This is a genomic window from Vibrio sp. 1CM2L, assembly GCF_023161695.1.
GTDB lineage: Bacteria > Pseudomonadota > Gammaproteobacteria > Enterobacterales > Vibrionaceae > Vibrio > Vibrio coralliirubri.
In genome coordinates this window covers 1,000,761-1,057,749 of sequence record NZ_JALNTT010000003.1, presented here as the reverse complement: position 1 = coordinate 1,057,749, position 56,989 = coordinate 1,000,761, and the positions used below count along the sequence as shown (strand labels likewise).

Genomic DNA, 56,989 nt, shown 5'->3' with positions numbered 1-56,989 from the left:
TATAGATGGTACAGGTACAGCAACGATTAAAGTTGTTATCAAGGGCACCAATGATGCTCCAGAGCTGACAGTAGATAGTGTCACTGGCTCTGTGACAGAAGATTCAGGTGCTACTTTGACAGATAGCGGTTCACTTTCGTTTACAGATATTGACGCTAAAGATACTCACACCATTGAGAGCAGCTACAACGGTGACATTGTTTGGGATGGTGGAACACTCACTGCTGCTCAGAAACTGGCGATTATCGAAGGCTTTGGTGTTGATAGTGATAGTTGGGATTATGCAGTGGCGAATGCTGACGTTGATTTCCTAAAAGAAGGCGACAAAGTAACCTTTAGCTATGATGTAACTGTTGACGATGGTAAAGGTGGTACAGATTCAGAAACTGTAACCATTACGATTACAGGCACCAACGATGGCCCTAAAGCGAATGATGACATTTACAAAGCGGGTAGTGAAACAATTCTGTTCACAGAATCATTTGAAAACATGACCAACACCAATGGCTGGACAGTCATTAATGGTGACCAATTAGAAGATTGGGATGCTACAAAAGGTCTTGAAATTCAGCATGAAAGCGTCGTGAATAAAGCGTCTGATGGCGAATATATTGCTGAATTAGATGCGCATCAAAACACTTCTATTACCACTTCTATTAATACGTCTGGCCAAGATAGTGCTCGGGTTGAATTTGATTACAACCCACGTCGTGATGATAACTCTTCATCAGATATGAAGTTCATCTTTGGTGGTGAAACTATCACTGTCCATGCTGACGGAACAGTTTCAGGCACTGATATTTCTAATGTTCATATTGTTGGCCCTGATTCAAACGGTTGGTTTAAAGTTACTGCTGAATTTGCTGTTCAAGGTGACAGTGTTGATTTGACTTTTGCAGGTGCGGGTAAGTCCGATAGCTATGGCGCGCTATTAGACAATATTACTGTTACAGGTGCGAATGATCCTATTCTTACCACCCCAGAAGAAGTCGCAATTGAAATCACGTTCGCTGAGTTGCTTGCAAACGATACAGACATCGATGGCGACGAACTATCAATTGTTCTTGATTCCATTACATCTCCGACTAACGGTAAACTCGATGTTGATTATGTCAACGGCATAATCACATTCACGCCAGATAAAGATTACAACGGTGAAGCGACATTTAAGTACCAAATCACCGATGGTAATGGTGGTTTCGATGATGCAACTGTGACGCTCAATGTCACTCCTGTGAATGATCCACCTGTTGCAACGGATGATAAACACAGCTTGGGCGATGACTTAATCCTAAATGGTAGCTTTGAGTCGTTTACTAGCGCATCTAGCCCAAGTTGGGGTGACCGCACGAGTAGTCTGGACAACTGGGAGTTCACTGCAAACTCAGGGAAACTTGATGTAGTTGAAGATGGATATAAAGGAGTGTCAACTGACGGTGATCGCTTTATTGATATGGAAGGCGAAGGTGGTCGAGGTGACAATGTCACACTGAGTCAAACTGTTGGTGGCGTAGATGAAGGTAAACCATACCAAATCTCGCTAGACATTGCAGCGCGTGGTGACAACCACACAGCGAAAATTCAAGTTGTATGGAATGGCGTAGTTATTGCAACTATAACTCCTGACAGTAACACAATGGAAACGTACACCTTTGAGGTCGTTGGTGCTGCAGGCGATAACACCATTAGCTTCGTTGAAGTGGGTGGTGCTGGTGATAACAGTGGTACTTACCTTGACAACATTAAGCTGCAAGAAGTGCTAGTTGATCTGACAACTGATGAAGATACAGTTCTTGAGATCCCTCATTCTCAACTTCTCGCCAACGATTATGATGTTGATGGCGACAAGCTAGAAATCACCTCTGTTGTTATGACTGACTCTAGCCACGGCACGGTTGAGATCGTTGATGGAAAAGTTGTTTTTGACCCTGCTGATAATTTTAACGGTGTGACTACATTCGAATACACTATTTCAGATGGTAAAGGTGGTACTGATACCGCAGTAGTTACTATCAACGTTAAGCCAGTTAACGACGCGCCAGTCATAGAGAAGGACGGCACACCTCTTGGTGACAACGAAACAATTGACGTCGTAACGAAAGAAGACGAGGTGATAACAGGTACTGTTACAGCCAAAGATATTGACGACACTGACCTGACTTACACGGTGAGCCAACCTACAAACGGTAGTGTTGAGATCGACCCTGAAACCGGCGAGTGGAAGTACACTCCGAACAACGAGTTTGATGGGGATGATTCATTTGTTGTTACCGTGTCGGACGGTAACGGTGGTACAGATACTGTTGTAGTGAATGTTGATGTATTACCTGTTGCTGAGCTAACAGTTACGGCAGGCCAACCAGTGACAGAAGCAGAAGAAGCATTCCTATCTTTTGAAATCAACTTAAATGAACTAGTTTCAGAAAACGTGGCTCTAGACCTGACTCTGGGACATGCAGATGATACTGCGACAAAAGGTCAGGATTACGAAGACAAGATCTACGTTCAAGATGGACAAGATTATAAAGCGCTTTCAGAGCAGGAGCTTGCCGATCTTATTATTGCTAGCGGCTCGGATAGCTTAGAAGTATTCGTCAAGGTTCTTGATGATAAATTGCTTGAGGGTGAAGAGACTGTAACTCTAAAAGCTAGCTCAACTAGCGAGTTTGTTGAAAATGACAAACAGGACTCAGATACAGCTAAGATTGTCGATGAGATAGACACAAACGACAAAGATACCGTTACAGTTGGCCTGACTGGTCCCGATTCAGTTATTGAGGGTGATAAGACAAGTCCATTTACGATTACGCTAAGTGAACAAGTGCCTGAAGATAGTGTGGTTACTCTTCAGTACTCTTACACAAACGCGAGCAATGAAGATATTGTTGAAGTTATAACTGTAAACGTAGACGCAAATACAAATACAGCGACCTTTGAGATTCAAACTGAACAAGACAACGAATACGAAGTCGGACAAGAGTTTAACGTTAGTGTTGTATCCGTAACTCAAGATGGTACCGATGTATTTGAGAAGCTAGATACGTCTAGCGCTGATAAAAATGTAGCTATTGACGACAGCCATGATAACCCGCCAAAAGCTGAAGACTTCTCTATTTCTCTCAATGCAGATGGCTCTTCGCAAGTTATTTTCGATACCGGAATGGGAACTATCGAAGGTGATGGTACAGACCATATTTCTGATGACGAAGATGATAACGATAATGACGCAGGTACAAATCTCGGCGTGATCATCACAGAGCTGCCTGATTCAGGAACTCTTTACTATGTCGATGGTAATAACAAGGTTGAAGTGGTAGTTGGGCAGACGTATGCAGATCCTAACAACATCGTTTATGAAGATGACCAAGAATCAACAGGCTTCTTCTTAGGTGTTGATGATACATCCACATTAGATAAAGGCCCTCATAGCACTGCAGAGTTTTATAACTGGGGTGATGAAGTAGATGCGTATACTCGCGAACTGAAGTTTGATAATGGTGATGTTGTCACCATTACCTCGGAAGGTCGAAATAACGTTGACGCTAAGCCTTTAGTTCAAAACAACAGTCAGCAAGGCCATATGGGTTTCGGTATTGCATCGACTAATCGCGGTATTCACCAAGACGAGGCAATCAACATTGATTTCTCTTCTCGTCCAGCTGACTCAGTAACGGTTGGTCTAAGTGGTTTGGGTGGCTGGTTTGCCCCAAATGCTGATGATAGTGTTCAATCAAGAGCTGAGATTACAGTCACCTTTGATTATGGTAATGGTGTCACAGAAGAACAAACCTTCCTTTATGATGATACCCACAATAATCAAAATGTCACAATTGTCGCTCCTGAAGGTGCTGAGATTGTTTCGGTGGAAGCAAGCACACAAGGACCAGGTAACTGGGAGCTGACTTCTCTTGAAGCTAAGGCGTCAGATTCATTCGAATATAAAGCAGTAGACAGTGATGGTAACGAAAGTGAAGTTAAGACAGTTACTATCGATAAGTCTGGTGACCTGAATGCGAATAACGATCCGCAAGGCTTCGAAGTTAAACTGGGTGAGTTCAGTGAAGACAACGACTCTCCATGGTCGGCTGAAGGTGCTGAGCTGAGTGCCAGCTTCAATGGCCAAGATAAAGACTTTGCACACAGCGGTATTAAGATTGGTGTTGCCGGCAAAGTGGGTGGATTGGGTGCTCAGATTGAATATGATCGTGCAGAACAGCAATCTGAGAAGTTTGAAATCAATTTAGATAGCCCTGCGACTCAGTTTACATTTTCAGTATCTAACTTGTTTAAAAACGAAGGTAATGACGGTGATTTCACTGATAACCATGAACAAGGCAGTTGGGTAGCGTACCTCAATGGCGTAGCGGTTGCAGGTGATACGTTTATTGCTGAAGACGGTAACAATAAAGATACTTACGAAATAACACCGCTTACTCCTGATGGTACGCCAATCGCATTTGATACTGTGGTATTTGAAGCAACTGAGTATTCCAACCAAGCAACGCATGATAATGATGCGTCAGATTACTTCCTAACTGGTTTTAAAGCCTCTAGTGAAGGCGCATATGCAGTGAATCAAGGCGGCATTCTTGAGATTCCAACATCGAAGCTTGCTGGAATTATCGGTTCTGAGCTGCTAAATAACGATATCGATTCAGATGGCGACAATCTACGTATTACCTATGTATACGGTGAAACGGAAGGTAATGCGTATATCAAAGACGGCATCGTATACTTTGATTTAACTGGCGATGATTTTGTCGGTGAAACAACGTTTAAATATCAGGTTACTGATGATAATGGCCAAATCGCGAGTGCTGAAGTTAATGTTATCGTCAACCCTCTACCGACTCCTTCTAGTGTTGAGTCTGTAGACCTGCTAGCAGACTCAGTAGTTGAAGGTGATGAACTTGGCTTTAAAGTCACTTTGGATTCAAGTGCACTTGTTGAATCTGCGTTGGACGTTACTTTTGGTAAGAACACGGATGCTGCGAATGATTCAGGTGACGAAAAAGATCTCGACCTGAGTCTGGTTCGTTTTACTAATGGCGTCACCTATGATCAGCAAAGTGGAAAGCTGATTGTCCCAGTTGGAGTGAAGGATTTTGCAGTTCTTATCCCTACTCTTATTGATGGTGTTCATGAGCTCGACGAAAACTACAGCTTAATAGTCGATGGTGTATCTGCTACTGGCATCATCGAAAACGTTGATACAATTGAGCTAATGGTTGAGAGTTTTTCAGACGTAGCTGAAGGCTCGAATGCAGTCTTCGCAGTAAGTTTAAATAATCCGTCCTCAGAGAATATCGACGTATCGCTAGCAATTACTCTTGATAGAGACGCTACTTCAGCGGAAACGGCTGATTTCAAAGATATTGGTGAACTATACACTGCGTACTACTTGGAGCCACAACAATCCGGGGAGCCTAAACGTGTTGAACTTGATGTAGTAATTAAGGATGGCAAACCTACCGTTACTATCCCTAATGGTGAAACTGAGATCTTTGTTGAAGTAGCGACAAAAGATGACCCGGTATTTGAAGGTGGTGAAGACTTTAACCTAGTTGTTACTGACGAGTCCGGTTATGTGTCGAATGGTTCTGCTTCAGATGAAACCACTATTATGGATGATGGTACCGATCCAGACGGCCCAGATGGATCACAAGTTGGCAATGATGATCGTCCTGTTGTTGACAGCATCACTGACATTGAAATTGAAGAAGGCCAGTCAGGAACGTTTGTTGTTGAGCTTTCAAATCGCAGCGAATCCACAACCACAATTGAAATGTCTCTAAATGACGGCTCAGCCGTGAGTGTAGATGGTCAACCAATTGAGGGCGACTTTAATGGATCTAGCGTAGTAGTTACTTTTGGTCAAGGTGTTGATAAGCAGACTCAAACCGTTGAAGTTATCAATGGCAAGTTTGTAGTTAGTGTTCCTGACGGGCATGAATCGTTTACAGTTGAAGTCGTAACTTACCAAGATACGCATGCAGATAATAATGAGAAGTTCTCTATTTCTGGCAATGCTCCTCACCAGCAAGACGCAGTTACTGGTGTTGCTACAATTGTCGACAACGAAGCGCCAATGGTGGATCTAAATGGTGCTCTATACGACATTGAGTTTGTAAGTGAAGGTGCTGGCTACAGCAATGTCTTTGGTTACTATATCAACGACGAGTCAGGCGAGAAGCAGCTTCACGTTTTGGTTTCTAATAGCAATGATCCAAGTCTATCACCGGGTACCTTGTTAGATTCACCGTTGTCTTCGATCGACAACCTTGAATTTTTCTTAATTCCAAATGGCTTCAATAAGATTGATAGCGATAAACTCTATGACCTTAAAGTGAATGACCAAGGTCAATTAGTTGTCGATGGTGTTGTTAAAACTGGTATTCCTGTTTATACATCGACTGACGAAGACCATCAGATCTCAACCACGGTTGATAGTGACGGAAATCTAGTATTGAGCTTTGATGACCAAAAAGGCCAAGGCAACGATGATAATGACTTCAACGATTTTGTTGTTAAGGTCAGTAAGATTGATACAGATGGTATTGACTTTAACTCAGCATACGTTGAGGAAGGAGAAGCGGCTATCGCCGATATAGACGCAGATATCTTTGACGATAAAAATACAATCAAATCGATGAGCGTTACTCTAACCAATGCTAAAGATGGCGATAACTTAACCTGGGCTGAAAATAGTGGATTCAGTGTATCTAAAACAGTGATTGGCACTGCAATCGCACTAATAATTACCCATCCATCAGGCAGTGTTTCTGCCGATGAGTTTGAAACGTTCCTGAAATCTATTCGATTTGTAAACAGTAGCGACACGCCTGATGAAGAAACGCGCTTAGTTGAAGTCACTGTGTCTGACGGCGTTAATCAGTCTGAAACGGCTACAACATCAATCTCTGTGACTGGCACTGATGAATTATCCCTCATTAATGTGGCAGGTTTAGAAGACCAGTTTATTGACCTAAACATTAGTGTTGTTGACGCAGCAACATCGGTAAGCACGATAGAGCTGTCAGGTATTCCACAAGGTGCAACTGTATTAGTCGGTGGTGTTGAATCTACAGTTGATAACAGTGGCACTGTCGTGGTTGATATCGATGATATTGATTCGGTTAAAGTGAAAGCACCAGAGCATAGTGATGTTAACTTTGATATTTCAGTAACAGCTAAAGATTCTGATGAAGAGACTGTAGAATCTGGCAGTATTTACGTTGATGTTCATCCTGATGCGGACAGGCCTACACTAATCATCGGCGACTTTGAGAAAGTTGCTGCGATTGATTTTGAAGATGTACAGATAACATCAGGCTCTTGGGATAGTGATATTGAAATAAATAACGTCGAGGGTGTATCGACCATTGGCGAGTGGAGTACTTCTAATCCCGGTCAACATGTTGAAGTGGGTACTGAAGGCACATACCTGTCAGGCTCGTCAATGAACCAAGTTATGGAAATTGAAGGTGAAGTTGACGACAAAGTCCTCTATACCGATATGGATCTTGTCGCTGGCCGCTTCTACAATTTTAAATTCGATATCGCCGCGAGAGATGATGTTGATCCTTCGGACTCCGACATGGAGGTATCGCTCTTTAAGCTAGATGATGCTGGCAATCCAATTGAGAGCAGTAAGGTAACACTTTATGACTTTATTGCTGAGCGACAAGGTAGTGGTTGGCAAGAGGGAACGTTCACGTTGCCCGTTGAGCTTTCAGGTAAATATCGCCTTGTTCTTGAAGCAGACGAAGCCGACTCTACAGGCGCAATAATTGATAATATTCAATTTACTGCGGTCGACAACTATGGATACGAAGATTCATTTATCAAGCTCAGTGAGATTAGCGCTTCGCTGGTAGATGCGACAGATGGTTCTGAGACCTTAACTGTAGAGTTGGATGGTCTTCCTGTTGGTTCAGTGTTGATTGACGGTACAGGGCAGGATGCGAATATGCATATTGTCACTGAAGTGAATAAAAACGATAAAATTGATGTAACTGGTTGGGATCTAGCAGAACTTCAGATCAAGGTATTAGACCCTAGTACCTTTGACATTAAGGTCATCGCAACTGCGACAGAGGCGGACACCAACAAGGATGATGATGTTCACGGAGAGCACGGTGATCTTGGTGGTAAACTGGCTAATGCGTCTGAAGCAACAATTAATATTACAGTCCTTGAACGCCCTGTCGACACTAATGAACGTCCAATTGCTAATGACTTTACTATTTCTTCGGATACGAATGTTGCGAATGTTAACTTTGCGCCTAACGCGATAGATAAAGAAGATGATAGAGACAATAAGAATACGTCAGTACGAATTGAAGAGTTGCCAGAGTATGGCAAGCTTTATCTAATTGATGATGACGGAAAGATTGTTGAAGGCCCGCTTGAGGTTGGAAGTGAAGTTCTTGATAGTGGTAAAGTTGTCTATGTTGCTGACGGTACCAACACTACGACGTTCAACAGCGACTTTACGGTTGGCAACTTTGCTGAAGAGCATGGTCTTAATCTCGAAAATAAAGATGATGGTGTAGATAAGCTAGAGCTTGATGGTGTAACCCTCTCCGGCGGCACATTTGAAAATGGTCAATTTGCGAGTGACGGAGCAACGATTAAGTACGATCACAACAATAACCAGAAAGGTCTATTTGTTAGTACTACTCATGACAGCGGCACTGGTAAAGAAACTCAGATTGGTGAGTATGTTTCTATCGCATCAAACGAAGGGGATATTTCTTCAGCTAAAGTGTCTTTTGCTAGTCTTGATGGCTTGTTCAATAATGGACATGCTCAAATTGTCGCTTACCTTTTCCGGGATGGTAAGCAGGTAGATGTAATTGAACCGATTCAGATTGTCACTTCGAGTAAACATGACGGTTACTCTGTCATTAACTCTGACAATACCGTATTTGATGAGATTCGTTTAGTTGGCGTTAATACTTCGAACAAAGGCAAAGGAGCGGGTTTCAACGTTGCTGAAGTTGACGTTGATGTCGTCGGCGTTACTGATCTACAAGATGAGTTTACGTACTCTGCAAAAGATTCTGATAATCAGCTAAGTTTAGAACCTGGTACCGTTACCATTGAGGCTAAAAATACAATCCACTCCCCAACGAGCGGTATTGATAGTGTTACAGTCCAAGGTGGCAATACATTAAACTGGCCAAGCTCAGCTGCAGTAATAAATTCACTCATTACTTATCATCAATCAGAGTATGACGACGTCGGTGGAGCACAAATTGATGTAGGGATTGGGGCTGATTTTGTCAACCTTGGTTCGGGGTCAGATACTATCTTTATGGGAGATAGTATTTCGCCAACTCAAGACCTTAATGTGCTACCAAATGACTTCGACTCTAGAATAGAACAGTTTTCTAAGTTAGAAGTTTCAGAGTTCACCTATGGTGACGAAAACAATGGAATGAAGGGTTTTGAGGACACACCTCCAGGCCTTGATGTAGCAAATGGTGGTGGAGGTAACGACAGGATCTATGGTGAAGAAGGTCAAGACATTATCTTCGGTGGAACCGGCAATGACGTTCTACATGGTGGCACTGGTAACGACGCTGTCCGTGGCGGCTCTGGCAATGACACGATAATTGGTGGTCATGGTAACGATATCCTTGTTGGAGATGATGGTGCCGACCTGTTCCAATGGGTTGACCAACCGTTCCAAGACGATGTTGATACAATTACAGACTTTGATCTAGGTGAAGACCATCTTGATATCTCTCAATTATTGCCAATGGAAAACTCAATGTCTGATCTTCTTGAACATATCACTATTGAGAAGGTCGATAACGGCGGTGGTGATAAAGATTTGGTTATCACTATCTCTGAAGACGTAACTAATAGCGGTCAAACACAAACTATCATTCTTGATAACACGGGGAACCAGTTTGATTCAGTGAACGCTCAAGGTGATGGTCGTGTAATAAGTAGTGACCTGAGTAATTTGGTGAATCAGTTATTCGTCAACTTACCAGACTAAAAAAAGGGCCGAAAGGCCCTTTTTTAATGTGTCTGTTTTGTTATATAAAATAGAGTCTAAAACCCTAGGTTTAAAGAACCTTACAAGCAAAACCTTTCAGGTAGAAACCTTCTGGGTAGGCAGTATCTGTTAGGTGGTCGGCTGCTTGCTCGAAGCGTTCTACGAATTTAACAGTGCGGCCTGCGTCTAATGCTGCATCAGCGATGATTTTTTGGAACAAATCAGTACCCATTAAGCCAGAGCAAGAGTAGGTGAGTAGTGTTCCACCTGGATTCAGGATTTGCATCGCTAGCATGTTAACGTCTTTGTAGCCGTTAGCGCCTGAAGTTAGGTTGTTCTTGCTTGAAACAAACTTTGGTGGGTCCATGATCACTACGTCAAACTTAGTGCCTTGGTCACGGTATTCACGAAGCAGTTTGAAAACGTCAGCATTTAGGAACACAGCGCGCTTTTTCGAAATATCAAACTCATTAAGTTCAGCGTTAAATTTAGCCGTATCAAGAGCAAGTTGAGATACGTCAGCGTTGATAACACGCTTCGCGTCGCCTTTAAGTGCGTAAAGGCCAAAACCTCCTGTGTATGAGAAGCAGTTAAGGACATCTTTTCCTTTAACGTACTTCATAGATTCTTTGCGGCTATCACGTTGGTCCATGTAGAAGCCCGTTTTGTGGCCTTCCATAATGTTCACGCTGATCTTAACGCCGTTTTCTTCAATCACGATAGACTTCGGTGGTTCTTCACCGTGAAGAACGCCAACAACCTGTTCTAAGCCTTCTTTCTTACGAACTGCCACGTCTGAACGTTCGTAGATGTTGCAATCAGGGAAGCATTCGATTAACGCTTCAACTAATACACTTTTGTTAAATTCAGCGCCAGCACTTAGCAGTTGGCAAACGAGGAAGTCTTGGTATTTGTCGATTGTGATACCTGGCAAGCCATCAGACTCTGCGGCCGTTAGGCGGTAGCCCGTTAGACCATCACGTTCGATAATGTCTTCACGTAAAGACTGTGCGTCTTGAATTCGTTTTACGAAGAACGCCTTGTTGATCTCTTCTTTTTCAAATGTCCAAACACGTGCTCGAATTTGAGAAGATGGTGAGTAAGCAGCCTTCGCTAACCACTGACCATTTTGAGCATATACGTCTACCGTTTCACCCTGTTTTGGCTCGCCCTCGACTTTATCGATACCGCGTGAAAATACCCATGGGTGTTTGCGGCGTAATGATTTGTCACGACCTTTCGCTAGATGAATAGAAGGAGTCATAATTTACTCTGTTTGTTGAATTTGAAGGAGGGGTATTGTCGGGGAAGTGCAGGTGAAAAGCAAATAAGAAAGGGCTGCGTGAGCAGCCCTTGTGATGATTTTAATCAGTTAGATAGCAATATTCTAAATACTGTCTTTGAAAGACCAAGGCTATGCCTTAAGACCTGTCAATAAGCCTTCCATGGTGTCACTTTGCTTACGAAGCTGGTCAACATTGGAATTACTCTTACTGATCATCTCGCAGATACTGTCTGACTGATGACGAATCTCTTCAACACTCTGTGCAATGTTGTCAGCGACTACGCCTTGTTCTTCAGCCGCGGTAGCAATTTGAGTGCTGCTATCTGAAATAGACTGGTTTTTTTCCGCTAATGAACCGATCTCGACGTTCACTTCTGACATCAGTGTTTGGCCTTCGTTAGCATTGTTCACCGTGACTTCCATCAGCTTGGTCAGTGATTGACTGTTACGTTGTAATGATTCAATCATGCTTTGGATTTCAACCGTTGCTTGCTGAGTACGACCGGCAAGGGCACGAACTTCATCGGCAACAACAGCAAATCCACGACCTTGCTCGCCAGCACGTGCGGCTTCGATAGCTGCGTTCAACGCTAACAGGTTAGTCTGTTCAGAAATACCGTTGATGGTTGTGACTACTTCATCGATCTGCGCCGCGTTGGCATCCAATTCTTCTACTGCTTGTGAAGCGGACTGGATCTCTTGAGATAGGCTAGAGATAGACTCCAGTGTATTTGAAACCTTGATTTGACCGCTCTGAGCAACGCCGCGAGCGTCCATCGTTTGTGAGCTAGACGCATGAGCAAGGGTAGCGACTTCGCGAATGGTAGCTGCCATTTGTTCCGTTGCACTTGCCAAGCTATTCAGGTGTTCCTGTTGGTTACCTGAGATGTCTGAACTTTGTTGTGTTGACTGGTTCAAGTCCGAGCTGATCTGCTGCATGAGAGCGACAGACTCTTGGATTGATAGAACCATGTTTTGCTCACGTTCAGCGACTTTATCGATTGTAATCGCGATTTCACTGAACTCGTCACGAACTAAGAAGTAGTTCATGCGGCAAGTCAAATCGCCATTCGCTAGCGTGTTCAAAGCTTTGTTCATAGAGAACATCGCGCCGCCAATGAAGGTCATAATGTAGTAAACACCTAGTGCGATAAGCGTTAGGGTTACAGCGATGATAGAAACCTGAGTTGTCGATAGAGCAGACCAAAGGTTTTGGTCATGGTTGGCAACTAGGCTGAACGCACCATTCATTACTGAAACAGAACCAGCACCGTAGCCTAAAGAGATGGTTTCAGAACTGCTGACAAGCTGAGCTACTTGATCTTTAGTGAGTTGACCTGCTTCGATAAGCCCTTTCATCAAGAGCATTTCTTCTTGATAAAGGTGAGCAAGCAAAGAGTCCGCGGCGCTATCTAAAACGAGAGTTAATATAACCAGGGCGAGAAGAGGTAATAAGAAGAGTAGATAGAACTTTTCTTGGATTTTTAGGTGAATGAGATATTTGTCAATCCAACGAAATGGGATTTCTTTCATAATCGTTATACTCGAAGTAAGTCCACCAATAAGCGGTGAATGAATAGAAGCTCGACTATATCATTCATATAATTTATGAGGCAACGTTATGGAAAGTTCACAATATATTTTTGTCGTGTCAGGCGTAGTTCAATGTGTTGGGTTTCGTTACCACACCAGTAAGCAGGCGCAAGCTATGGGGCTCTCAGGTTATGCGAAGAACTTAAATGATGGTCGAGTTGAAGTATTAGCTGTCGGAGAGAGTCAACAAATAGAGAAGTTACATGCTTGGCTCAATATTGGCCCTTCGAGCGCAACAGTAGACAATGTCGTGATGCATCAAGTGAAAGAGAGTGAGCGCCAGGACTTACGCGTAGGGGCGTTTAAAATACTGTAGTTATGTCACTACAGTATTTATATCGAACGTAACTTAATGGCCTAAAGCGGGTTAGGTTTTACAAGCACTTTGCTGGTTTAGGTAAACCGGCGAGCTTGGTCGCTTGTTTTGCCGGGCCTTTTTTGAATAACTTGAAAAGGTACTTACTGTTGCCTTTTTCTGGGCCGTGAGCTTTTTCCATTGCTTTAACGAGCATGCGAACCGCTGGTGAGGTGTTGAACTCTTCGTAAAAGCTCCTTACAAAATGTACGACTTCTAAGTGTGCATCTGTAAGTTCAATCGCCTCGTCTTGAGCAAGAATTTCAATCATGCCTTCTTCCCATTGCGTGTAATCCAATAGGTAGCCTTGAGCGTCGGTTTCGATTTGCTTGCCGTTATATTCAAACATGTTTAATCCAGAATCAAATTAACTATGCGGATAGGGTACATGACCAAGTTTATCTTTCTCAACTGAAATTGTCGCTATCTAAAGAAATATCGCACTTATAGATACAAAAAAGCCCAAGAGATGGGCTCTTGGGCTAGATATTCTTCAGTGATGGGAACGATTAGTCGTCGCTGCCCATGATGCCTAGGATGCTTAGCAGGCTGATGAAGATGTTGTAGATCGATACGTACAAGCTGATCGTTGCAGAGATGTAGTTTGTTTCACCGCCACGAATGATGTTTTGCGTTGTAAGCAAGATAACACCAGTCGAGAATAGGATGAACATACCGCTCATTGCCAATGATAGTAGAGGCATTTGTAGGAAGATGTTTGCAACCATACCTACAAGCAGTACTACGAAACCAGCTAATAGCATGCCGTTAAGGAACGATAGGTCACGCTTAGTTGTTAGTGCGTAAGCTGATGCGCCCATAAACGCCAGTGCTGTACCGCCAAGTGCAGTTAGGATGACATCACCCATACCTGCGCCAACGTACATGTTTAAGATTGGACCGATGGTGTAGCCTAAGAAACCTGTAAATAGGAATGTGAAGACTAGACCCATGCTGTTGTCACGGTTCTTTTCTGTTAGGAAAAGTAGGCCGTAGAAGCCAACTAGCATAATAATAAGACCCGGGCGAGGAAGGTTCATCGCCATGGATACGCCTGCTACAACAGCAGACCAAAGTAGTGTCATAGACAGTAATGCGTAGGTGTTACGCAACACTTTATTGGTTTGCAGAGCACTTTCTTGAGATGCTGTGCGTGAAAACATAGGGCTGTTCATAATCTTCCTCGTAAGGTGACTTCAATAGTTATTAGTACATTTATGGGGGTGAAAGTTCGAAAAATCAAGTCTCTCATTCCTCTTGTATACGTAAAATAATAATCAAAATAGTCGGTTAAGTGTTTCTGAAGGTGTAACAAAGTATTTCTTATGGTGCAGTTAAGGTTCGATGTTCAATTTTTATCGCACTGAGTCGCTGTTTATAATCTTGAAAAACTAATTATAACACTGAAAACAAAGAGGCGACCTAAGCCGCCTCTGTAGTTTATGCATCATAGCACATTAGTGGTGTAAGATTTGGCTTAAGAAGTTCTGCGTTCTGTCTGATTGTGGGTTTTCAAAGAAATCGACAGGGTTGTTCTCTTCTATGATTTCACCGGCATCCATGAAGATAACGCGATCTGCGACCTCTTTAGCAAAGCCCATCTCGTGCGTTACACAAAGCATCGTCATGCCTTCTTCTGCAAGCTCAACCATTACGTCTAACACCTCACGAACCATTTCTGGATCGAGCGCCGACGTGGGTTCATCAAACAGCATCACTTGAGGGTTCATACACAAAGAACGAGCGATAGCCACACGCTGTTGTTGACCACCTGAAAGTTGACCTGGGAACTTGTCCGCTTGCTCAGGGATTTTTACGCGCTCTAGGTACTTCATTGCAATCGCTTCGGCTTCTTCTTTTGGCATCTTTTTGACCCAAATAGGGGCCAGAGTACAGTTCTCTAATACCGTCAGATGTGGAAACAGATTGAAGTGCTGGAAACACATGCCGACATCTCGGCGAACGGCTTCAATGTTCTTTAGATCTTCCGTTAATTCATTACCTGAAACGAAGATATGACCTTTTTGGTGCTCTTCTAATCGGTTTATGCAGCGGATCATCGTTGATTTACCAGAGCCTGAAGGGCCACAGATAACGATTTTCTCGCCTTTTTTAACTTCTAGATTGATGTTCTTAAGTACGTGGAATTCACCGTACCACTTGTTCATGTCTTTCAACTCGATCATAAGACCTTGAGAGTTGTTTTCTGTCTGCTGCGTCATAATACGTCCTTGATCTTGTTAATTATCGTTTGTGACCGGTGTGAAGTCTGTTTTCTAGCCATATCGAATATCTCGACATGCCAAAACAAAACACCCAGAACACTAACGCGACAAATACATAACTTTCTGTTGAATACCCAAGCCATTCAGGGTCGGTATTCGCGGCTTGGCCAATCCCTAGTACATCAAACATACCAATAATCAAAACAAGACTGGTATCTTTAAACAAACCAATGAAGGTGTTCACAATTGAAGGGATCGTGATTTTAAGAGCTTGAGGTAGAATGATAAGCCCAGTCTTTTTCCAGTAGCTTAACCCCAGAGCATCAGCTGCTTCGTATTGGCCTTTTGGTATTGCTTGTAAACCACCACGAATTACTTCGGCCATATAGGCTGCACTGAATAGTACTACCCCAACAAGTGCTCGAATCAGCTTATCGGTTTCTGTCCCTTCTGATAAAAAGAGTGGCAGCATTACTGAAGCCATGAATAGAACTGTAATGAGCGGTACGCCACGCCAAATTTCGATGTATACGGTACACATACTGCGAATGATCGGCATCTCTGAGCGACGCCCAAGAGCAAGTGCAACACCAATAGGGAGTGACACTACAATACCAACAAGTGCGATGACCAGTGTAACCAATAGGCCGCCCCATTTATGGGTATCAACAACTTCTAACCCAAAGACGCCACCGTATAGCAAGCCGGCAATGATAAATGGGTAGATGTTGACGAAAAACAACCAAATCCACGTGCGTTTAGGTGTTTTTTCATAAGCCAGTAAGGCTACAAAAATGGCCAACGTTGCGTAGAAGAGGCGAGGTCGCCAAAGTTCAGCTTCTGGGTAGAAGCCATACATGAATTGGTCCCAACGAACGCTGATAAAAACCCAACAAGCGCCTTCGCTAGTACAGGCATCGCGTGTGGTTCCTATCCAGTCGGCACTGATCAATGCCCAATCCGCTATTGCCCATAATAGGGTGAAAGCAAAGTAAGCAAGAATCACAGTGACGACGCTGTTAACAGGTCCATTAAATAGATTTTTTCTTAACCAACCGACTGGCCCAACGGTATTCGCTGGAGGCGGAAGATCAGGTTGAAATTGATGTGTACTCATCTTATCTCTCCACCAACGCTACTTTGCGGTTGTATATGTTCATTAGAGCGGACGTTAATAGGCTCAAGGTTAGGTAGACGCCCATTGTCATCGCGATTACTTCGATAGCTTGTCCAGTTTGGTTCAGTGTTGTTCCTGCAAATACAGAGACAAGATCAGGGTAACCAATGGCCATCGCAAGTGATGAGTTTTTGGTCAGGTTTAGGTACTGACTGGTTAGTGGTGGGATAATAATTCTTAATGCTTGTGGAATAATGACAAGCTTTAGAGTTCTAGAACGTGGGATGCCTAGAGACATCGCAGCCTCAGTTTGCCCATGGTTTACCGCGTTAATACCTGAACGAACAATCTCAGCAATGAACGCTGCTGTGTAGATACTTAAAGCGAGCATCAATGCAGCAAGCTCAGGGATTATGGTAACACCACCCTTGAAGTTAAACCCTTTCAACACAGGGTAATCTGCAGAGATAGGCATGCCCATAACAAAGTAAGTTACCAACGGTAAGCCTAAAATCAACGCAGCGGCAATTCGCAACATCGGTGTTTGTTGGCCGGTCAGTTTCTGTCTGTTCTTAGCCCAGATGTTGATAATAAACGTAGCGATAATACCGACAATCAATGATGCGATGACAATGCTACTGCCTTGCTCAAACACGGGTGCAGGGAAGTACAATCCACGAACGTTCAAGAAAATTGCTTCACCTAGGCTCATACTTTGACGAGCAGAAGGCAAGGCTTGTAGAACGGCGAAGTACCAGAAAAAGATCTGTAATAGAAGAGGGATATTTCGGAATATCTCAATGTAGACAGCTGCAAATCGGCTAACTAGCCAGTTTGAAGAGAGTCTAGCGATACCCATACTAAAGCCCAGCACTGTCGCTAGCATGATGCCGAGTACTGAAACCAAAGCGGTATTGAGAAGACCGATAAAGAATGTACGACCGTATGAGAAGGTCTCGTCGTATTCAATCAGTGTTAAGCCGATACCAAAACCAGCTTCTTGCGAGAGAAAATCAAAACCAGTGGTGATACCACGGGAATCTAAGTTTGTGAGTGCATTATTTACAATCGTGTAAAAGAAAGCACAAAGCGCCCCGACGGCGATAATTTGGAAAATGATGGAGCGAAAAGTGGGGTTGTAAAATAAGTTGGCACTTTTGGGCTGTGGCTTTGCCTGAGCTGGAGAAATAGTTTCATTAGGTTTCATACTACTATAACCTCAAATCCATTTAATAAATAGGGCGGAAAACTCCGCCCTAATTGATGCTTGAAAATTTATTAACGGATTGGTGGAGCGTACATAAAGCCGCCCGCATTCCATAATGCATTTACACCACGAGAGATTTGAAGTGGAGAACCTGTACCAACAGTACGCTCAAAACTCTCACCGTAGTTACCAACTTGCTTAATTACCTGGTAACCCCAGTCGTCACGAATGCCAAGGCCTTTGCCTTTAGGACCATCTACGCCAAGAATACGCTTGATGTTTGGATCTTTTGACTTAAGCATTTCGTCTGCATTTTTAGAAGAGATGCCGTATTCTTCCGCGTTAATCATTGCTGAAAGTGTCCACTTAGCAACGTTAAACCATTTATCATCATCTTGACGAACAACAGGACCTAGAGGCTCTTTAGAAATGATTTCAGGAAGTACTTGTGCAGATTTAGGGTCAGCTAGGTTTAGGCGAAGTGCGTATAGACCAGATTGGTCTGTAGTTAGCACATCACAACGACCTGCGTCGAAACCTTTAGATGTTTGTGCTGCCGTATCGAATACCACTGGCTTGTAAGACATACCACTGTTACGGAAGTAATCGGCTAGGTTAAGTTCGGTTGTTGTACCTGATTGAACACATACAGAAGCGCCATCAAGCTCTTGAGCACTTGTTAGGCCAAGTTCTTTCTTAACCATGAAGCCTTGACCATCGTAGTAGTTAACGCCTACGAAGTTCAGACCTAGAGCAGTGTCACGATGTAATGTCCATGTTGTGTTACGAGATAGTACGTCGATTTCGCCAGATTGAAGCGCAGTAAAACGCTCTTTTGCTGTTAGAGGTACATACTTAACTTTAGTCTTGTCACCGAGTACGGCCGCTGCAAGAGCTTGACAATACTCAACATCAATTCCTTCCCATTCACCTTTTGAGTTAGGGTTAGAGAACCCTGGAAGACCGGTACTTACACCACAAGTTAGAAAACCTTGAGATGTGACTTTGTCCAGAGTGCTTTCTGCCGCTGATGCCGATGTTGCCATCATCGCAGTTGATGCAGCTACTACTGAAGCAAGAAGTGTTAGTTTATTTGTCATTTGTATCCTTCCTTGTTAACCAGGTGACACCTGATACTCGTGCTCGTTTGAGTTTCTCTTATGTGTTGCGTTTTCTATGACCTTGTTGTTCAAATTAAACGAGTTGCATTTTGCAAATGAAACTGTGTGCGATTTAAACAACTGTTTATAAGGTTAGGAAAGGATCCGTAGTTTCACAAATGTATAATTTAAAAAGAATTTTGAATGAAATCACAAATCCGAACACAATTAGAATGACCAAATGTTAACTGAATGTAAATAGTGCAACGGTTCACACTGTTGGTGCAACGAGATTTAGAGTTTTATATTGATAATCGACTAGATAAATATTCTGAATGAATGTCACAGTGGTGGAGCATTAACCTTAAAAAAGATTGAAATTTGGTCAATAAATATTTTTATTACACTTCGATAGTTATGAATATGCTCCAAATTTGGTAGCATGGCTGAATAGTTATTGAAGTAGTCTCAAGGAAGAACATGCGTTATTTCCCAATGTTTTTGGATGTAGAAAATAAGTCAATCTTAGTGGTTGGTGGGGGTGAGGTTGCTTGCCGTAAAGTCGATAGCTTACTACGAGCTGGAGCGGATGTGACTTTGGTGTCTCCCAAGGTCGCACCTTACTTAAAGCAGCTTGTGGACGAGAACAAACTCCACTGGGTTCAAAACTTTTATTCGTCACAGATCATATCGAAAAATTACTTACAGGTTTGGGCCACAACAGACAACCCAAGCTTGAATCACCAAGTGTATAATGATGCGAAAAAACTGGGTATTTTAGTCAATGTGGTTGACGATCTACCATACTGCGACTTCATAACACCTTCGATGATAAATCGCGGCAGAATCCAAATTGCCATCTCTAGTGGTGGTGCATCACCTGTTTTAGTAAGAAATATCAGAGAAAAACTCGAAACGGTATTGCCACAAAACATAGGTTTGATAGCAGACTTCGGTGCATCAAAACGCAATTCAATCAAAGAGTCATTTCCAACCGTCGACGAGCGTCGTAAATTTTGGGAGCGATTCTTGTCATCGAGCGTTATTGAGCAGGTGACTGACAGAGAGCAGTTAGAGTCTTACTACCAGCAAGCGCTAACCGAAGGCATTGATAGCAAAGGGCAGGTCACTTGGATTGAATTCGAGCAAGATGTCGAGCTATTGTCTATGAAGGCTTTACGTTTGATGCAGGAGGCAGAGCTCGTACTTTCACCGAGCGATTGTCCATTTGAATTTATCGACCTGTGCCGCCGAGATGCAGAAAGAGAGAGCTACGCCAACAGCGGAGAGCTATCAACCAAGCTTGAGCAAGCAAGAGCAGAGAAATTACGAGTGTGTGTGTTTATTCCACCAGCAAGCGTAGAGTTTAGTTTGTTGGTCGGCAAAGATCTAAAATTATCAGCAGCCCAAGTGCTCAGTTGAGGTAGTTGCTTCTAGTTGAAATTGGAGCTTTCTGGTTGTTTTAAATCGGCTAGAGGTTCGGAATAAAACTAAACCTGGACCAGATAAATAAAAAGCCACTTCGAGAAGTGGCTTTTTGCTATTTCAAACGCGACATTGTGCTGATGAATGAGCAACCCAAATAGGCGGTCGCTCAAACTCAATAATTAGTCGCGGAAGTTGTCAAACTGGAAAGGTTGACCAAGTTCACCGCTGCGAACTAGAGCCATAACAGCTTGTAGGTCATCACGCTTCTTACCCGTTACACGAACTTTGTCGCCTTGGATAGAAGCTTGAACTTTAACTTTGTTGTCTTTGATTAGCTTAACGATCTTCTTAGCGACATCAGTTTCAATACCTTGCTTAAAGATAACCGTTTGGTGCCAAGTGCGACCTGTTTGGTCTGCCGCTTTCGCTTCCATCGCGTTAGGATCAACATTACGCTTCGTTAGGTTGCTGCGAAGGATATCGCGCATTTGCTTCAGTTGAAAATCGTCTTGAGCAGTCAATTTTACTGATTCATCTTTGTAATCAAAGCTTGCGTCAACGCCGCGGAAATCGAAACGAGTCGATAGTTCACGGTTTGCGTTGTCTACCGCGTTACGTAGTTCTACTGCTTCTACTTCAGAGATAATGTCAAATGATGGCATTGTGTTGTTTCCTTAAGCTAAGTTTCTATCTTTAATTGCTGTTGCAAGCATGTCTAGCATTGTTGCAGTATCTTCCCAGCTTAGGCATGGGTCAGTAATCGACTTGCCATATTCTAGGTTGTTGATATCTGTCATTGGCTGGTTGCCTTCAATAATGAAGCTCTCTGCCATAATGCCTGCAATTTGGTTCTTATTAGATTTAATTTGCTCACAAATGTCTTGTGCAACTTCTAACTGCTTACGGTGTTGTTTCTGACAGTTAGCGTGGCTAAAGTCTACAACTAAACGTTGAGGTAGGTCGAATTCAGCCAGTTGCTTACACGCAGCATCTACAGATTCAGCGTCGAAGTTAGGGCCTTTATCACCACCACGTAGAATAACGTGACCGTATGGGTTGCCAGAAGTACGGTAAACCGTCATGCGGCCGTTCTTATCTGGAGAGTAGAAGTAGTGTGAAGCATGTGCTGCACGAATTGCATCGATAGCAATTTTGATGTTGCCGTTGGTCGCGTTTTTGAAGCCAACTGGGCAAGACAGTGCAGAAGCCATTTCACGGTGAATCTGAGATTCAGTCGTACGAGCGCCAATCGCGCCCCAAGTGATAAGGTCCGCAATGTACTGACCTGTGATCATATCAAGGAATTCGGTCGCGGTAGCTAGGCCAAGCTTGTTGATATCTAGCAGAAGTTTACGAGCTTTGTTCAAGCCTGTTTCAAGTGCGTATGAACCATCAAGGTTAGGATCGGTAATCAAACCCTTCCAACCTACAACAGTGCGAGGCTTCTCGAAGTAGGTTCTCATTACCACGAACAGTTCATCTTTGTACTGGTCTTGAATTTTGCTTAGGCGCTCAGCGTAATCAAGTGCCGCATCTGTATCGTGAACAGAGCAAGGGCCTACGATAACTAACAGGCGGTTATCACGACCAGTTAGGATATCTTCGATTTGGCGGCGAGAATTTTTAATGCGCTCAGCAACGTCGTCAGTAATAGGGTGTGCATTGCCTAGTTCGGCAGGAGTTGGCATAGGACCCAGAGCTTGGGTTCTCAACTCATCAGTTTTTAATGGCATGTGATAGCTTTTTTATTCTATTGCGAAGTGGTTAAGATAACGGAATTGAACAGAGGAATAAACTCTATTGAGTCAAAGTTATCTCAGTTATTGCTAATATTCTTATTTTTATCAGCAGGCCAGCGTCAAATAAGGGATTTTCACTTGTATTAACAGGCAGCTATCGGTATTTTCGTTTGAACACAACATAAAAATGCTGGAGCAGCAATGACTCAAGAAAATCAAAGCACTTTGCACCCAGAACTTGTTTTAGGTGATGTGCTGCCTTCTTACAACGATAATAATAATTCCAACCACTTATACGTTTCATTATCCGAATTGGTCATGGACCGTGTCTTCTACCACCCAAGTATTGAAAGTCATTTAGATACACTGACTGATATCGAAAAAACGTCTTTAAATGCGATCCTTGGTGATAAAACAGTCGATGAGCATTTTGTGTCGACCTTAGTGATTGCGATTCAAGCTGCCGTTCAGCCAAATCACACTTCTGTTCGTATCGCATTAAGCAGTGCAGACAGCTATGGATTCCGTTCGCTGCTTGGCGGGAACTGCGAAGCTGAAGAGATTAACCCAGCACTAGGCGTTCGTGGCGTTGCTCGCTATGCGACACCAGAATACAGCAAGGCTTTCGCTTTAGAATGTCAGGTTATTAAGGCATTACGTGAGCAGGGCATCAACGCTGAAGTAGTTGTGCCTTACGTTCGTGCGTTAAGCGATGCCGCTAAGATTATTGACCTGCTTGCCGAGCAAGGGTTACCACGTGGCCTTAATGGTTTGAAAGTACTGTTCTCGTGCGATGTGCCGTCTGCAGTGCTACTGAGCGAAAGATTGCTGCATTACTTCGATGGTGTAGTGGTAAACGTTGATAGCTTAGCGTCTTTCACTTTAGGCGTAGACAAACACAATGAAGCTCAGCAACACGCTTTTGATCCACAAAATGAGGCGGTTATTACTTTGTTGGATATGATTGTTAAAGCAACCCTGAACGCGAAGAAGCCTGTACTGCTGGTGACTCAAGGCTTGGTGGATTACCCGCGTCTACAAGGTTACATTGCCGATCTTGAAGGCGTAGAAACGGTCGTGACTGCATAAATCGGCTTGCTGTTTAAGTTAAATCAACTTGCTTGAAGCGCTAAAGCTTTGAGAATGAAAGAGATATCGTTATGCGATGATATCTCTTTTTTATAACATTTTTTTGACATCCCTATCGCTAATCGATTAACTGGTCTGATGACTGATTTGACTAGGTAATCCGAATGTTGACCCCTCTACAAAAAGCAAATTTCTACTTGAGCATGTTTGGTTTTTTCAAAGTGCCTCTGATCTGGCTGTGCAGGCCAAAATTGCTCGCACTGGATAACCAACATGTTGAGGTCAAAATCCCTCTTAAAAGACGAACGAAGAACCATCTTAATAGCATGTACTTTGGCGTATTGGCTGTGGGTGCTGATGTGGCGGGGGGCTTTCTTGCGATGAGCAAATCTCAGCAGCAAGGTGAAAAGATTTCGTTGGCATTTAAAGAGGTGACGGGTAACTTCTTAAAGCGTCCAGAAGGCGATGTGCATTTCACTTGTAACGACGGTGAGTTGATCAACACTATGCTTGCAGAAACCATGTCCACTGGGGAGCGAGTGAATCAACCCGTAACTATTATCGCGACTTGCCCATCTTTGCATGGCGACGAGCCGATGGCCGAGTTCACGCTAACGCTTTCGATTAAGAAAGTCCCGTCTAGAAAATAGTTTGAAAGTAAAAGGTAACCGTTGAATTAGTGACAAGAACGGTATGTGAATTGAATATCCACATACCGTAACAAGATTAAGATTCTTGAGTGATTTGCTCGATGTCGACGATCTTTGAACGGTTCATCACGATTTTCCAACGGTAATAGGTCGGTTCGTTATCGTGATTATTTTCTTTAATGATCAGGTTGAGTAAGTGGCGCTTTTCTACTGATTCACGGCTGACTTGCCCTTCATTCAAGCGATATACCTTATTTGAACCCTTATCCATTAATCGTGTCAGCGCTCTTAAGCTGATGGATAAAGTTTCACGGGTCTCTTCATAACCACTCATGAACGTCGATGTCGACATCTCAGTATGCGAGCGATAATGCAAGATCTGCTCTTCACGTTGCACTACACGCTTCTTACGAATTAATTGAATACGATCTGCAAGCTTCGAAAAGTTCGCATAGTCCAACCATTCCAGTTTATGGCCGACAGACTTATTGGTCGTTGGGTCATAGTAACGACGCTTCCATTTCGGTTTGCCTTTACGCAGCCAGCGCCAAAGAATATCTCTCAAATCATCTTTGAAGATCTCACGTAGAGCGTAGATGAAAGACATCGCCACAATGAAAGAGGCGGTAATCTCACCAAGAAAGTCACGAGCCAAGATCACAGTAGTGGTCACGACAACCATCACCAAACCCGTTGCAATACCTTTCACGGCGCGCTTAACGTTCTTACCCATCGATGTCGTCTTTTCTTTAAGCACGATAGGGTGCTCAATCAAACGACGCAGCAAACGCATCTTGTTACTCAAGCGAGTAACGTCTTCTCGAACTCTCGCTGAGTTGTAGCGGTTCAGTTTACGGTGTGCAGTCTCTTTATCACAAAGCGTTAAGAGTCGTTCTTTAATCGTTGAATACTCACTGCCACGTGGCATATGCGAAACCAGCGATAAGAACTTTTGCTCTGTGTACCATGAAAGGTAGTTATCAATGTTTGCGTAGTAGCGTTTGAGGTTCTCTTCATAGGGAATACTACGACGAAGCTTTTTCAGAATATCTAACGCCAGTTCAATGACTTCATCTACTTCATCAGCCGTTACGTCGTCACTATCAGTTTTATTTAAGCTGCTGACTGCTTTATCTAAAGCAATAACATATTGGTAGGCAAACAGACTCAAACTGACACGATACTGTGTTGTAGATAAGCGTCCACGTTTTGCTAAGCGACTGTGTACCAAAGGTAAAAGTGTTTTGTCACTATAGTAGGCACGTTTTTGAGTGATCGAGCTGTAGAAAAAGGCACTTTCAGAAAGCACTTCAGGAGTCAGTCCAAGTTCACCGGGAATGAATAGATAAACGTCCATGTCGAGCTTTTTGGTCTTAGCCATGGCATGGTTAATTTTAAGTGTTATCGCATCTTGTTTATCAACGGTGATCAACGATGTCTCCTAGAATGTAAAAATATGAATGAAACTAGCGAAAGCATATCAGAGATCACGTATAATCTCCGCCAAATTTAAAGTAGAGACAATCTTGATGATTAATATTGGTCAAATAAACAACTTAGAAGTAGTAAAACAAGCAGACTTCGGTGTATTCCTTGACGCGAGCGACTATGGAACCGTGTTGCTGCCGAAACGATTTACTCCTGAAGGTGTTGAAATTGGTCAAAAGCTAGATGTTTTCTTATACATTGATTCTGACAACCAGATCGCTGCAACCACAGAAAAGCCGATCGCTCAAGTAGGCCAGTTTGGTTTGATGACGGTTGAAGGTGTTAACAGCACTGGTGCATTCATGAGTTGGGGCGTGAAAGGTAAAGACCTACTGGTTCCTTTCAGCGAGCAACGTGGCCGTTTAAACGAAGGTCAATCAATCTTAGTATATGTATATATTGATAAAGCATCGAGCCGCATTGTAGGTACAACAAAGTTCAACAAGTGGTTAGACAACACGCCTGCGACTTATAAGCAAAATGAGCAAGTTGATCTCATTATCGCTGAGCGCAGCCAATTGGGTTACAAAGCGATCGTGAACGGTGAGCACTGGGGTATGATTTTCCCATCTGACATCATCGGTAAGCTGTTCATCGGTAAAACACTAAAAGGCTACATTAAAAACGTTCGTGAAGAAGACGGTAAGATTGATTTGTCTCTTCAGAAAGTTGGTGTCGCTAAGATGGACGACCTAAGCACTAAGGTCCTTGACCTGCTTGAGAAGAAAGGTGGTTACTTGCCTCTGAATGATAAGTCTTCTCCTGAAGTTATTTTCTCTGCATTCAGAACCAGCAAAGGTACGTTCAAGAAGACGATTGGTGGTTTGTACAAATCTGGCAAGATCACTATCGACAAAGAAGGTATCAGCTTAGTTAAATAAGCGGTCCTCTCGGTCAAAAAAAAGCCCAAACCTTCCTGTTTGGGCTTAGGGGAAAGGGCTCCGAAGAGCCTACGCTAATCGTTTTAATCTTTTGACTATTAGATTGAAGTCTAGTTTAGATTCCCTAAAGTGCGATTTTTCTTTTTGGAAATAGTGACTTGAATTGATATTTATGTAATTAGTTGTTGATTTACAAGCGCTCGCACACTGAGTTACATGGCCGATAGAATAGAAAAAGCCCAAACAATTAACGTTGTTTGGGCTTTTTGTTTATCTAGCTGTATACAGGGAGAAAGCTTTAGAATAGGTTCTTATCGCGCACTAACTCGCGTGGTAAACCGTTCTTCACTCGGTTGCCAACCCACTTACCAAGGCCGATGATTGCACCATTGTACTTCACTAGTACTTCACCTTTGCCAGACAAGCCTTCAGGACGGACATCGCGTCCCATGAACCATTCGCGAGCATCTTCAATGCTTAGCTCGACAACATTAGCTTCATTGCCACTTGCAAGCGTTGTCGCCACTTGGTGCTGCCATCGGTAACCTTTTTTATGGGTTTCGGCGATCTTGATTCCCATGCGAGAAAAACGGAACTCACCGATCATCGGCTCTAGCGCTTCTGGGAATAGCCAAACGTCTTTGTCGCGAATCCAAACTTGAGTATCGCTTGGCAATTCGATATCGAGAGCATTTAGCAGTTGTTCAGCGACTTCTTGCTGAGATTTCTTTGATGCTTTTTCAAATGGGAATTTACCCATACGTTTTTTAACTTCTGGTGGAGTAACAGACGCTAGTTTACGGATACGTGCAACAAAGAAACCTTCTGAGTCATAGACCTGTGGGAATATGTGTAGAAAGCCTTCCTCGGTCGTAGTTGCTTTTGCGTTGTCGAATAGTGATTCAAGAGATTCAAACTCAACCGCATCACCAAAGGTTTCTTTTAGGTGATGACATACTTGTTGGTTTTCTTCCGTGCTAAGCGTGCACGTTGAGTAAACCAACACACCATTAGGTTTAAGAGCATGGAATGCACTTTCAATCAGATCTTTTTGCGTGTCGGCAATGTCAACCACAGATTGATACGTCCAGTTCTTCATCGCATCAGCGTCTTTACGAATGGTGCCTTCGCCAGAGCAGGGCGCGTCTAGCAACACAGCATCAAACTGTTCTGGTAACCAACCACCGAAAACTCGACCGTCAAAGTTACTTAGAGCGGCATTACGAACACCACAACGTTCGATGTTGGCGTGTAGGACTTTCACACGGCTTGCTGCGTATTCATTGGCAACCAATACACCGCGATTATTCATTAGCGCAGCGATTTGCGTTGTTTTAGATCCGGGAGCTGCCGCAGTGTCTAGCACCGCTTGGTAATCAGCTTCGCCTTGGAAAAGTGCCGAAGGTGGCATCATCGAGCTGGCTTCTTGGATGTAGAAAAGACCAGACATATGTTCTGCCGTATTACCTAGTGGCGCTTCACTTTCATCAGCTGTAATCCAAAAGCCCGTTTCACACCAAGGTACAGGTTCCAGTTCCCAGCCTTTCTCTTTTGCTCGTACTAGGAAGTCTTCAACACTGATTTTCAATGTGTTGATTCGAATACTTTTACGAAGTGGTTTTTGGCATGACGCGACAAAAGAAGCCATATCTAGATGACTAGGCATGATTGCTTCGATGTGCGTCAGGAATTCTTCAGGAATATATACGTTAGCGTGCAAAAGAGTATCTCGATTTATTGCATTAATGCGGGGAGTTTAAAGCAAAATGAGGCCGTCCTAAACCATATTTATAGCAAACAACAAAAATGCAGCCGAATGGCTGCATTTTGATGAAGAATTAATCTTCCAGAAACGTCAGGGGGTTCACTCTATGGGCGAGGAATTGCGGTTCTCCATGATTTCCACTCATCTTCGGCTTTAGGATAGAGATAGAAAGACTGATCTTCGCTTGCCACTGGTTGAAGTTCATTCGTCGGCGGCGTTGAGAATGTAATCCCACCTCTTAACAAGCTGTCTACCGTTCCGGCTTTGATGTTTGCGCCAGACAGGCCGATAGAGACATCGACGCCCGACACGTTCCAGAACACGGTGTTTGCGCGGATTAGATACGCGTAATCAGGTTCTATTTGAATCGTAGAGATGATGCGGTCAGCAAACTCGCCCAGCTGAACATCGATAACACTGCCGATTTCTAGCTCACGGAATAGGATAGGCGTGCCTTCAGATACCGAGCCTCGCGTTTCGCTTTGTAGCTGGAATATCTTGCCTTCGGGCTGCACAGGTCCCTTACTAAGCTCAAATTTCGTGTTTCTTCCACCTTTACCCGGATCTACGTTGATGTGCTTAGAGAGCAGCGCAGAGACGTTTTTGATGCCGTTAAGGCCAATCTCAGGCTCTGCCAACCAGAAGTGACTGTTCGCCACGGCAATCTTGTCGACGTACTCAGGTAAAATACGCGCAGTAATTTCAATACCGCCCTTGTTGAAGTTCGGAATTACCAAAGTAACCTCACCAACAGTGACACCTTGATATTTGATCGCCATGCCTTTGCTGACTTCTTGATCGCCAGAAGAGGTGATAGTAATTGCGCGGCCAAATTTTCGAGCGGATTTCGAGTCTTTATAAAGCTTCCACACATCGCCGAGTTTGTTGTCGATTCCTGGCAGAGAGTCAAAAGCAATACCGCCTTGGATAAGGGTTTTAACTGGTGCCGCTTTAATGCTGATACCCGATAGCGATGCATCAACCTCAACGCCTGAACGGTTCCAGAAAACAGTGTGCTTATTGAGTAAGTGCGTGTAACGATTTTCGATTGTGACTTTGATTCTTACGCCACCGTCTGCAAGCTGAAAATCAGAAATACTACCCACTTGTAAGTTACGGTAGAGGAGTGGGCTGCCTTTAGAAATTGAAGGTAACTCACTCGCAAACAAAGAAAGTGTCTTTGAACCAGACTGATTAAACTTAGCAATTTCTGCTAACGACTTACTTTGGAAAAGTTGATAGTCCGTTCGAGCTTCAGATTTTCCTTCACTCACAAAGCTAATCGAGCCTGTAAGAAGTTGTTTTGCTGGTGGGACCGTAACACTCAAACCTGATTCGGTTAGCTCTGCAGTCGCACTACCTGTCACAAAGAAACGGTTGTGGCTTTTGATAAGGTGCGCGTACTCATTATCGATAAGTGCATCCATGAAGACTTCGTGTTTATCAGAGCCCGTACCAACACCATCAACTAATCCCACATGGATGATAGAACCAACGGCAATGCCTTTGTAGAGCAGTTGTGTGCCGACATCTAACCCGAACGAATTGTTCGACGTTAAGCGAATCGCAACGGATTTCTCTTGTTCCTGACTGAATTCATTTTTGCGGATCGCAGTAAATCGACGCGCCTTTTCACCTTCTCCCGGTACCAAGGTTAAAAAGTTACCTGTCACTAAGTTGGCAATGTTTTTCATGCCAGTAAGCGACAGTTCAGCCTCTTCTAGAACGAATTTACTGCCACTATTTAAAAAGTCACTGAATGCCGGTTGAATAGCGGCAGATGCGACGACGTTTTCACGCCCTTCACTTAGCGATAAATCAGTGATTTGACCGATTTCAATGCCGCGATACATGATCGGAGCACCCGTTGCACTGATCTTGTTGTCATCTGGTACGGCGATCTTGATAGAGATACCACGACCGGCTGTTTTCAAATCTGGGTAGAGCTTGAACTTGGTGTTCATCTCTACGGGTTGGCCTTCTCCTGGAGAGTCGACCGCAATTGAACCGCCAAGCAATGCACTAAGGCTCTCTAAGCGAACATCAACACCAGAAAAACCAATACTGGCACCTAAACCACTGACATTCCAAAAACGGCTTTGGTCGGTAATGATATGGCTGTATTCATCTTTAATTGACGCTTGAATCGTAACGGATTTAGCGTTGTCGTTTAACTGGTAGTTGTAAACCTCACCAATTGGGATTTTACGGTAAACGATTTGAGAACCAACAGACACACCGCCCAGATCTTTGGTCGTCAGTGAAATATTCAAACCTTCAGAAGCCAGTAAGTCAGAAGGGGATGATTCTAATGCTTGGAAAACAGTTTCTGGGTCTTGTTTGGTTTCGCTCGGGTGGATAGCAATATAGTTACCTGAAACAAGTGCGTCTAATCCTGAGATACCCGACAAACTTGCTGTCGGTTTTACAAGCCAGAAACGAGTGCCTTTTGAGAGTAGCTTCTTCGCTTCTGGGTAAATGTCAGCATCGACATAGATACTCGATAGATCTTTGGATAAAGTGATGTCGCGCACCATACCCACCTCTAAGCCTTGGTAACGAATCGTTGTTCGACCTGCGACTAAACCTGCGGCATCTGAGAAGTATATCTGCACACGTTGCCCAGCATCGTGTATCGATTTCATGACCAACCAACCGGCTAAGGCGACGGTTAATATCGGCAGAATCCACAAAGGTGAGATGCCTTTGTTTTTCCTTACTTCTGGTGAATATGACGTTTGTGATTGGTTATCGTTGTTCATTCACTGACTCATCTTTAGAGGTGTAGTTATCCCAAATTAGCCTAGGATCTAAGCTTTCCGCTGCTAGCATCGTGAGAACAACTACGACGCCAAAAGCGACTGCACCATAACCTGGTGTAAAGTTTAAAATTTGTCCACGGTCGACCAAGGTCATCATGATCGAAATAACGAACAGATCCATTACCGACCATTTTCCCACCCATTTTACGATGAAATAGATGGTCATACGTTGCCTGTGGTAAACGGCGCGCTTCATCTTGATACAGATTAAGATGTACGCGAGGCCCAGTATTTTCGCGACGGGCACGACGATACTGGCAATGAAAATGATCGCAGCGATGCCATACATATCGCTATTAATTAGCGAAGCGACACCGGAAATGATGGTGTCTTCCAGCCTTTGACCGTTGGTAATAAGGATAGAAATAGGAATAACGTTAGCGGGAACAATGGCCACGGATGCGGCAAACAGCAGAGCCCAAGTCTTCTGAATAGAGTAGGGCTTACGGTGATATAAGTCATGGTGACAACGCACACAAGTATGACCGTCAGGCTGAGATAGGTGACAGTTGTGACAGTGTACGTTCTTAGTTTCAGCAAAAGAGTATTCAGATTCTTTTGCCCAAGCTTCCCAGTAGCGACGCACACTGATACGGCTTACCAGTAATACGCTGAATAGCTGCAGAAGAATCAGGCCAATCAAACCAGGGCCGACGAAAATGTCTGAGTAATCTTGCAGTTTGAAACATGAGACCGCCAAACTTACCAGAAACACATCCAACATCATCCAATGTTTGAGAGTCTGAATAATGGCTAATGCATAACGAAAGGATGTGAAGATCTTAAAACGCAATGAGGCATGAGTGATGAGTACCGACGTACACACGAGCAACGGAGCGATCGAACTGCAGAACAGGATCAGCAAACCAAGCAGAGGAAAACCTTCGCCCATTAAGGTAAAAACACCCGATGGTAACGTCGCGGGTATCATGACGCCAATCAGGCGAATACTGATGAATTCAAAAAAGTGCGATGGGATAAACAGCAATAAGCAGGTAATTGCAATTGCTAGGTTTCCAGAGAGGCTAGGGGTCCCTCCTCTATAAAGCTGAGTTCCGCATCTTGGGCAGTAAGCGGATTTCCCTAAAGGGATGTCCATTTTATCTACGGGAAGTTCGCAGCCCTGGCAAAGACGCACTGAGCTGCTGTCGCATTGGTGTTTTGTTGATAAAGGGTTGGTTACAGATGGGGAGGTCACGCGACCTCCCTAGTTGAAACGTAAGTTAGGTGAGCAACCCGACTTAAAGACTCAGAGCCACAAACATCAGGCGTGCGATTGCACACTGCCGTAGAGTGTTTGATAGAGTCCTTGTTGTTCAACCAATTCACCATGTGTTCCCGTCTGTGTGACTTGTCCATCTTCTAAAACATAGATTAGATCGGCTTGTTTCACCGCTGATAATCGATGAGCCACTATCAAAGTTGTGCGATCTTTCAAAAACTCGCTCAACGCTTTATGCAGCGCTGACTCTGTTGCTGTATCGAGTGCAGATGTCGCTTCATCAAGAATAACAAACTTAGGATTGCTCAGCACCATACGAGCGATTGCTAAGCGTTGTCGTTGACCACCAGACAGTCGAACGCCATTCCTACCAATTTGTGTATCTAAGCCATTACTCAGTTGCTTGATGACATCTTGCATTTGAGCGACTTCAAGCGCACGCCACAACGACATTTCATCGTATTCAGCACCAAGGGTCAGATTATGCCTTAATGTATCGTTAAAGAGTATAGGTTGTTGTAAAACAACGGCAATTTGATTGCGTATTACATCAAAGCTAATGTCATCGGTTGTTTCACCGTTATAGCGAATACAACCCGAGTCTGCTTGGTAAACCCCAATTAGCAACTGGATTAACGTAGATTTACCCCCGCCACTCGCGCCCACCAAAGCGACTTTCTTACCTGCAGGGATGTGTAGCGATAGCCTATTTAAAACAGTGTTTTCCAATGTGTAAGAGAATGTAACGTCTTCGATGTCGACTGTCACTTCTTGATCTTCAGTAAATGGGTTCACTTTACTAATAGGGCGCTTCTCTTCTTCTAACTGAAGAAGATCGTTGATGCGTTGCAGTGCAGCTTTCGCGCTATACCAAGAGAATTGAATCCCTAGTAGCTCTTGAACTGGGCCTAACATGAACCACAAGTAGCCAAATACCGCGAAAATCTGACCAATGGTTAAGTCACTGAATAACACCATTAGCATAGCGACGGCACGGAAAAGCTCGAAACCTAGTAAGAAGAGCAGAAACGAAACACGGCCAGCAGCTTCAGACTGCCAAGCGTATTTGTCTGCATCGATTCTTACTTGGTTTGCTTGAACCTTAAGTTCATCGAGAAAGATACGTTCTTTATTCGCCGCACGCAGTTGGTAAATGCCGTCTAAGGTTTCCACCAAACGGTTTTGAAAGCGCTCGAAAGATTGGTTTTCGTATTTCTTAAGGTGTTTGACCCTGCTGCCAAGTTTACGGGAGAAATAAATCACAACAGGATTGACCAGTAAAATGAACAACCCTAAACGCCACTCTAACCACAACAGCACGATCGCTGTCCCGAACACGGTCAGGAAGCTGATGATAAATTTAGAAAGAGTCGAGCCAATGAACTTATCTATTGTCTCTATGTCTGTTATTAGGTGGGCGTTGATACCGCCGCTGCCTTTGGTTTCGTATTGTCGAATACTGATGCGGCCAAGCTTATCTATCATCTTGCTGCGCATCTGATAGGTAATTGTTTTGGACACAAGCGTAAACTGACGCCCTTGCAGAATGTTCAGCGCTTGGCTAACGGAGCGCATGATAATCACTAACAACAAAGTTAGTGCGATATAGCCAGTCGGTGTTTGTAATGAAGATGGAAGTAGGTGGTTCATCATCTCTAAGCCTGAAGCGGGCTTATCAAGTAATACTTCATCAACCATTAATGGCATGAGCAACGGGATAGGGACACTAATGAGAGTTGCAAATATGGCAATAATGTTAGCAAACAGTAATTTGGACTTGTGTTTTTTTACTTGAGTTATTAACCAAGAACGGCTAATAGTGTCTTCTGAATTGTTCATTGTAATGAGAATAAGTCCTATTTAGTTTGATGGCCGCATTCTACTGCGTTCTCTTGATAATGGAAGTCTCAATTTAATTGGAAGTTAATATGAAAATAGAACATTACCAACGCTTAACCAAACAAGCCGTTGCATTAATTGAATCAGAAACCGATCTAACTGCTAATCTTGCTAATATCAGTTCATTATTATTCATGGAATTGGATGACTTGAATTGGGCGGGTTTCTATTTAATGAAGCAGGACCAAGCTAAGGAAAAAGACGAACTTGTACTGGGTCCTTTCCAAGGTCAACCTGCTTGTGTGCGAATTCCAGTAGGGCGTGGTGTGTGTGGAACTGCGGTTGCGACGAATACAGTTCAGCGCATTCATGATGTTCATGAGTTCGAAGGTCACATCGCTTGTGACGCTGCAAGTAACTCAGAAATCGTTATTCCGTTCTCGATTGGCGGAAAAATAGCGGGCGTTCTTGATATCGATAGCCCAAATGTTGGCCGTTTTTCTCAAATTGACGAGGACGGATTAACATTTTTCATGGCAGAAGTGGAAAAGCTGCTTAATTCGCACGCGAACAAGGCATAAATTATTCTCTTACTGTGGTTTTTCCCAAGCATCTCTCTATAATACGTAAAAATATTTTCTTAATGCTCGCGGAAAACCGCAAAAACCAGGAACCCACATGGAAAACACTGAAAAGTTAAAAAACAGCAAAGAAGTTATCGCATATATTGCTGAATGTTTCCCTAAATGCTTTACTCTAGAAGGTGAAGCGAAGCCACTTAAAATTGGTATTTTTCAAGATCTTGCTGAACGTCTAAATGAAGACGAAAAAGTAAGTAAGACTCAGCTTCGTGCAGCGTTAAGACAGTACACATCATCATGGCGTTACCTGCACGGCGTAAAAGCTGGCGCAGAACGTGTTGACCTAGACGGCAACGCGTGTGGCACACTAGAAGAAGAGCACGTTGAACACGCTAAAGCTACACTTGCAGAAAGCAAAGCGAAAGTTCAGGCTCGTCGTAAAGAACAAGCACAAAAAGCTCGTGAAGAAGGCAAAGCGAAACCTAAGGCGAAGAAAGCTCAACAGCCTCGTCGTCAAGCGCCTAAAGCACCAAAAGTAGAAAAGCCTGTAGAAACACGCGCTTTGAACGCTGACGAATTCATCGCTGGCAAAGAAGTAAATGTGAACATGGGTAAAGGAAACATGGCTGCGACCATTGTTGAAATCAATAAGGAAGATGTGCGTGTTCAGTTAGCAAACGGCCTACAAATGGTTGTTAAAGCGGAGCACTTGCGCGCTTAAAGGAGATACTCCTACGCATGAAATGCCGTTCAAAATTGACACTGATTGCTGCTAGCTTTTGGCTAGCAGCATCAGCTCAGGCTCTTGAAGCCAAATTAGATCAGGACGATTTACCTCTACTCGCTCCTGAGGTCCAACACGAAACCGCTAGTAAACGTGTTACTTCTCGATTTACTCGTTCTCACTATAAACACTTCAATCTCAACGATGATTTCTCTCAAGCTATCTTTAATCGTTACTTAGAGATGCTGGATTATAATCGTAATATCTTCACTCAAGCTGATATTGACTCTTTCGCTGCGTCATCTACACAAATTGATGATCAGCTGAAATCGGGCAATAACCAGATTGCATTCGATGTTTATAATCTGTCTATGCAGAAGCGTTTTGAACGTTTTCAATATGCATTGTCTTTGCTAGATACTGAGATTAAGTTTGATACCGATGAAAGTATTGAGCTCAATCGCAGTGAAGCAGAGTGGCCAAAAGATATCGCTGAAGTGAATGAGCTTTGGAGAAAACGCGTTAAATACGATGCGTTGAATCTAAAACTTACTGGTAAAGAGTGGCCAAAGATTCAAGAAGTTTTGGAAAAGCGTTACAACAATGCGATGAAGCGTATTACGCAATCGCATAATGAAGATGCTTTCCAGATCTACATGAACGCATTTGCGCGTGAAGTTGATCCTCACACAAGTTACCTTTCTCCAAGAAATGCAGAACAATTCCAATCTGAGATGAACCTATCTCTAGAAGGTATTGGTGCTGTACTTCAGATGACAGACGACTACACCGTTATTCGATCTTTAGTTGCTGGTGGCCCTGCGTCAAATAGCAAACAATTGAGCGATGGCGACCGTATTGTTGGCGTTGGTCAAGATGGCGAAGAGATTGTTGATGTTATCGGCTGGCGTTTAGACGATGTAGTGCAATTAATTAAAGGACCGAAAGGGACTAAAGTTAAGCTACAGATCTTGCCAGACGGTAAAGATGCAAAAAGTCACGTTGTCACAATTGTACGCGATAAGATTCGTTTAGAAGACCGCGCTGTCAAGTCAGAAGTTATCGAGAAAGATGGCAAGAAGATTGGTGTACTAGAAGTACCAAGTTTCTATGTTGGCCTTTCTAAAGATACCGATAAATTGATCACCGAGCTTAAAGAGCAAGGTGTTGAAGGTATTGTTGTTGATCTGCGAAACAATGGCGGTGGTGCACTAACGGAAGCAACCGAACTCTCTGGTTTGTTTATCAAAGAGGGGCCTGTTGTTCAGGTTCGTGATAGCTACGGTCGTGTCAAAGTGAACAGCGATACTGATGGTGAAATCAGTTACCAAGGTCCGTTAACGGTATTGGTGAATCGCTACAGTGCTTCGGCATCTGAAATCTTTGCAGCAGCGATGCAGGATTACGGTCGTGCAATCATCCTAGGTGAAAACTCTTTCGGTAAAGGTACGGTACAACAACATCGTTCTTTGAATCATATTTATGATTTGTTCGACAAAGAGTTGGGCTACGTTCAATACACAATCCAGAAATTCTACCGAATCAATGGTGGTAGTACGCAAAACAAAGGTGTAGTGCCTGATATTGCTTACCCAACGCCAATTGACCCAGCAGATACTGGTGAAAGTGTTGAAGACAATGCTCTACCTTGGGACAGCATTGATAAAGCAAACTACTCAGTGTTACAGCGTAACGATGAGCGAATTGCTGCTTTAACGGCTCAACACCAAGCTCGTATTGCGACAGATATGGAATTTGGCTTTATCGCGCAAGATATTGAAAAATATAAGGCAGATAAAGACGATAACGACCTTTCTTTGAATGAAAAGGTACGTCAGCAAGAGAGCGATGATGCGGATGCGCTTCGTCTAGATCGTATTAATCAACGTCAAAAAGCCGCTAAGTTAGAGGCGTTTAAAACGTTGGATGATATTCCTAAAGACTATGAAGCGCCGGATGCTTATCTTGATGAGTCTGTTGCTATCATGCTGGATATGATCAAGAAATAGAGCAACCGCCTGTTAAAAGGTGATTGTTTAAAGATACGCAATTAAAAAGCGAGCCTAGGCTCGCTTTTTTGTGTCTATGATTTGACAGGAATATCTGATTGTAACCGTTGAGATTGTCGCCAAGAACACTCAATATTCAGGGTGATTTAGCTCTATTTTGCGTTGGATAATGACACTTAAGTTACTTCGCACTTAAAATTTAGTGACTTGGATCATATTTTTTCGCTTTCTAATCATTACGTGCCTAAGCTTAAAGAAAATGAGGGGGCGCGTATGAAATGGATTCTACTAATTTTATCTTGTTTAAGTTTTGTTGCTTTTGGGAGCGAGGTCGCTTCGAGCAGCCAACAATCAAAAAGTGATAGTAATCTATCTCATTTTGACCTTCCTCTGTTGCTTGGCGATTGGTATTTGATGAATCCAGATCCTGAGCAAGGTACTGAAAACTTTAGAGCAATTAAGCTCACACTCGATTCAAATTACTCATTCACTATCGATATCCAAAAGAAAGACTACAGTGTGGATCATTGGGAAGGTTTGTATAACGCCAATGAAGACACGATTATTTTGGGTTTGAATACTTCTGAGCCTCAGGTTTACGCGTACAGCAGTAATCACAATATGTTGAATCTTAACGGTGTTATGTTCACCAAAGCCTTGCCTAACGCCCTGGCTGGAATTTGGTCAAGCGCCGAACTGTCTGGAAGCGACTTACGAGCCAGCAACATTCAAAAAATGGATTTAGTGCTTCAACCTGATTTTATCTTCATGTTCCGAGTATCCGATGAAGAAGGGGGTGAAGTCATTCGCCGCGGTGTGTATTACACCGAGGGTGACCAGTTAGTACTACTTTATGAGAATGGCGAACACGGTACTCGTTACACATTGAACAGTGATGTTTTGACACTTCAAGGTGAAGAGGGAGACATGTTCGCGGTGCTTAATCGTATACGTTAACTACGAGTTTTAGCCATAAAATCGGCTTGTTGAAAATATGGCACACAGTTCATTTCTTAGCCGTTCCTTTCTGATTTGATTGATAAGATAGCAAAACATGGAGGCATTTTCCTACAATGCCTCCTTTTTTTAATATTCCCCTTGTGTTCTTGGCGCTCAACCTTTAGATATATACAGTTAACAAATAATTACGTATAACGATCAAAAGGAACCCGTCATGGCACATACACCTCAAGCCAAGTATCGTAAAGATTATCAATCACCATCTCACACTATTTCTGAAATCGATCTTACTTTCGATTTGTACGATTCAGCATCCATCATTACGGCGGTGTCTAGTGTTAAGCAAGAGAAAGATAGCTCGACCTTAGTACTTGATGGTGAAGGCTTGAAGCTGGTTTCTGTTTTGGTAGAAGGTAAAGAGTGGACTCAATATGAACAGTCTGAAACTCAACTGACACTGAATGATTTACCACAAGAAACCACATTAACGATCGTGACTGAAGTTGATCCTGAGGGGAACAGTGCACTTGAAGGCCTGTACAAATCAGGTGGTGCTTTCTGTACGCAATGTGAAGCGGAAGGTTTCCGTCGCATCACTTACTACATGGATCGCCCAGACGTCTTGGCAAAGTTCACCACAACGGTTATCGCCGACAAAGCAGAAAATCCATTCTTATTAAGTAATGGTAACCGTGTTGATGAAGGTGAAGCTGAAAATGGTCGTCACTGGGTGAAGTGGCAAGACCCACATCCAAAACCAGCATACCTATTTGCTTTAGTTGCGGGTGACTTTGACGTACTTCGTGATGCTTACACCACGCAATCGGGTCGCAAAGTTGACCTAGAAATCTTTGTCGACAAAGGTAACCTAGACAGAGCTAACCACGCGATGGTTTCTTTGATTAACTCAATGAAGTGGGACGAAGAGCGTTTCAACTTAGAGTACGACTTAGACATCTACATGATCGTAGCCGTTGATTTCTTCAACATGGGTGCGATGGAAAACAAAGGCCTGAACGTATTCAACTCTAAGTTTGTTCTCGCGAACGACCAAACTGCTACGGATACCGATTACCTAGGTATCGAAGCGGTAATCGGTCACGAATATTTCCATAACTGGACCGGTAACCGAGTGACTTGTCGTGATTGGTTCCAACTAAGCTTGAAAGAAGGCTTAACTGTATTCCGCGACCAAGAGTTCTCATCTGATCTTGGCTCTCGCGCAGTAAACCGCATCAACAACGTTCGTATTATTCGCGGGCCACAATTCGCTGAAGATGCAAGTCCAATGTCTCACCCAATTCGTCCAGAAAAAGTGATAGAAATGAATAACTTCTACACATTGACTGTGTACGAAAAGGGCAGTGAAGTGATCCGAATGATCCACACATTGTTGGGTGAAGACGGTTTCCAAAAAGGCATGAAGCTTTACTTCGAACGTCACGACGGCACGGCTGCAACATGTGAAGACTTCGTCGCGGCAATGGAAGATGCATCGGGTGTCGACCTATCTCAGTTCCGTTTATGGTATAGCCAGTCTGGCACGCCGACGCTGTCTGTTGAAAGTAAGTACGACGCAGATAAGAAGCAGTACACGTTAACAACTCGCCAAGTAACAGCGCCAACTCATGAGCAAACGGAAAAGCAGGCTCTGCATATTCCTCTTGATATCGAGTTATACACGGCTATGGGTGAAGTTGTTGAGTTACAATGTAACGGTAAGCCAGTTCATAACGTATTAGATGTGAAAGAAGCAGAGCAAACGTTCGTGTTTGAAAACGTTTCTGAGCAACCGATCCCATCATTACTTCGTGAATTTTCTGCGCCAGTGAAATTGGAATACGACTATTCAGATGAAGAACTGATCTTCTTGATGGTGTATGCTCGCAATGAGTTCTCTCGTTGGGATGCGGGTCAAATGCTATTAGCGAAGTACATCCGCAGTAACGTGGAGAAGGTTCAACAAGGTCAAGCGTTTGAGCTTTCAGATTCTGTTGTTGATGCATTCCGTGGCGTACTGCTGAGTGATTCACTAGAGCCTGCGTTTATTGCAGAAATGCTCTCTCTACCAAGCCACAACGAAGTATCGGGTTGGTATGAGCGTGTTGATATTGATGCGGTTGCATCGGTCCTTAATTCAATGAGAGTAACACTAGCTGCAGAACTTGAAGACGAGTTAGCAGCGGTTTATCACAGCCACGCACTATCGGAATACACGATCGATCACGATTCGATTGGTAAGCGTACTCTACGTAAAGTTTGCCTAAGTTACTTAGCTCATACTGAGCAGGGTAATGACTTGGTTGTTGCGATGTACCAGCAAGCAAACAACATGACAGACACCATGGCAGCAATGGGAGCGGCAAACAGTGCTCAACTCGCATGTCGTGAAACCTTGATGGCGGATTACAGTGACAAGTGGAAACACGATGGTCTTGTTATGGATAAGTGGTTTGCATTACAAGGTACAAACCCAAGTTCAAACGCTCTTGAAGTGATCAAAGCGTCGATGTCGCACCAAGCGTTCAGTTTGAAGAACCCGAACCGTACCCGTAACTTGGTCGGTTCATTCTTAAACATGAACCCGGTTCAATTCCATGACAAGTCTGGTCAAGGCTATGCATTTGCTGGCGAGATCTTACGTGAGCTAAACAGCAGCAACCCGCAAGTGGCTTCACGTCTGATTGATCCATTACTTAAATTCCGTAAGTACGATGATGAACGCCAAGCTCTTATTAAACAGGAACTTGAGACATTGAAGAACATGGACAACCTAGCAAAAGACTTGTTTGAGAAAGTAACGAAAGCACTAGAAGCTTAAGTTAAACGCTCAATAAGATAAGCTGTTTGCTACAACGAAAGGTCATCAGTGGTAGAGAATATCTGCCACTGATTTTTTGTTTCTGGTTCATCGAATTTTCGATAAGCTAGAGACGTTTTCAAGCTCAGTTTCACCGTCAGACATCGTTAAGTGCCAAAAAATACCGGCACTGTATATTTATACAGGTATCGTATGAATCGCTATATTTTCCAACTAAACATCTCATATCAACAGTTTTTGGCCAGCTATTCTGGTGCGGCAAGTAAAGTTCAAGTGATAACAACAACAGGTTTACGCTTACAGTTACCTGCAACTCGGTTCAGACCATTTCTTACACAAATAGGGGTTAGAGGGCAGTTTAGGCTGACAACTGACCAAAAAAATAAGTTTATTAAGTTAGAAGCTCTGTAAACCTTGGCGTGCCTAGTGAGTTAAAAGGAATCTTAATCACATAATCAAACATTTCACCTCTTACCACCTCTAAAACAATTAACTATTTTTCAATAATGCTTTTACAATAAATGAATGCATTACCTTTGCTTAACTCGTTAGTAGAAAAGCGCTCTACGGCACGTTTCAAACACCAGATTAAGTGATCCCCCTAATAATAAAATATAATTCTAATTGTGGAGTGTGACTATGACCGCACGTGAAACTGTGGTTCCAGTTTTACTTGAAAAAGTTTACAAGCTGATTCAAGACAAACTTGACCTTGCTCATCGACCTCTCGTAACTCAACTTGCTCAACACTTGTTTAGTAACGTTTCTCACGACGATCTGACTCAGAGAAACGAATCCGATTTATATGGTGCTGTAGTTAGCCTATGGCATCACATCAATGAAAAGAAAGCCGACGAAATCTCTGTACGCGTTTTCAACCCGACGGTAAGTCGTCAAGGTTGGCAGTCTACTCACACTATCGTTGAGATAGTCGTTCCAGACAGCCCATTCCTTGTTGATTCTGTAAAAATGGCATTGACTCGCCTAGACCTTTCTTCTCACCTTATGCTTCATAACCCAACACAAATCTCTCGCTCAGATAAGGGCAGTGTTGTCGGTGTTAGCAATAACGAAGGTGCATTCCAATCTCTTTTCCATATAGAAGTTGACCGTCTTAGCAGCAAAGCTGAAATGACAGCGCTTAAAACGGAACTGCTGGATATTTTTACCGACACGAGCTTAGTCGTGAACGATTGGTTGAATATGGTTGAAAAACTTAAAGAAGTGACCAATCAAGTCGAACAGCAAAAAGAGACCATTCCAGTAGACGGCCAACGCTTTGATGAGACGTTGGCATTTCTTCGTTGGTTAGGTGAACACAACTTTACATTCATGGGTTATAAGGAATATGACCTGGTTTCAGTTAACGGCGATACTGAACTGCAACCGACCAAGGAGCAAGGTCTTGGTTTGTTTGCGAATTCAGATCGTGTACGTAACGTTAAGCTATCTGAGTTTTCTGATTCGGCACGCCTTGAAGCGAAAAAGCCTTATGTACTTATCGTAACCAAGGGCAACACGGCTTCACGCATTCACCGCCCAGCTTACAACGATTACATTGGTATTAAGAAGTTCGATAAGAACGGTAAGGTCATTGGTGAGCACCGCTTTACTGGCCTTTACACATCTGCCGTTTATAACCAAACCGTAGAAACGATTCCTCTTGTTCGCGAGAAAGTAGAGCGTATCTTGGATGCGAGTGGTTACCGTGAAGGTTCATACTCTTACAAAGCTCTGCACAACATTCTTGAAAACTACCCACGTGATGAACTGCTGCAAGCTCGAGAAGAAGAGCTACTAGAAGTCGGTACGGGCGTAGTGCAAATGCAAGATCGCGATCTTCTGCGTTTGTTTGTTCGCAAAGACCCGTTTGGTCGTTTCTTTAGCTGCATGGTTTACGTAACAAAAGATCGTTACAACACTGAGCTTCGTCGCCAAACACAGCGCATCTTGAAACAGTACTTTGGTTGTGAAGAAGAGGTTGAATTTACAACGTACTTCTCTGAAAGCCCGCTAGCAAGAACGCACTATATTGTTCGTGTTGATAACAACAACATGGATGTGGACGTGAAAACAATTGAGCAAAATTTAATGGAAGTATCGTCTACGTGGGATGACCGTCTGTCTGAGTCAATCATTGCAAACTTCGGTGAAAGCAAAGGTCTTCCATTATCGAAAGAGTACATGCGTGCATTCCCACGTTCGTACAAAGAAGACATGATGCCAGGTTCAGCTGTTGCTGACATCGAACGTTTAGAAGCGCTAAGTGAAGACAACAAACTGGGTATGCTTTTCTACCGTCCTCAAGAAGAAGCGGCAGATTCAAAAGCCGTTCGTTTGAAGTTGTTCTACCACAGCGATGAGCCAATTCACCTTTCTGATGTTATGCCAATGCTTGAAAACTTTGGCCTACGCGTTATCGGTGAATCTCCATATGAAGTGCGTAAAACCAACGGTGTGACATATTGGATCCTAGATTTCTCTATGCTGCACAAGAGCGATAAGACTATTGATCTTCGTGAAGCTCGCGATCTTTTCCAACAAGCCTTTGCGGCAATTTGGGCGGGTGAGTTAGATAGCGATGGTTTCAACCGCTTAGTACTGGGTGCTGGTCTTTCTGGCCGTGAAATCTCAATTTTACGTGCTTATGCTCGTTACATGCGTCAGGTTGGTTTCCCATTCAGCCAACAATACATTGAAGACACACTGTCTCATTACCCAGAGTTAGCGAAAGGGTTAGTGAGTTTATTCGGCAAGCGTTTTGACCCTAAACTAAAGGGCAGCGCAAAAGGCCAACAAGATCTTATTAAGAAGATCACTGAACAGTTGGATCATGTAGAAAGCTTGGATGATGATCGTATCATTCGTCGCTACATGGAAATGATCACTGCAACGCTTCGTACTAACTACTACCAAGTAGACGAGAACAAGCAGTCTAAACCTTGGTTGGCTCTGAAAATGAGACCAAGCGAGATTCCAGATATCCCTGCGCCGGTTCCTGCGTTTGAGATCTTCGTTTACGCACCAGACATTGAAGGTGTGCATCTACGTGGCGGTAAAGTAGCACGTGGTGGTTTACGTTGGTCAGACCGTCAAGAGGACTTCCGTACTGAGATTCTAGGCCTAGTTAAAGCGCAACAAGTTAAGAACACGGTTATCGTACCGGTTGGTGCTAAAGGCGGTTTCGTTTGTAAGCGTCAACACATGATGTCTGGCCGAGACGAGATCTTCGCTGAAGGTCAACGTTGTTACAAGCGCTTCATCCGTGCATTGCTAGACGTCTCAGACAACATCATTGAAGGTGAGGTTATCCCACCTAAGAGCGTTGTTCGTCACGATGAAGATGACCCGTATTTGGTTGTTGCTGCCGATAAAGGCACCGCGACATTCTCAGATCTAGCGAACTCAGTAGCGGAAGAGTACAACTTCTGGCTAGGTGATGCGTTTGCATCAGGTGGATCTAACGGTTACGACCACAAAGCCATGGGTATCACGGCAAAAGGTGGCTGGGAATCGGTTAAACGTCACTTCCGCGAAATGGGTATCAACTGTCAAAGCACAGACTTCACTGCCATTGGTGTGGGTGATATGGCGGGTGACGTATTTGGTAACGGTATGCTGCTATCTAAGCACATTCGCTTACAAGCTGCGTTTAACCACATGCACATCTTCATTGACCCGAATCCAGAGTCGGCATCAAGCTGGGTAGAGCGTGACCGTCTGTTTAACCTGCCTCGTTCAAGCTGGGAAGATTACAATAAAGACCTGATTTCTCAGGGTGGTGGCATCTTCTCTCGTCGAGCGAAGTCTATCTCTCTAACACCTGAAATTCAGAAAATGCTCGGCACCAAGAAAGCATCAATGGCACCAAATGACTTGATCAAAGCGATCTTGTCTATGAAGGTTGATCTACTTTGGAACGGCGGTATTGGTACTTACGTTAAGTCTTCTAGTGAGACTCATACCGATGTGGGTGACCGTGCAAATGACGTGCTACGTATCGACGGCCGTGATCTGAAAGCTAAGGTTGTTGGTGAGGGCGGTAACTTGGGTATGACTCAATTGGGTCGTATTGAATACGCTCTAACGGGCGGTAGAGTTAATACTGACTTTGTAGATAACGTTGGTGGTGTAGATTGCTCGGATAACGAAGTTAACATTAAGATCTTCTTGAATGGCTTGGTGTCTAATGGTGATCTAACCGTTAAACAACGTAACCAAGTTCTTGAATCTATGGAAGACGAAGTAGGCGAAATCGTACTAGACGACGCTTACTGCCAAGCTGAGTCTATCTCTGTTACTGAGCATCAAGGTGTTGGCTTAGTGAAAGAGCAAATCCGCTTTATCCACACTATGGAAAAAGCAGGGTACTTAGACCGTGGTTTGGAATACATCCCAGATGACGAAACGCTGCTAGAGCGTGAGAAGCAAGGCCAAGCACTAACAAGACCTGAACTATCAGTATTGATCGCTTACGGTAAAATGGTTCTAAAAGAAGATCTTGTGAGTGATGACATTGCGAATGATGAGTTCCATGCTCAACAACTGATGCAATACTTCCCAACAGAGTTACGCCGTAACTACTCTCAGCATATGGATAACCATCCACTTCGTGCAGAGATCATTGCGACTGCGCTTGCTAACCAAATGGTTAACGAGATGGGCTGTAACTTTGTGACTCGCTTGCAAGAAGAGACGGGCGCAAACATTGTTGATATTGCGAATGCTTACGCGGCATCACGTGAAATCTACGGTTTGGGTAAGGTACTAAAGAGCATTCGTGAACTGGACAACATCTCAAGTTCTGAAGCTCAATACGAATTGCTTTACCATGTACGTCGTACGCTTCGTCGTCTAGCACGCTGGTTGTTAAGAAATCGTACCGGTAAACAGTCAGTGAATGCATTGATTGAGCTTTACCAAGGTGATGTCGTTGCGATTACTGAGAAGCTGGATGAAAACCTAGTGGCTTCAGAAGTAGAAGAGCATCAAGCAATGGCTCAACTATGGATTGACCAAGGTGTAAACGCTGAGCTGGCTAATTCAGTAGCTCGTTTGTCTAGCTTGTACTCAGCACTGGATATATCCACAGTAGCTCGCGAAACAGGTAAAACAGTACAACAAGCGTCTAAGCTTTACTTCAACCTAGGCGACCGTTTGTCACTGCACTGGTTCTTGAAGCAAATCAATGGCCAAGCTGTAGACAACAACTGGCAAGCACTGGCGCGTGCAGCATTCAGAGAAGATCTGGATTGGCAGCAACGTCAGTTAACTGGCCAAGTACTTAACTGTGGTTGTGCTTCAGACATCGATGTGATTAAAGCGCTTGATGACTGGATGGAAAGTAACTCTGTTTCTCTACATCGTTGGGAAAGCATCCTAAACGAATTCAAAGTGGGTTCTGTTCATGAGTTTGCTAAGTTCTCAGTAGCACTGCGTGAATTGATGCTGTTGAATCTAAACTGCATGTCGAAAGACTAGTCACTAGATAAGACGAAAAACTATAAGGGCAGGCCACAAGGTCTGCCTTTTTCGTTTCGGTAAAGTGGAAACAATAGGCCTAACGATTTTTGAAGAACCAATTTCGACGCACACGTTGTTTGTTGTTAAGTGAGTTGGTGGCTGTACTAAGGTTGAGATTAGAAATGGGTTAATAACCTGAAGAAAACGATAACGTTTGCTTAATAATGAACCTCATTCGTTAGCAAACTCGATTATCTTACCCTTACAGACAGTAATAGATTGAATAGTTGGGTAAATAAGTAAATAATATCGCCCCGTTTACACGGGGCTTTTTTCTATCGGAGGCACAATGCTTTACCGTCTAGCCAGAACTGGCTTTTTCCAACTTGATGCCGAAAAGGCACATGATCTTGCAATTCAAAATTTCAAGCGCTTCACAGGCACACCTATTGATCTTTTGTATCGCCAACAATTACCTCACCGACCTGTAGAGTGCATGGGTCTTACTTTTAAAAACCCAGTTGGCTTAGCTGCCGGCCTAGATAAAAACGGCGAATGTATTGATGCATTTGGCGCAATGGGTTTTGGTTTCGTAGAAGTAGGAACAGTGACTCCACGTCCACAAGCGGGTAACGACAAACCTCGTTTATTCCGTCTTGTTGAAGCTGAAGGTATCATCAACCGCATGGGTTTTAACAACCTAGGCGTCGATAACCTTGTTGAGAATGTTAAGAAGTCGAACTACGATGGCATCTTAGGCATTAACATCGGTAAGAATAAAGACACACCAATTGAAAAGGGCGCTGAAGATTACTTGATCTGTATGGAGAAGGTATATCAATACGCTGGTTATATTGCTGTGAACATCTCTTCACCAAACACTCCAGGACTTCGTTCTCTACAATACGGCGAAGCTCTAGACGATCTATTGTCTGAACTTAAAACGAAACAATCTGAACTGGAAGAGAAGCATGGTAAATATGTTCCTCTTGCTCTTAAGATTGCTCCGGATCTAAGCGACGACGAAATTCGCCAAATTTGTGAATCATTGATCAAAAATAAGATCGATGGTGTGATCGCAACAAACACAACATTGGATCGTTCAATCGTTGAAGGCATGAAACATTGCGATGAAGCGGGTGGCCTAAGTGGACGTCCAGTTCAATCTCGTAGTACTGAGGTAGTTCGTAAACTTCACGAAGAGCTTGGTGACAAACTGCCGATCATTGGAGTAGGTGGTGTTGACTCGTATGTTGCTGCAAAAGAGAAAATGATGGCGGGCGCTAAGCTTGTACAGGTTTACTCTGGTTTCATCTACAAAGGCCCAGGCCTAGTTGGCGACATCGTTAAAAATCTATAAGCTGAAATTGCTTTTATTATTGAATAGCGACAATCTGGCATCGTCTTACTAAAAGAGACACTGTAACTCACTGAGTTGTAGAGAAAAGCGATAAGAAAGAGGAATTCATTTCCTCTTTTTTTTTGCCTATTGCTCAGTAAAATTACTGTAATTGAAGGTAATTTTGCGTTTTACCTAATGGAATGGTTCAACAGTGTGAGACGAAATGATGCTTAAACCTAGCGATACATGGAGTTGGTATTACGATGAGCAGCAATGTTCATTAATGCTAAACCTCGGAGAGGATATGATTTTCAAAACGAATCTGGTCCGCAATAAGCTGGTGGACTGCGCGTTTAGAGATAATGAATTCACCGTTGATGACGCATCTTCATACCAAACCTTCAAAGAACAAATTTCTGGCTTAGAACTGTCTGAGCCTCGTCAAGCTGAACTCGCGCTTTATTGCGTGGCAGCAAAGCGCTTCCACAAGCCTGTACAGCCTAAGAGTTGGTTCTTCGACTCACAGGGTGCTGGCCACGAATATCCTCAAGAAGGGGATATCGTACAAATGAATAACGAGCATAGCTTAGGGTATTTCATTGTATTAGAAGTGGGAGAGTGTGCGAGCCTATGTGCATTTGTCGACCTAGAAGAGTTTCTGCTTACACCTTCAAAAGGGTTACGCTTTGGCGACTCAATTAAGGTCATGCACGATAGAATGATAGACGCGAACGCTATTCTTCATCAAACGCACATTGCGATGGTCGGTTAGCCTTCAATCTAGTCCATCATTTCTCACACACATCGCAACGCATCAACCTGTCAAATCTTCCCCAAAATCGGCTCATAAGCCGATTTTTTTGTGCCTAAAAAACCTCATCCTGATAAATACATCACTGCTTAACCATTTAAATAGTGAACTTACGACTATTTTTTCGCCTTAATTTCTGCCTGTTTTTATCGCCAGAAGTGTAATTTACCCATCTTTATTCCCTGTTTTTTCCCTTTTGTGGCTAACTTTCACTCTGAATTCTTTATTGGTATATACCAAATTTAGGGTGAATATAAATTCACTTTGTCGCTTTGACGGGAATTTGCTCATGAATCGTGTTGGTTTGATAAGTCTTATGTTCTAAGGGGATGTGGGTAAGCGATCGCTTCAACACTGTGCGTTTGCTAGCCAGTTAGAAGAAAGATTCAATGAAAAGACGAGTTTAGTGTGATGCTCTAGTAACAAATTCAGGTATAATCGAGCTCATTTTTATCAATAAAAGAACACTATGAATCAATATCTAGCGGTTACCTCAAATGGCCTTGAGAATTTATTAGTTGAAGAACTAACCCAACTAGGGATTACAAACGCAAAACCTGTTCAAGCAGGTGTTAAATTCAAAGCCACCAATGAGCAAATTTATCGTTGTTGTTTGTGGAGCCGTTTGGCTTCTCGATTTGTACGTGTCCTTTCTGAATTCACTTGTATGGACGACATGGATTTGTACCTATCAACCACTGCGGTTAACTGGGTAAATCAATTCCATAGCTCTAAGCGTTTTGTTGTTGACTTCAATGGTACGAACAACGAAATCCGCAATAGCCAATACGGTGCGATGAAAGTAAAAGATGCCGTTGTTGATTGCTTCGAGAAGAAGTCTCTACCTCGTCCTTCTATCAGCAAAGAGAACCCAGACATTCGCATTCACGTTCGTCTACACCGTGATAAAGCGATTCTTGGTGTTGATATGGTGGGCAGCGGTCTTCACCAACGTGGCTACCGTCCAGAATCAGGTCGTGCACCTCTGCGTGAAACACTTGCTGCAGCGATTCTTCTTCGTAGTGGTTGGGATGCGACTAAGCCTTTCCTAGATCCTATGTGTGGTTCAGGTACGTTAGTGATTGAAGCGGCAATGATGGCTGCAAACATGGCTCCAGGTGTTAAACGCCAGAAGTGGTGTTTTGAATCATTAGAAGATTTCGAACCAGAGCTTTGGGCTGAAGTGAAAGCGGAAGCGAACGTTCAAGGTCGTCGTGGCGTTAAGAAAGTAGAATGTAAGTTCTATGGCTATGACAATGACGAACGCATGATCAAAACAGCGCGTGACAATGCTCGTCGTGCTGGTGTTGAAGAGTTGATTGAATTCGAAGTAGGTGATGCTGCAAAACTTAAGCGTCCTACTGAGTTTACTGATGGTGTGCTTGTTTCTAACCCACCTTATGGTGAGCGTCTAGGTACAGAGCCGGGCCTTATTGCACTTTACACGGCATTCGGCGCGCAGCTTAAAGCGGAATTTGGCGGTTGTAACGCGTCTATCTTCTCTAGTTCAGACGAACTACTGAGCTGCTTACGCATGCGTGCAGACAAACAGTTCAAATTGAACAACGGTGCGTTACCGTGTCACCAAAAGAACTACTCAATTTCAGATCGTCCGATGTCAGAACGTCCAACGGGCGAACAAGAACAACTGATTGCGCCAGACTTTGCAAACCGTCTTAAAAAGAACATCGGTAAAATCGGTAAGTGGGCTAAGAAAGAGCAATTAGATTGTTACCGTATCTACGATGCGGACTTACCAGAATACAATGTAGCGATTGATGTATACCCAGGTCACCTTGTGATTCAAGAATACGCAGCGCCTAAAGATGTACCGGAAGAGAAGGCGAAACGTCGTCTAACCGATATTATCCGTGCTTCTATTCAAGTAACGGGCGTTGAAGCAAACAACGTGGTTCTTAAGGTTCGTCAGAAGCAGAAAGGCCGTTCTCAATACCAGAAGATGGCTCAAGACTCATCTAATTTAGAAGTGAACGAGTACGGCGTTAAGCTGATTGTTAATCTTCATGATTACCTAGATACGGGTTTGTTCCTAGATCATAAGATCACTCGTCGTCGTATTGGTGAGATGGCTGCGGGTAAAGATTTCCTAAACTTGTTTGCTTACACAGGTAGTGCATCTGTTCATGCTGCAGTCGGTGGCGCACGCTCGACAACAACGGTTGATATGTCTAATACCTACCTTGAGTGGGCAAAGCAGAACATGGAGCTTAACGGTCGTGTTGGTCGTCAACATCAGTTTGTTCAAGCTGACTGCTTACAGTGGTTGGTTAAAGAGCAGGGTTCTTACGACCTGATCTTTATTGATCCACCTACGTTCTCAAACTCTAAGCGTATGGATCAATCTTTCGATGTTCAACGTGATCACATTCAGTTGATGGAAAACCTTAAGCGTCTTCTTCGTGAAGAAGGCACGATTGTGTTCTCTAACAACAAACGTCACTTCAAAATGGATCTAGAAGGTCTAGAAGCGTTAGGTCTTAAAGCTCAGAACATTTCTGCTAAGACGCTTCCATTGGACTTCTCTCGCAATAAGCACATTCATAACTGCTGGTTGATTACACATAAGTAGTTAAGAGATTGTATAAGGATATATAGTGCTGACTCTCTACAGTACAGAAGGGTGCCATCTATGTGAGATGGCATTCCAACTCACGGAACAGTTAAACATTAGCCATCACGTCAACGTTGTCGACATTGCATTTGATGATGAGCTCTTTTCCCGTTACGGGGTCACTATTCCGGTGCTCAAATTTGAAAGCTCTGACCTTTCTCAAAGCTCAGAGCTTAACTGGCCATTTGGCTTGTTAGAACTTAATGATTGGTTAAAGAAGAATGGCATTACTTACAATTCATAATGGGCAACTCGCGTTTGGCGATCACCCGTTATTAGATCGTGCAGACTTTGCACTGCAAGAAAACGAACGTGTGTGTTTAGTAGGGCGCAATGGCGCTGGTAAGTCTACATTGATGAAAATCCTGTCTGGGAACATCATCATGGACGACGGCAAGATGCAAATCACACAAGATGTGGTTGTATCTCGCCTTGAGCAAGATCCACCGCGTAATGAAGAAGGCACCGTTTATGATTACGTTGCTGGTGGCCTAGCGGAAATCGGCGAACAGTTGAAGATCTATCATGATCTTCTGGATCTCATTGGTACTGACCCTAGCGAAAAGAACCTAAATCGCCTTACTCGCGTTCAAGAGCAACTGGATCATGCGAACGCATGGCGCTTTGAAGATCGCGTAAGTAACGTAATGGCTGCGCTTAAACTCACTGCTGAAACAAAACTGACTGATTTGTCTGGTGGTTGGCAACGTAAAGCGGCACTTGCTCGTGCGCTTGTATGTGACCCAGACGTGCTTCTACTCGATGAACCGACTAACCACTTGGATGTTGCGACTATTGAATGGTTAGAAGGCTTCCTGAAAGACTTCCGTGGTTCAATCATCTTTATCTCGCATGACCGTGCTTTCATCAAATCGATGGCAACACGCATTGTTGATCTTGATCGTGGTAAGTTGAGCTCGTTCCCTGGCGATTACGAAAACTACCTATTAGATAAAGAAGAAGCGTTACGTGTCGAAGAGATGCAAAACGCTGAATTTGATAAGAAGCTTGCTCAAGAAGAAGTATGGATTCGTCAGGGCATTAAAGCTCGTAGAACTCGTAACGAAGGCCGCGTACGTGCGCTTAAGAAGCTACGTGAAGAGCGTTTGAACCGTCGTGAAGTGCAGGGCAAAGCGATTATCCAAATCGACGATGGTCAGCGTTCAGGCAAGATTGTATTTGAAGCTGAGAATCTTAACTTTGGCTTCGAAGGCAAAGAAATTGTTAAGGACTTCAGCTTCAACATCATGCGTGGTGATCGTATCGCTCTGATTGGTCCTAACGGTTGTGGTAAGAGTACGGTGCTTAAACTGCTTCTTGACCAACTTAAGCCTGATTCAGGTCGTCTGCATTGTGGTACTAAGCTTGAAGTCGCTTACTTCGACCAATACCGTGAAATCCTAGACCCTGAGAAGTCTGTAATTGATAACCTAGCGGATGGTAAGCAAGAAGTCACTGTAGGTGGTCGTGAGCGTCATGCACTTAGCTACTTACAAGATTTCTTATTCTCACCTAAACGTGCTCGTACTCCTGTTAAGGCACTGTCTGGTGGTGAGAAAAACCGTCTGTTATTAGCTCGTATCTTCCTTAAGTCGAACAACTTATTGATTCTCGATGAGCCAACCAACGATCTAGATATCGAAACTTTGGAACTTTTAGAAGATTTGCTTGCCAACTATCAGGGTACGCTTCTTTTAGTGAGCCACGATCGTCAGTTTGTTGATAACACGGTTATGACAAGTTGGATCTTCGAAGGTAACGGTGTGATTGAAGAATTTGTTGGTGGCTATCACGATGCTCAGCAGCAAAGAAAGCAAGCATTAGAGTACCGACAGGTTGAAAAGCCATCAAAGCCTGAGAAAGTAGTTGAGGAAACTCCCAAAACTGCGCCAGTTAAGGCTAAACCTAAGAAGTTATCGTATAAGCTACAACGAGAACTAGAAGCGCTACCAATGCGTTTAGAAGAATTGGAAACTCAAATTGAAACTCTTCAGGAAGAAGTCAACGATCCCAGCTTCTTTTCAAAATCTGTAGAGCAGACACAACCAGTATTAGATAAGCTATCTGCAGCAGAGCAGGAGCTTGAAGTTGCTTTTGAGCGCTGGGAAGAGCTCGAGGCACAACAACAGGAAAGTTAAGAAGTAATAATGACTTGTACTAAATTTAAATTAACTACAGTCGCAGCATTAGTTTTTGCTGCAACTAACGCGAATGCTGCGCTTTATACGATTGTTGAAGTGGACAGCCCTGTATCAGGTAATGAAGTGCATGGTGTTGCTATTGAGCCTGCAGCAATTCCTACGTTAGCACAAGGCCTTACAGCTACTTTAGGTTGTTTTGGTGGTGACAGTATTGATGGCAAGGCATGTTCATCTTACGTTCTAGCTGGTGAAACACGAAATACTCTAGAAGCGGTGAGTTATCGTGAAGAGGTGCCTTTCGCTATGGATGCTCCGTTTCAATACATTCAAGAGTTTGAAGACTTTGAAAACTATTGCTATCGAGAGCTAAGATATTCAACTTGTCAGAGCTGGGCAGAAAACCGTTGGAATGATACTTGGAGTAAGGAAAAAAATGACCTTACTTACGTTAATGCCAAAGCTTTTGTTGAAGATGGCGATATCTTTGAGAGCCGCAATACGGTCATTAACGCATTGGATGATGACGCCAAGCCATTGGGTGTTAAGTCTGACGGCAACATCCGTAATAATGCGATGTTCACGACGGAACCAAGCGGACCAGCAGGTACTTCTGAAACTCGAGCGTGGCGCGCAATCAAAGCAAGTAATGGCACCGTTTATAACGTAGGTAGTGTATCTACGGAAGGCCCTAACACTGATACCTCGGATACAACGTTTAGTTCAAAAGCGGCAATCTGGGATGGAACGAAAACTACAGAGATCGACTGGATTAGATCTGGAAGTGCTCAACAGGGCGATTATTTTGCTCAAGGTAGTATGCGTTCAATTGTTGAGTCGAATTCTATCTTTTATGGTGTAGGCTATAACACTGCTGATGGTAACGGCGATCTTCAAGATATGAATGCAAGTGTCTTTGTAAGTAGTCAGATCGACTTTACAACTAATGTTGATTTATCTGCAGTTACTTGGGACACGAAACCTATCAGCGGCGCTGAGGTTAAATCTGGGTCATCTAATGATGATGCTAGATACAGTAACTCTGTTGCAACTGACATTAATGATAACTTGTTTGCTGTGGGTTACTCTAAACGTAATGGTTATGTACCAGAGAACGGCAGTGCAGGTAACAAGATTTTTGTTGTTACTGATGCGACAAATCCAACAGCAACATATTTAACTGATGGTATTTTCTTTGGCGGTTCGAGCGGCGAAGCTAAAGCGGTCAATAACTTCAATGAGTTTGTTGGCCAGATTGATGCGGAAACGACTCGTGAAGTTGATGGTAGTGAGCGTAGACACAGGGGCTTTATCTATCCATACAATTTACCTTCTTCAATCGATGCTCGCCGTGTTGATATTTTTGGTGGTAAAGCATGGTGGTTAGATGATTTAACTAACGATGGTGATGCATCTAGTCACAATAACCAATTTAGAATTATTGACGCAACCGACATCAATGATGCAGGTGTGATTTCTGCAACGGCTATCAAATGTACCGTCGACGGTAAAGATAAGCCTTATGACACAACATCACACAACTCATACTGTGGTGGTGCTTCATCTAACGCAGTTGAAAAGGTTATAGCGGTTAAGCTAATCCCAATTAAGGGAGCAAGGTATGACACTGGCTCTGACGTTGATAGTATTGTAACTCGTAGCGCCGATACAGAGAAAGTAGATCGCCAAGGTGGTAGCCTAGGTTGGTTAACTTTGACTGTGCTTGGTCTGTTAGGGTTCCGCAGAAAATTTAAATAACGTTACCTCTTGAGCCCGAGTTCACAATTCTGAACTCGGGCTTTTTTTCGCCTTGAGAAAAGTGAAAATTTGATCGATTCTTAAAGTTGGAGTCACAAAAACTCCGCAAAGTTGTAATCATTGTATGTTAGTAAATGGAACACCCGTATGAGGACTGCACTATGAAGAGACAAAAGCGTGATCGACTAGAACGAGCACAATCCCAAGGTTACAAGGCTGGTTTAAATGGACGGTCGCAGGAAGCTTGCCCATATAGCCAAATGGATTCTCGGTCTTATTGGTTAGGTGGATGGCGTGACGCCAAAGATGATAAGCAATCAGGTCTCTATAAGTAGAATAGGGCACAAAGAATTAAAGGTCAGGGCTTCATTGTCAGTTGATTTCAACGGCTGGAGCCTTGTTAGTTTCAGAAGAGTGCCAAGATCCCCAGAGCTATAAAGTATTATAGTTTCGTTACCATAAGAGCGTCTTGCTGGTGGATTTAACCTATTTCACGCTTAGGTCTGAATACCTTGATGCACTATAACTAAATTTATTGAAATAAAAATAAAGCAGCCATAGGCTGCTTTATTAAAAATCTAACTAATAGATTAGAATGCTGACGTATCTTGGAAAAGGCCAACTTTCAGATCTTTAGCAACATAAATCTCTTTACCATCAACAAGTACGCGACCATCCGCAAGGCCCATCACTAGGCGACGGTTAACAACACGCTTCATGTGGATCTCATAAGTTACTTTTTTCGCTGTAGGTAGAATTTGACCAGTGAATTTCACTTCGCCAACACCTAGAGCACGACCTTTACCTTCGCCGCCAACCCAACCAAGGTAGAAGCCAACAAGCTGCCACATTGCGTCAAGACCTAGACAACCAGGCATTACTGGGTCACCCGGGAAGTGACAATCGAAGAACCATAGGTCAGGAGTAATATCCAGCTCAGCAAGAACTAAACCTTTACCGTAATCACCTTCAGTTTCAGACATCTTAGTGATGCGATCCATCATTAGCATGTTCGGTGCTGGTAGTTGAGGGCCTTGTGGCCATAGTTCGCCTTGGCTTGATGCTAGAAGCTCTTCGCGAGTGTAAGAATCACGTTTGTTTTGCATTATCAATTACTCCGATTTTTGATAGGTGCATATTAGTGAACAGGTGTACGCTAAACAAGTCCGATCAGTACTAGACAAACCAGTTTTTAATGCGTCCAACGATTCCAATAGGGTGCTCATGTCTTTCAAAGTTTTCAATACGTTCCGCGATCTTACTCAGAACGCTTTCTTGTTCATCGTCTCTAAATGGCTTGTTCATAATGAGAGGAATTGCTTCGTCTACATTAGACACAGACCAAATATGGAATTCTTCATTCTTAATGCTTTCAATAAGGTCAGGCTTTAGTGCAAGATGCCTTAAGTTCGATCTTGGAAGGATCACACCTTGTTCGCCTGTTAAGCCGTTGTGCTTACACACATGGTAGAAGCCTTCGATTTTCTCGTTTAGCCCGCCAACAGCTTGCACACGTCCAAATTGGTCAACTGCACCTGTAACCGCAATTTGTTGATTGATAGGGTATTCAGACAAAGCACTCACCAGAGAACAAAGCTCAGCAAGAGAAGCACTATCGCCGTCTACTTCGCAATACGATTGCTCAAACACAACAGAAGCAGCGTATGGCAACGGATCTTCAAGGTTTAATGCGCTGCTCACAAATGCTTGCATGATCATCATACCTTTAGCATGAAGATTACCACCCAACTCGGCTTTGCGCTCAACGTCGGCAATATCCCCATCACCAAAGTGAATAACGCAGGAAATTCGTGCAGGTTCACCATAAGAGATCGGGTGTCCTGGAACATCGATAACCGTCAGACCATTAACTTGACCAACTTGTTCGCCCTCGGTTTCGATAATGACTTGGCCATCTCGAATATCATCAAGG

General features: G+C 43.4%; 37 protein-coding genes (1 of these 37 running past the window's edge). 20 read left to right on the top strand and 17 right to left on the bottom strand.

Features of this window, described 5'->3' with window-relative positions:
- Positions 1-115: 115 nt before the first annotated feature.
- Entirely contained in the window at positions 116-10,012 is a 9,897-nt protein-coding gene (locus MSG34_RS14875) for a tandem-95 repeat protein (RefSeq protein ID WP_282449711.1), read from the top strand.
- Between the two features lie 70 nt (positions 10,013-10,082).
- Here MSG34_RS14875 and MSG34_RS14870 read toward each other — a convergent pair whose 3' ends face one another.
- Together MSG34_RS14870 and MSG34_RS14865 are read right to left on the bottom strand one after the other, a co-directional pair.
- Positions 10,083-11,276: a class I SAM-dependent methyltransferase gene (locus MSG34_RS14870; protein ID WP_248338156.1), complete on the bottom strand. Its 1,194-nt coding sequence runs from the start codon at positions 11,274-11,276 to the stop codon at positions 10,083-10,085.
- 150 nt (positions 11,277-11,426) lie between these two features.
- Positions 11,427-12,830 carry a methyl-accepting chemotaxis protein gene (locus MSG34_RS14865; RefSeq protein ID WP_248338154.1) on the bottom strand — a complete coding sequence of 468 codons (1,404 nt, stop codon included), beginning with the start codon at positions 12,828-12,830 and terminating at the stop codon, positions 11,427-11,429.
- 88 nt (positions 12,831-12,918) lie between these two features.
- Here MSG34_RS14865 and yccX point away from each other — a divergent pair, with 88 nt between their 5' ends.
- Entirely contained in the window at positions 12,919-13,206 is a 288-nt protein-coding gene (gene yccX, locus MSG34_RS14860; protein WP_248338152.1) for an acylphosphatase, read from the top strand.
- 58 nt (positions 13,207-13,264) lie between these two features.
- Here the strand turns inward: yccX and MSG34_RS14855 are convergent, their stop codons facing one another.
- The 6 genes from MSG34_RS14855 to MSG34_RS14830 all read right to left on the bottom strand — a co-directional run bounded on the left by MSG34_RS14855 (position 13,265) and on the right by MSG34_RS14830 (position 18,894).
- Entirely contained in the window at positions 13,265-13,594 is a 330-nt protein-coding gene (locus tag MSG34_RS14855; protein ID WP_017057205.1) for a TusE/DsrC/DsvC family sulfur relay protein, read from the bottom strand.
- A 160-nt stretch (positions 13,595-13,754) separates the two neighbouring features.
- Positions 13,755-14,420 (bottom strand): Bax inhibitor-1/YccA family protein, encoded by a 666-nt coding sequence (locus tag MSG34_RS14850; protein WP_017057206.1) that lies wholly within the window; start codon positions 14,418-14,420, stop codon positions 13,755-13,757.
- A 282-nt stretch (positions 14,421-14,702) separates the two neighbouring features.
- Positions 14,703-15,467: an amino acid ABC transporter ATP-binding protein gene (locus MSG34_RS14845; RefSeq protein ID WP_017059704.1), complete on the bottom strand. Its 765-nt coding sequence runs from the start codon at positions 15,465-15,467 to the stop codon at positions 14,703-14,705.
- A gap of 22 nt (positions 15,468-15,489) precedes the next feature.
- Complete coding sequence (locus MSG34_RS14840; RefSeq protein WP_248338151.1) at positions 15,490-16,587, bottom strand: amino acid ABC transporter permease; 1,098 nt, start codon at positions 16,585-16,587, stop codon at positions 15,490-15,492.
- 1 nt (position 16,588) lies between these two features.
- Positions 16,589-17,794: an amino acid ABC transporter permease gene (locus MSG34_RS14835; protein ID WP_061038970.1), complete on the bottom strand. Its 1,206-nt coding sequence runs from the start codon at positions 17,792-17,794 to the stop codon at positions 16,589-16,591.
- Between the two features lie 71 nt (positions 17,795-17,865).
- Entirely contained in the window at positions 17,866-18,894 is a 1,029-nt protein-coding gene (locus MSG34_RS14830) for an amino acid ABC transporter substrate-binding protein (protein WP_004733634.1), read from the bottom strand.
- A gap of 480 nt (positions 18,895-19,374) precedes the next feature.
- On the opposite strand from MSG34_RS14830, the gene MSG34_RS14825 reads away from it, so the two are divergent.
- Positions 19,375-20,316: a bifunctional precorrin-2 dehydrogenase/sirohydrochlorin ferrochelatase gene (locus MSG34_RS14825; RefSeq protein WP_248338149.1), complete on the top strand. Its 942-nt coding sequence runs from the start codon at positions 19,375-19,377 to the stop codon at positions 20,314-20,316.
- Between the two features lie 185 nt (positions 20,317-20,501).
- On the opposite strand, the gene MSG34_RS14820 is transcribed toward MSG34_RS14825, so the two are convergent.
- On the bottom strand, positions 20,502-20,984 hold the full coding sequence (locus MSG34_RS14820) for a YajQ family cyclic di-GMP-binding protein (RefSeq protein WP_017059699.1): 483 nt from the start codon (positions 20,982-20,984) through the stop codon (positions 20,502-20,504).
- Between the two features lie 12 nt (positions 20,985-20,996).
- The gene (locus MSG34_RS14815; protein ID WP_048615990.1) at positions 20,997-22,055 is read right to left on the bottom strand and encodes a 3-deoxy-7-phosphoheptulonate synthase; all 1,059 of its coding nucleotides are present in this window, start codon (positions 22,053-22,055) and stop codon (positions 20,997-20,999) included.
- A 207-nt stretch (positions 22,056-22,262) separates the two neighbouring features.
- On the opposite strand from MSG34_RS14815, the gene MSG34_RS14810 reads away from it, so the two are divergent.
- Together MSG34_RS14810 and MSG34_RS14805 are read left to right on the top strand one after the other, a co-directional pair.
- Positions 22,263-23,150: a putative PEP-binding protein gene (locus MSG34_RS14810; RefSeq protein WP_248338146.1), complete on the top strand. Its 888-nt coding sequence runs from the start codon at positions 22,263-22,265 to the stop codon at positions 23,148-23,150.
- 164 nt (positions 23,151-23,314) lie between these two features.
- Positions 23,315-23,800: a DUF4442 domain-containing protein gene (locus MSG34_RS14805; RefSeq protein ID WP_017082222.1), complete on the top strand. Its 486-nt coding sequence runs from the start codon at positions 23,315-23,317 to the stop codon at positions 23,798-23,800.
- A gap of 76 nt (positions 23,801-23,876) precedes the next feature.
- Here the strand turns inward: MSG34_RS14805 and MSG34_RS14800 are convergent, their stop codons facing one another.
- Positions 23,877-25,232, bottom strand: a complete 1,356-nt coding sequence (locus MSG34_RS14800; RefSeq protein ID WP_248338144.1) for a hypothetical protein — start codon at positions 25,230-25,232, stop codon at positions 23,877-23,879.
- Positions 25,233-25,260: 28 nt separating this feature from the next.
- Between MSG34_RS14800 and MSG34_RS14795 the strand changes: the two genes are divergently transcribed.
- On the top strand, positions 25,261-26,169 hold the full coding sequence (locus MSG34_RS14795) for a S1-like domain-containing RNA-binding protein (protein ID WP_174214340.1): 909 nt from the start codon (positions 25,261-25,263) through the stop codon (positions 26,167-26,169).
- 298 nt (positions 26,170-26,467) lie between these two features.
- Here MSG34_RS14795 and rsmF read toward each other — a convergent pair whose 3' ends face one another.
- The 4 genes from rsmF to MSG34_RS14775 form a co-directional block, all read right to left on the bottom strand.
- Complete coding sequence (gene rsmF / locus MSG34_RS14790) at positions 26,468-27,889, bottom strand: 16S rRNA (cytosine(1407)-C(5))-methyltransferase RsmF (RefSeq protein WP_248338142.1); 1,422 nt, start codon at positions 27,887-27,889, stop codon at positions 26,468-26,470.
- Positions 27,890-28,038: 149 nt separating this feature from the next.
- Entirely contained in the window at positions 28,039-30,696 is a 2,658-nt protein-coding gene (locus MSG34_RS14785; RefSeq protein WP_248338140.1) for an MlaD family protein, read from the bottom strand.
- Positions 30,683-31,954: a paraquat-inducible protein A gene (locus tag MSG34_RS14780; RefSeq protein ID WP_248338138.1), complete on the bottom strand. Its 1,272-nt coding sequence runs from the start codon at positions 31,952-31,954 to the stop codon at positions 30,683-30,685. Before MSG34_RS14780 ends, MSG34_RS14785 begins: the two co-directional genes overlap by 14 nt.
- Positions 31,955-32,020: 66 nt before the next feature.
- Positions 32,021-33,817, bottom strand: coding sequence for an ABC transporter ATP-binding protein (locus MSG34_RS14775; RefSeq protein WP_017059690.1), 1,797 nt, complete (start codon positions 33,815-33,817; stop codon positions 32,021-32,023).
- Positions 33,818-33,906: 89 nt separating this feature from the next.
- On the opposite strand from MSG34_RS14775, the gene MSG34_RS14770 reads away from it, so the two are divergent.
- From MSG34_RS14770 to rmf, 14 genes are all read left to right on the top strand, one after another.
- Complete coding sequence (locus MSG34_RS14770; RefSeq protein WP_017630025.1) at positions 33,907-34,398, top strand: GAF domain-containing protein; 492 nt, start codon at positions 33,907-33,909, stop codon at positions 34,396-34,398.
- 97 nt (positions 34,399-34,495) lie between these two features.
- On the top strand, positions 34,496-35,119 hold the full coding sequence (gene proQ / locus MSG34_RS14765; RefSeq protein WP_017057223.1) for an RNA chaperone ProQ: 624 nt from the start codon (positions 34,496-34,498) through the stop codon (positions 35,117-35,119).
- Positions 35,120-35,136: 17 nt separating this feature from the next.
- Positions 35,137-37,131, top strand: a complete 1,995-nt coding sequence (prc, locus tag MSG34_RS14760) for a carboxy terminal-processing peptidase (RefSeq protein ID WP_248338136.1) — start codon at positions 35,137-35,139, stop codon at positions 37,129-37,131.
- Between the two features lie 273 nt (positions 37,132-37,404).
- Complete coding sequence (locus MSG34_RS14755; RefSeq protein ID WP_019823244.1) at positions 37,405-38,088, top strand: hypothetical protein; 684 nt, start codon at positions 37,405-37,407, stop codon at positions 38,086-38,088.
- A 217-nt stretch (positions 38,089-38,305) separates the two neighbouring features.
- Positions 38,306-40,912: an aminopeptidase N gene (gene pepN, locus MSG34_RS14750; RefSeq protein WP_248338134.1), complete on the top strand. Its 2,607-nt coding sequence runs from the start codon at positions 38,306-38,308 to the stop codon at positions 40,910-40,912.
- Positions 40,913-41,104: 192 nt separating this feature from the next.
- Positions 41,105-41,323 carry a DUF2835 domain-containing protein gene (locus MSG34_RS14745; RefSeq protein ID WP_004733645.1) on the top strand — a complete coding sequence of 73 codons (219 nt, stop codon included), beginning with the start codon at positions 41,105-41,107 and terminating at the stop codon, positions 41,321-41,323.
- 228 nt (positions 41,324-41,551) lie between these two features.
- The gene (locus MSG34_RS14740) at positions 41,552-46,393 is read left to right on the top strand and encodes an NAD-glutamate dehydrogenase (protein ID WP_050621304.1); all 4,842 of its coding nucleotides are present in this window, start codon (positions 41,552-41,554) and stop codon (positions 46,391-46,393) included.
- Positions 46,394-46,724: 331 nt separating this feature from the next.
- Entirely contained in the window at positions 46,725-47,735 is a 1,011-nt protein-coding gene (gene pyrD, locus MSG34_RS14735) for a quinone-dependent dihydroorotate dehydrogenase (RefSeq protein ID WP_017063847.1), read from the top strand.
- A gap of 205 nt (positions 47,736-47,940) precedes the next feature.
- Positions 47,941-48,489, top strand: coding sequence for a cell division protein ZapC (locus MSG34_RS14730; RefSeq protein ID WP_017059680.1), 549 nt, complete (start codon positions 47,941-47,943; stop codon positions 48,487-48,489).
- Between the two features lie 508 nt (positions 48,490-48,997).
- Positions 48,998-51,118, top strand: a complete 2,121-nt coding sequence (gene rlmKL, locus MSG34_RS14725) for a bifunctional 23S rRNA (guanine(2069)-N(7))-methyltransferase RlmK/23S rRNA (guanine(2445)-N(2))-methyltransferase RlmL (RefSeq protein ID WP_248338132.1) — start codon at positions 48,998-49,000, stop codon at positions 51,116-51,118.
- A 25-nt stretch (positions 51,119-51,143) separates the two neighbouring features.
- The gene (locus tag MSG34_RS14720) at positions 51,144-51,404 is read left to right on the top strand and encodes a glutaredoxin family protein (protein ID WP_019823251.1); all 261 of its coding nucleotides are present in this window, start codon (positions 51,144-51,146) and stop codon (positions 51,402-51,404) included.
- Positions 51,382-53,298: an ABC transporter ATP-binding protein gene (locus tag MSG34_RS14715; RefSeq protein ID WP_248338130.1), complete on the top strand. Its 1,917-nt coding sequence runs from the start codon at positions 51,382-51,384 to the stop codon at positions 53,296-53,298. Before MSG34_RS14720 ends, MSG34_RS14715 begins: the two co-directional genes overlap by 23 nt.
- 9 nt (positions 53,299-53,307) lie before the next feature.
- Positions 53,308-55,056, top strand: coding sequence for a DUF3466 family protein (locus MSG34_RS14710; protein WP_248338127.1), 1,749 nt, complete (start codon positions 53,308-53,310; stop codon positions 55,054-55,056).
- A 161-nt stretch (positions 55,057-55,217) separates the two neighbouring features.
- On the top strand, positions 55,218-55,391 hold the full coding sequence (rmf, locus tag MSG34_RS14705) for a ribosome modulation factor (RefSeq protein WP_017059676.1): 174 nt from the start codon (positions 55,218-55,220) through the stop codon (positions 55,389-55,391).
- Between the two features lie 255 nt (positions 55,392-55,646).
- Here rmf and fabA read toward each other — a convergent pair whose 3' ends face one another.
- Together fabA and MSG34_RS14695 are read right to left on the bottom strand one after the other, a co-directional pair.
- Positions 55,647-56,162, bottom strand: coding sequence for a bifunctional 3-hydroxydecanoyl-ACP dehydratase/trans-2-decenoyl-ACP isomerase (gene fabA, locus MSG34_RS14700; RefSeq protein ID WP_017059675.1), 516 nt, complete (start codon positions 56,160-56,162; stop codon positions 55,647-55,649).
- Positions 56,163-56,232: 70 nt separating this feature from the next.
- On the bottom strand, positions 56,233-56,989 hold the final stretch of the coding sequence (locus tag MSG34_RS14695) for a Lon protease family protein (RefSeq protein ID WP_048615970.1). It continues 896 nt past the right edge of the window; 757 of the gene's 1,653 nt are visible here — the last part of the coding sequence; the start codon falls outside the window, past its right edge — the gene reads right to left on this strand; the stop codon is at positions 56,233-56,235.

Excerpts from the sequence above, each read along its gene's own strand:
- MSG34_RS14775 (WP_017059690.1), bottom strand. The coding sequence starts at position 33,817 with ATGAACAATTCAGAAGACACTATTAGCCGTTCTTGGTTAATAACTCAA.
- MSG34_RS14865 (WP_248338154.1), bottom strand. The coding sequence starts at position 12,830 with ATGAAAGAAATCCCATTTCGTTGGATTGACAAATATCTCATTCACCTA.
- MSG34_RS14785 (WP_248338140.1), bottom strand. The coding sequence starts at position 30,696 with ATGAACAACGATAACCAATCACAAACGTCATATTCACCAGAAGTAAGG.
- rmf (WP_017059676.1), top strand. The coding sequence starts at position 55,218 with ATGAAGAGACAAAAGCGTGATCGACTAGAACGAGCACAATCCCAAGGT.
- MSG34_RS14830 (WP_004733634.1), bottom strand. The coding sequence starts at position 18,894 with ATGACAAATAAACTAACACTTCTTGCTTCAGTAGTAGCTGCATCAACT.
- MSG34_RS14770 (WP_017630025.1), top strand. The coding sequence starts at position 33,907 with ATGAAAATAGAACATTACCAACGCTTAACCAAACAAGCCGTTGCATTA.
- pyrD (WP_017063847.1), top strand. The coding sequence starts at position 46,725 with ATGCTTTACCGTCTAGCCAGAACTGGCTTTTTCCAACTTGATGCCGAA.
- pepN (WP_248338134.1), top strand. The coding sequence starts at position 38,306 with ATGGCACATACACCTCAAGCCAAGTATCGTAAAGATTATCAATCACCA.
- proQ (WP_017057223.1), top strand. The coding sequence starts at position 34,496 with ATGGAAAACACTGAAAAGTTAAAAAACAGCAAAGAAGTTATCGCATAT.
- MSG34_RS14745 (WP_004733645.1), top strand. The coding sequence starts at position 41,105 with ATGAATCGCTATATTTTCCAACTAAACATCTCATATCAACAGTTTTTG.
- MSG34_RS14730 (WP_017059680.1), top strand. The coding sequence starts at position 47,941 with ATGATGCTTAAACCTAGCGATACATGGAGTTGGTATTACGATGAGCAG.
- MSG34_RS14710 (WP_248338127.1), top strand. The coding sequence starts at position 53,308 with ATGACTTGTACTAAATTTAAATTAACTACAGTCGCAGCATTAGTTTTT.
- MSG34_RS14755 (WP_019823244.1), top strand. The coding sequence starts at position 37,405 with ATGAAATGGATTCTACTAATTTTATCTTGTTTAAGTTTTGTTGCTTTT.
- MSG34_RS14825 (WP_248338149.1), top strand. The coding sequence starts at position 19,375 with ATGCGTTATTTCCCAATGTTTTTGGATGTAGAAAATAAGTCAATCTTA.
- rlmKL (WP_248338132.1), top strand. The coding sequence starts at position 48,998 with ATGAATCAATATCTAGCGGTTACCTCAAATGGCCTTGAGAATTTATTA.
- prc (WP_248338136.1), top strand. The coding sequence starts at position 35,137 with ATGAAATGCCGTTCAAAATTGACACTGATTGCTGCTAGCTTTTGGCTA.
- fabA (WP_017059675.1), bottom strand. The coding sequence starts at position 56,162 with ATGCAAAACAAACGTGATTCTTACACTCGCGAAGAGCTTCTAGCATCA.
- MSG34_RS14715 (WP_248338130.1), top strand. The coding sequence starts at position 51,382 with ATGGCATTACTTACAATTCATAATGGGCAACTCGCGTTTGGCGATCAC.
- yccX (WP_248338152.1), top strand. The coding sequence starts at position 12,919 with ATGGAAAGTTCACAATATATTTTTGTCGTGTCAGGCGTAGTTCAATGT.
- MSG34_RS14870 (WP_248338156.1), bottom strand. The coding sequence starts at position 11,276 with ATGACTCCTTCTATTCATCTAGCGAAAGGTCGTGACAAATCATTACGC.
- MSG34_RS14840 (WP_248338151.1), bottom strand. The coding sequence starts at position 16,587 with ATGAGTACACATCAATTTCAACCTGATCTTCCGCCTCCAGCGAATACC.
- MSG34_RS14740 (WP_050621304.1), top strand. The coding sequence starts at position 41,552 with ATGACCGCACGTGAAACTGTGGTTCCAGTTTTACTTGAAAAAGTTTAC.
- MSG34_RS14815 (WP_048615990.1), bottom strand. The coding sequence starts at position 22,055 with ATGCCATTAAAAACTGATGAGTTGAGAACCCAAGCTCTGGGTCCTATG.
- MSG34_RS14810 (WP_248338146.1), top strand. The coding sequence starts at position 22,263 with ATGACTCAAGAAAATCAAAGCACTTTGCACCCAGAACTTGTTTTAGGT.
- MSG34_RS14805 (WP_017082222.1), top strand. The coding sequence starts at position 23,315 with ATGTTGACCCCTCTACAAAAAGCAAATTTCTACTTGAGCATGTTTGGT.
- MSG34_RS14855 (WP_017057205.1), bottom strand. The coding sequence starts at position 13,594 with ATGTTTGAATATAACGGCAAGCAAATCGAAACCGACGCTCAAGGCTAC.
- MSG34_RS14835 (WP_061038970.1), bottom strand. The coding sequence starts at position 17,794 with ATGAAACCTAATGAAACTATTTCTCCAGCTCAGGCAAAGCCACAGCCC.
- MSG34_RS14820 (WP_017059699.1), bottom strand. The coding sequence starts at position 20,984 with ATGCCATCATTTGACATTATCTCTGAAGTAGAAGCAGTAGAACTACGT.
- MSG34_RS14795 (WP_174214340.1), top strand. The coding sequence starts at position 25,261 with ATGAAACTAGCGAAAGCATATCAGAGATCACGTATAATCTCCGCCAAA.
- MSG34_RS14845 (WP_017059704.1), bottom strand. The coding sequence starts at position 15,467 with ATGACGCAGCAGACAGAAAACAACTCTCAAGGTCTTATGATCGAGTTG.
- MSG34_RS14850 (WP_017057206.1), bottom strand. The coding sequence starts at position 14,420 with ATGAACAGCCCTATGTTTTCACGCACAGCATCTCAAGAAAGTGCTCTG.